Raw genomic sequence first — 56378 nt, 5'->3', positions numbered from 1 at the left:
CTCTCGCCTCGAGACCGTCTTCCTCGCCGGCGAGCGGCTCGACCCGGACACCTACGAGTGGGCGACCTCGACCCTCGGCGTCCCGGTCGTGGACCACTGGTGGCAGACCGAGACCGGCTGGCCGATCGCGGCGAACCTGCGCGGTCTCGAGCCCATGCCCATCAAGGCGGGCTCCCCCACCGTGCCGGTGCCCGGGTACGACGTGCGCGTCCTCGACGAGCGGGGTGAGGAGGTGCCGCCGGGCACCGAGGGCGCCATCGCCATCCGGCTCCCACTGCCCCCGGGCACCCTGCCGACCCTCTGGGAGGACGACCAGCGCTACGTCGACGGGTACCTCTCGGTCTACGACGGGTACTACCTCACCGGCGACGGGGGCTCGGTCGACGAGGACGGCTACCTCTACGTCATGGGCCGCACCGACGACGTCCTCAACGTCGCGGGGCACCGCCTGTCGACGGGGTCGATCGAGGCCGCGCTCGCGGGGCACCCCGACGTCGCCGAGTGCGCCGTCATCGGGGTCGCGGACGAGCTCAAGGGCCAGGTGCCGCGCGCGCTCGTCGTCCTCAAGGGCGGGGTCGACGGCGAGGCCGAGGGCGAGCGCATCCGCGCCGAGCTGGTGCAGCGGGTGCGCGACGAGGTCGGCGCGGTGGCGAGCCTGCGCCAGGTGGATGTCGTTGCGGCACTTCCGAAGACGCGCTCGGGCAAGATCCTCCGCAAGACGATGCGCGAGATCGCCGACGGCAAGGTCCCGAACGTCCCTGGCACCATCGAGGACGCCTCGGTCCTCGACCGGCTGGCACCGGTGCTGCGCCCGACGCCCTAGCCGTCCCGCACGCTCGGCCCCCACGGGGGCGGGCGCACCCCTAGTCTCCGGGGACCACGACTCGGGGAGGGCGCATGGCGGGGCGGATCGGCACGTGGTTCGCGCGGCGCATCCTGCGCGCCGACCTCGAGGACAGCGAGATGGTCGCGAGCACGGGGGCGGGCGTGGTCTCGCTGCGGGAGTACCTGGAGGACGGCCGCGGCGGACGGTGGTTCTGGCTGGTCGCGGCGGTGACCCAGCTGGTCGTGTTCCTTGCCGTGCCCTTCGCGCTCGCCTGGGGCATCTGGGGCCGCAGCGACCTCGACCGTGGCGACCCAGCCCGCCTCGGGATCGTCGTCCTCGTCGCGGTTCCCTCCTGGTGGGCCGCGCTCGTCTGGCAGTCCTCGGTGCGGGCCATGGTCCGCGCCCGGTCGGCGCCACGCCGCCCCTGGGACGCCGACGACGACGAGGACGCCCGGGACGACGACCAGGACTGACCCGGGGCGGAGCACCGCTCGGAGGAGGACGGACCGACCGGCGGGGAACGGCGCAGCGCCCGGGTCACGGACGCCCACCCGCCCGGCCCGACGACGCGGCAGGCTGGGGCGCGTGGAGGGAGTGCTGCTCGGGTTCGCGACGATCGCCGCGGTCATCGCCGTCGGGGCCCTGGTCGCGCACCTCGGCCTCGTCGACCTCTCGGCGCAGGCCGTCCTCGCCCGGATCTCGTTCTTCGTCGCGACGCCCGCCCTCCTCGTCACCACCGTGTCGGAGGCCGACGTCCACGACGTGCTCTCGCGCTCGCTGCTCGCGACCAGCGTCGGCGCGGTCGTCCCCGCCGCGGTCTACCTGCTCGCGGCCCGGCGATGGCGCAGGACCACGGGTGAGCGGGTCATCGGCGCCCTGTCGAGCTCGTACGTCAACGTCGCCAACCTCGGCCTGCCGATCGCGGCCTACGTCCTCGGCGACGCCGCCCTCGTCGCGCCGACCCTGCTCCTCCAGCTCCTCGTCCTCCAGCCCGCCGCACTGCTCGTGCTCGACGCCGACGTCGCCGGGCGCCGCCCCCGTGTCCGCGAGCTGCTGCGCGGACCTCTCACCAACCCGCTGACCGTCGGCACCCTCGTCGGCCTGCTGCTCGCCCTCACCGGTTGGCGGCTGCCGGAGGTCGTCGCGGCGCCGGTCGAGCTGATCGGCGCGATGGCCGTGCCGGGAGTGCTTCTCGCGTACGGGATCTCGCTGCGCCTCGGGCCCGGCTTCGGCGGCGACGTCCCCCGCGGCGAGCTGGCCCTGACGAGCACGCTCAAGCTCGCCGTCCAGCCGGTCGTCGCGTGGGCGGTGGCGCACCTCCTCCTCGGCATCGACGGGGCGGCGCTCCTCGCGGTCGTCGTGTGCGCCGCCCTCCCCACGGCGCAGAACGTCTTCGTCCACGCCACCCGCTACGACCGGGCCACCACCCTCGCCCGCGACACGATCCTCGTCACCACCCTCGGAGCGGTCCCGGTGATCGCGCTCGTCGTCCTCCTCCTCGGGCCCTAGCCGGGAGACACTGGGCCGGTGATCACCGTCGAGCTCGCCCGCGCCCTCCTCGACGCGGGCGTCCTCTGGGAGCCGCGCGCCGGCGACCGCTTCGTCATCGACGCCGAGCTGCTGACCGAGGAGGTCTTCTGGATCAGCGACCTCACGGTCGAGGTGCACACCTACCGCGACCAGTCGCTGCTCGGGTTCAACGGCACGACCGAGTGGGCGCTGGACTCGGTGACGCTCGACCAGGCGCTGTGGCTCCCCCGGGAGGACCAGCTGCGCGGGCTCCTCGGCGACCGGCTCGAGTCGGTCCACCGCATCGACGACGGCTGGCAGGTCACCTACGCGGTGCGGCCCGGGTACGTGAGATCCGTCTCCGACGCCGACCTCGAGTGCGCCTACGCCCGCGCGGTGCTCAGCCTGTGAGCGGCCGGCGGCGGGGGGCCGTGTCCTCGGGCACGGCCTTGGTGGCGGTGGCGGTGGTCGCCGTCCTCCTGGCCCTCGTGTGGTGGGCCGGGCGCGGCGAGGACCCCGCGTCCGCCGGCGACGGCAGTGCCACCGCGACCGCGGCCTCGACCGTGGGCGGCACCGGCCCCTCTGCCGCGCCACCGCCGGCGCGCGACGGGAGCGGGCTGCCGGTCGTCCGCGTGGCCGACCTGCCCGACGAGGCCCGCGAGACCCTCGACCTCATCGCCGCCGGCGGACCCTTCCCCCACGACCGCGACGGCGCCACCTTCCACAACCGCGAGCGCCTCCTCCCCCGGCACCCGAGCGGCTGGTACCGCGAGTACACCGTCCCGACACCCGGCGAGGACGACCGCGGGGCGCGCCGGATCGTCACCGGTCGCGACGGCACGGCCTACTGGACCGACGACCACTACGACTCGTTCAGCGTCATCGAGGAGGCGCCGTGACCCGCGTGCTCGGGGCCGACACCGCCATCGGCCCCCTCGTGAGGGCCCTGCGCGCGGACGGGGCGCTCGTGCGCGTCGTCCCCGCAGGCGCCGACAAGGAGGAGTCGCTCGCGCGGTTCGGCGACGCCCTGCGCTTCCCCGAGTGGTACGGCCACAACTACGACGCGCTCTACGACTGCCTCCTCGCCGTCGTCCACGCGGCCGACGGCGACATCCGCGTCGTCTGGGACGGCACCGCGCCGCTGCGCACGGAGCACCCCGACGTCTTCGACACCGTCGTCCGGCTGCTGTCCGACGCCGAGGACGAGCGCCCCACGTTCCGCGCGACCGTCGTCGACCGCTGACAGGGCCCGTGGCCGGCGACCGAGGGCCGGCTCAGCGGCGGCGGCTCGTCCCGAAGATCGAGCGGGTGATCTCGCGGCCGATGACGGTGCCCGCCGATCGGAGCATCGACCTGAAGGCGCTGCTCTTGACGACCGACTCGACCATGCCCGGCTCGCTCGCCCGACGGCGCTCCTCGGCGGCCCTGGCCTTCTCGGCCGCCGCGGCCTCCTTCGCTGCGGCCTTCTCGGCGGCCATCCGCGCCTCCTCGGCCTCGGTGGCGGCCGCGGCATCGGCCTTCGCCTTCTCGGCCGCTGCGGCGGCGGCCTCGTCGGCCCTGACCCGCTCGGAGGCGGCCCGGTCCAGGAGCTCGAAGGCCGACTCCCGCTCGACGGCGGTGCCGTACTGGGCCAGCAGCGGTGAGGCCGCGACCGCGGCATCGATCGTCGCGTCGGGAGAGGGCGCCATGAGCGACTCCGGTGCGCGCATCCGGGTCCAGGCCACCGGGGTCGGCGCCCCCTTCTCGGACAGGACGGTGATGACGGCCTCGCCGGTGCCGAGCGAGGTGAGCAGCTCCTCGAGGTCGTAGTCGGTGTGCGGGTAGGTCTTCACGGCCGCCTTGAGCGCCGCCGCGTCATCCGGGGTGAAGGCCCGCAGGGCGTGCTGGACGCGGTTGCCGAGCTGGGCGAGGACGTCGGCCGGGACGTCCTTCGGCGACTGGGTCACGAAGAAGACGCCGACGCCCTTGGACCGGATGAGCCGCACGGTCTGCTGGATCGCGTCGAGGAACTCCTCGCTCGCGTCGTCGAAGAGCAGGTGCGCCTCGTCGAAGAAGAAGACGAGCTTGGGCTTGTCGACGTCACCGACCTCGGGCAGGTCGTGGAAGAGGTCGGCGAGCAGCCACATGAGGAAGGTCGAGAACAGCTCAGGGCGGTCCTGCACCCTCGGCAGCTCGAGCATCGACACCAGGCCCCGGCCGTCGGGGGCGGTGCGCATGAGGGCGGCCGTGTCGAGCTCGGGGAGGCCGAAGAACGCGTCGGCGCCCTGGTCGGAGAACGCGATGAGCTCGCGGAGGATGACGCCCGCCGTCGCCGACGACAGGCCGCCGAGCTCCTTGAGGTCGGCCTTGCCCTCGTCGGAGGTGAGGTGCTGGACGACGGCGCGCAGGTCGGCGAGGGTGTCGAGGTAGTACCCGTGCTTGTCGGCGTAGTGGAAGACGAGGCCGAGGCTGGACTCCTGGGTGTCGTTGAGCCCCAGCACCTTCGAGAGCAGCGTGGGTCCGAACGTCGACACCGCGGCCCGCACCGGGATGCCCTTGCCGATGCCGCCGAGGGCGTAGAACTCGACCGGGTAGGCGGTGGGAGTCCACTCCATCCCGACGTCGGCGGCCCGGGCGGTGACCTTCTCGTTCGGCACGCCGGGGGTCGCCATCCCGCTGAGGTCGCCCTTGACGTCGGCCAGGAACACCGGCACGCCCTGGGCGGCGAGCTGCTCGGCCATCAGCTGGAGCGTCTTGGTCTTGCCGGTGCCCGTGGCGCCGGCGACGAGGCCGTGCCGGTTCATCGCGGACAGGGGGATCCGCACGGTCGCGTCCGGGTGCGCGGTGCCGTCGACGACCGCGGCCCCGAACTCGAGCGAGGCCCCCTCGAAGGAGTACGCCGCGCGGATCTCGTCGACGAGGGAGGACGCTGCGCTGCTCTCGTTCTCGGTCACGTCGGTCAATCTAGCCGCCTCCGGGGCGGCGGTTCCGTCCGTGGCGGAGACCCGTCATACAGTGAGTGCCGTGATCTTCAAGGCCGTCGGCGACACCCGCCCGTACCCCGACCACGGGTACTCGACGCGGCAGTGGTCGACCGTGCCACCTCGCCTGGTGCGCCTCGACGAGCTCGTGACGACCAAGCGCGAGCTCGACCTCCAGATGCTCCTCTCCGAGGACTCGACCTTCTACGGCGACCTGTTCGCCCACGTCGTCGAGTTCGACGGGACGCTCTACCTCGAGGACGGCCTCCACCGCGCGCTGCGGGCCGCCCTGCACCAGCGGCCCACGCTCCACGCGCGCGTCCTGACGCTGTAGGGGGAACCGTGAGCGAGTACACGACCGAGTCGGAGGGGTCTGCGCGCCGCCGGAGGCAGCGCCGCACGCTCGTGACGTTCGGCGTCGTGCTCCTCGCCCTGTTCTTCGCGTTCTGGTACGCCCTGTCCTACTACCAGGCCGACAGCGCCGCGCGCTCGTCCCGGACCCCGGCCCCGACCTGCGTGCCGTTCGACCCCAAGGCGCTCACCCCGCAGAAGGTCACGGTCAACGTCTACAACTCCTCGACCCGCACCGGGCTCGCCGGCGCGGTGTCGAAGGACCTCGCCGAGCGCGGCTTCACGATCGGCAGGGTCGCCAACGACCCGTCCTCGCGCAAGGCGCCCTCCGTCGCCGAGGTGCGGCACGGGCCCGCCGGCAAGGCCCACGCCGCCCTCGTCGCCTCCGCGCTGCCGAAGGGGACCAAGGTCGTCGCCGACAAGCGCAAGGGCGCCGGCGTCGACGTCGCCCTCGGCGCGAAGTTCACCCGGCTCAACCCGGTGCCGTCGGCGTCCGGGCTGCCGACCTGTCCCCCGCCCTCCGAGGAGTGAGCGCGCCCACCGAGCCGTCGGGCATCGCGGCAGCTCTCCGGCTCGACGAGCCGGCCCGCAGGTCCGACGCCGTGGAGCTCTCGGCGTCGATGTCGCATGCGGCGGCGTTCTCGGTCGTCGCCGCGGAGTGCGTCGACCACTGGCGGTCCAACGAGGCCGAGCTGCGCCTCTCCCGCGCGGCGCCGCACCTGCACCAGACCCGGGTCGGGCTGCGGCGGCTGCGGTCCGCCGTGTCGCTGTTCCGGCGCTCGCTCGGCTCCACCCCCGCCGACGACGTCCGCCGCTGCGCGCACGAGCTGCGCGCCCTCGCCCTCCCGTTCGGCCACGCCCGCGACCTCGACGTCCTCCTCATGGGCCCCTTGGTCGACGACCTCGACGAGGTGCAGGCCGCGGGCCTCCTCGCCGACCGGGAGGCCGCGTACGACGTCGTGCTGGCCGTCCTCCGGTCGTCCTCCTGGGCCGGCGCCTGTGGGCGGCTCGACGACGTGCTGGCGGCGCTCGCGCGCGTGGGCGCGCCGTTGCCGCTCGTCATCGAGGCTGCGCCGGCCGCTCTCGACCTCCGCCTTCGCCGCGTGGTCCGTTCGTCCGGCCACCTGTCGTCCATGGAGGCGGCTGCGCGGCACCGGGTCCGCATCGAGGCCAAGAAGCTCCGCTACGGGTGCGAGTTCTTCACCTCGCTCTTCCCGGCCGGCGAGCCGCGGGTGAGCACCGGGTCGGGCGAGGTGCTCGTGGGGATGCCGGCCTTCGCGACCGCGGTCGAGGACGTCCAGTCGGCCTTGGGTGCCCTCAACGACCACGCGACCGCCGACGCCCTCCTCCGCCGCGTCGGCTCACACGCGCCGGCCGTGCACGAGGCCGACCCCCTCAGCGCGGCCGAGACCGCCGTCGCGCACCTCACCGACCTCCCCGTGCCCTGGCACCGCTGACCTCACCGTGCGCGTCGACCGGCGCGGGACCGGTGGGGCGTCAGGGGTCGATGACGGGAGCGGGGGCCGGTCCGGCGCCGGCCACCGGTGTGAGCAGCTGGCGGGTGACGAGTCCGACCATGGAGGCGCGCGACCGAAGGTACGCCTCGTACGCAGCCTCGTCCGTCTGGAGGGCCCACTGCACCGTGGCGCTGAGCCACGAGGCGTCACGGGCGGCCTCGATGCTCCAGGCGCCGACCACGTCCAGCACGGGCGAGGCGGCCCGGTCGACGTGGAGGGCGAGGCCGTCGAGGTAGGACGCGCGCACCTCGTGCACCGCGGCGGCGAGGATCTCGTTGATGGCGAGGAAGTCGGCGCGCACCCCCGGCGAGTCCAGCGTCCGGCCCAGCTGGCGGCAGGTGCGCACCAGGGCCAGCCCGAGGTCGACGTTGATGTGGGCGTTCATGCCGGCCAGGGCGTACTGCAGGCCGGCCGTGCCCGGCTGGGCCCGGAGCTCGAAGAGCGGCTGCCAGGCGCTGCTGCGCGCCTCGTCGGTGGCACGGCAGGCGTCGAGGTACAGGCCGGCGAACACGCAGTCCAGGCGCTCCATGAACGCCGCGTCGCGGAAGGAGCGAGCTGCCGCCGCCGCGCCGACGAGCTCGGTGACGTGCAGGTACGTGCGGTGGAAGTCGGCGACCCCGTCATCGGCGGGCATCGCTGCGCCGAGGACCCGCATCTGCTCGATGACCTGCGCGATGGAGGTGGGCTGGCCCGGCGGCGGGTCGAGCGGGCGCAGGGGGCGCAGCCCGTTCAGGGCGGCGGTCACGGCGGTCACCGCCCGCGAGCCCCGGCCGAGCCCCCGCCGCACGGCCCTGGTCACGTCGCCGAGGAAGCCCACCGCGTGACCCCCGTTCGTGCCCGGACCGATGACCCTCACCCTAGGGGCGCAGCCCCGGCCTCGTCACCGGTGCTCGGTGGCGTACCCCGGCACCGGCGGCGAGGGACCTCACGCGTCGCGGGCTCCCTCGACGTGGTCGCGCCACGAGTGTCGCGGCTCGTACCCGAGGACGCGCCGGGCCTTGTCGATGCCGAGCAGCGTCTCCGTGCCCGCGACCTCCCGGCGCAGCGGGACGTCGGGGAACACCTCCGCCATGAGCTCGGCACTCGGCCGGAGCATGACCGTGTCCGCGTTGGCGATGACGAACACCTCGGCGCCGGGGACGTCGTGCCGCAGGCCACGCTCGACGGCCTGCGCGCCGTCACGGGCGTCGATGTAGCCCCAGAGGTTCCAGCGCCGCAGCTGCGGGTCGTCCTGGAACGAGGGAAAGGCGGCGTAGTCCTCGACGTCCATGACGTTGGAGAACCGCAGGCCGACCATGACGAGCTCGGGGTCCCACCGGCAGAAGTGGCGGGCCATCTCCTCCTCGAGCGCCTTGGCCAGCGAGTACGTGGACTCGGGCCGCGGCGCGTACTCCTCGTCGACGGGCGCGTAGGGCGGCAGCGTGTCGAACGGCAGCCCGAGGACGGTCTCGCTCGACGCCCACACGACCTGCTTGACCCCGGCGGCCCGGCAGGCGGCGAAGACGTTGTACGTGGCGGTGGCGTTGTTGGCGAACGTCGCCGCGTTGGGTCGCAGACCGGGAGCCGGCACCGCCGCGAGGTGGACGACGGCGTCCACGGGGCCGTGCTCGTCGACGGTGCCGGTCACCGCCTCGAGTGCCTGCCCGTAGTCGGTGAGGTCGCACAGGAGGAACTCGCCGGAGACGTCACGGGCGTCGGCCGCCGCGGCTCGGTCGACGGCCAGGACGTCCAGCCCGACGTCGCGCAGGTGCCGGACCACGGCCCGGCCGAGCTTGCCGGTCGCCCCCGTGACGAGGACGCGCTGCGGGGTCCGGGGGGTGTCGTTCGCAGTGGATGTCATCGGCCCATCATCACCCGCTCCCCGGCCCAGGTGCCGGGCGGTGACCGACGAGCAGTGACCGGGCGCATCGCCCGCGAACATCGACCGTCGCACCGGAAGGGTTCCAGGGCGATGCTCGACACCTGCGGATCAGGCGGGAAGGTCGGGGAACGACGTCCCCGGTGGGGTGCCCCCTCACTGACACCTCCACCGGGGACGCCGGCCGGCCGTCGAGCGGCGGGAACGACGGCCGGCCACCGGCTCCCGTCAGTCGCCGGAGCTGAACGCGGCGTCGAACGCCGCCTCGGGACGGTCGAAGGCCAGCCGGCGCACGAAGCCCACGGCCTCGGCGGCGCCGACGAGCCGGTCCATCCCGGCGTCCTCCCACTCGACGGAGATCGGGCCCTCGTACCCGATCGCGCCGAGCGTCCGGAAGCAGTCCTCCCACGGGACGTCGCCGTGCCCGGTGGAGACGAAGTCCCAGCCGCGCCGTGGGTCGGCCCACGGCAGGTGCGAGGACAGGCGGCCGTTGCGGCCGTTGCCGACCCGCTTGCGCACGTCCTTGCAGTCGACGTGGTAGATCCGGTCCTGGAAGTCCCAGATGAAGGCCGCCGGGTCGAGGTCCTGCCACACCATGTGCGAGGGGTCCCAGTTGAGGCCGAACGCGGGGCGGTGGCCGATCGCCTCGAGGGTGCGCACGGTCGTCCAGTGGTCGTAGGCGATCTCGCTCGGGTGGACCTCGTGGGCGAACCGCACGCCGACCTCGTCGAACACGTCGAGGATCGGGTTCCAGCGGTCGGCGAAGTCCTGGTAGCCGGCCTCGATGGTCTCGGCCGACACCGGCGGGAACATCGCGACGTACTTCCAGATCGCGGACCCCGTGAAGCCGATGACGACGTCGACACCGAGCTTCGCCGCCGCCCGCGCGGTGTCCTTCATCCGCTCGGCCGCACGCCGTCGCACGCCCTCGGGGTCGCCGTCGCCCCACACGGAGGCGGGGAGGATGTCGCGGTGCCGCTGGTCGATGGGGTCGTCGCACACCGCCTGGCCGACGAGGTGGTTCGAGATCGCCCACACCCCGAGCCCGTGCTCGTCGAGGATCGCCCTGCGCCCCTCGACGTAGTCGGGCTCGGCCAGGGCGCGGTCGACCTCGAAGTGGTCCCCCCAGCAGGCGATCTCGAGGCCGTCGTACCCCCACGACGCCGCGAGCCGGCACACCTCCTCGAAGGGCAGGTCGGCCCACTGGCCGGTGAAGAGGGTGATCGGACGGGTCATGACGGGACTCCTTCGGGTCGGACTGCGGGTGAGGGTGGCTGGAGGAGGACGCTGGTGGGCTGAGGGAGGACGTCGGCGGACGGGGGTCAGGGCACGGTGGCCGCGGTGGCGACGCCAGCGGCCTCGAGCACGAGGTCGTGCACCGCCGTGGCTGCCACGCTGCCACGAACGCGTCCCCGTGAGGAGGTGATGACGACCGGTGCGTCGCCGACGTCGTCGGGCAGGCGCCCGTGCGAACCCTTGACCCACCGGGCGTCGAGCGGCACGACGGACATCGCGTAGCGCAGGCCGAGCCTCTTGCGGACGAGCGAGAGGCCCGCGCGGGCCTTCGCCGACCGGTCGGCCGGGTCGAAGAACAGCTCCGCCGGGTCGTAGCCGGGTTTGCGGTGGATCTCGACGCCACGGGCGAAGTCGGGCGCCCGGGCGTCGTCGAGCCAGTAGTAGTAGGTGAACCACGACCGCGCGTCGGCGACGACGACGAGGTCACCGGAGCGCTCGTGGTCGAGGCCGTGCTCGGCCTGCGCGGCGCGGTCGAGCACGGCCTCGACCCCCGGCAGGTCCGCGAGGACGGCTCGCACCGCCTCGAGCTCGCCGGCGTCGCGGACGTAGACGTGCGCCACCTGGTGGTCGGCGACCGCGAACGCCCGGGACGCCCACGGGTCGAGGTACTCCATGCCCGACTGGGTGTGGACCTCCAGCAGCCCGGCCCGGCGCAGCACGCGGTTGAGGTGCACCGGCCGGTCGACCTCCGTGATCCCGTACTCGCTGACGACGACGACCTCGACCCCGAGCCGCTCCGCGTCGTCGAGGAGGGGCGCGAGGACTGCGTCGAGCTCGCGGGCCGCCGCCCTCGCCTCGGGCGACCGCGGGCCGAAGCGCTGGAGGTCGTAGTCGAGGTGCGGCACGTACGCGAGCGTGAGGTCGTGGTGCGGCAGCAGCCGCCGCGTGGCGCCGACGATCCACTGCGAGGACTCGATGGAGGCCGTCGGGCCCCAGTACCGGAACAGCGGGAACGCGCCCAGCGTCTCGGTCAGCTCGTCGCGCAGCCACGTCGGCCGGGTGTAGCAGTCCGGGCTCTTGCGGCCGTCGGCGTGGTAGACCGGCCGCGGCGTCACGACCGTGTCGACGTCCATCCCCATCGCATACCACCAGCAGACATTGGCGACCCTCGCGCCGGGGTGCCTGCGCCGCAGGGCATCCCACACCTTCTCCCCCGCGACGAGGCTGTTCGGCTGGCGCCAGAACATCACCTCGCCGAGGTCGCGGAAGAACCAGCCGTTGCCGACGACCCCGTGCTCGGCGGGCAGCCGCCCGGTGAGGAAGGTCGACTGCACCGAGCAGGTCACGGCGGGCAGCACGGTCTGCAGGCTCGCCCGGCTGCCGCGGTCGGCGAGCGCCGAGAGCCGGGGCATGTCGGCGAGCGCGGTCGGGGTCAGCCCGACGACGTCGAGGAGCAGCACGGGGTGCGGCGCGACGCCCGGCGAGGGTGCGGGCACGGACGCGGTGGTGGCGAGGTGGTCGGTGGTGGTCACGGTGCCTCCTTGAGGCCGAGGTGGACGAGCTGGTCGCGAGCCCAGGCGAGCTCGCCGGCGATGCCGCGGGCGAGGTCGTCGTCGGTGCGGGGGCGGGCGGCCTCGGGGATGACGCCCCACGTGTAGGACTCGACCTCGAGGTGGTCGACGAGCGCGGCCTCGCCCCCGACGAGGGCCGCGAGCGTGGCGCGCGTGTGGTCGGTCGTCGCACCGAGGGGGCCCTCGGGGGCGGTGTCGAGCGGGACGTGGAAGTGGACCCGCCACGGCACCGGCGCACCGTCCTCCTCACGGTCGGGGAGCGGGCCGGAGGGCGAGAGGGCGGCGGGCAGGTCGTCGCGGCCGCAGACCTCGCCACCGGTTCGCAGGCCCCGGACCTGGTGGAGGAATCGCTCCTCGTCGAACGCCTCGAGTCCGGCCCGGGTCGCGGACCCGCCGGGCTCCGCGGCGTGCAGCGCCGCCGACACCTGCGCCTTGACGAACGGGAGGCCAGCCGCGCCGACCCGCGCCACGGCCTCCTCCGGGTCCTCGAACTGGACGGCGAGGTGGCAGAGGTCGAGGGCGACACCGACCCGGCGCGGGTCGACGTCACCGAGGTGCGCCACGGCCTGCGTCGTCGTCTCGAGGACGCACCCCGGCTCCGGCTCGAGGCCGACGCGGACCGTCCGCCCGGTGTGGGCCTCGAGCCCGTCGAGGGTCTCGGCGAGGCGGGCGAGGTTGACCCGGGCCGCCCGCGCCCGGCGGTCGTCCCACGGGGTGCGCCAGGCCAGCGGGAGGGTCGAGATGCTGCCGCGTGCGGCGTCGTCCGGGAGGAGGCCCGCGAGGACGGTCGCGCAGTCGACCGTGTACGACAGCCGGTCGGCCTGCGACCAGTCCGGGTGGTAGACGCGGTGCTTGACCACCGGCTGCTGGAAGCCGCGGTACGGGAAGGCGTTGAGCGTCACGACCTCGAGTCCGCGCCACGCCATCGCCGACCGGAGGGCCGCCACGAGCCGGGGGTCGCGGGCGAGCTCGCGCGCCGCGGGGGCCGCCAGCCAGAGGCCGACCCCGAGCAGGTCGGCACCCACGTGCCGGCGCACCGGCAGGCAGAACCGGTCGAGGTGGGTGAGGACGTCGTCGAGGTCGTCCCCGGCGTGGACGTTCGTGCAGTAGCCGAGGTGGACGGTCGTGCCGTCCGCGTGGGTCAGGCGCACGGAGTCACTCCCGCGCCCCGCGCAGCACCGAGTTGCCCTCGAAGGTCGCGCTGGCCGCGCCGGCACCGACCGGCTCGTCGGCCTCCGCGACCTCGCTGAGGTCGAGTCGCCCACTCTGCGAGTAGAACTCGACCGGGTTGCGCCACAGGACCTTGTCCACGTCATCCTCGTCGAACCCACCGTCGAGCATGGCCTCGGCGGTGCGCGCGGTGAGGAGGGGGTCGCTCCGCCCCCAGTCGGCCGCGGAGTTGACGACCATCCGGTCGGTTCCGAGCTCCCGGAGGATCGCGACCATCCGGTGCGGGTCCATCTTCGTGTCGGGGTAGATCGAGAAGCCCATCCAGCACCCGCTCTCGGCCACGACGCCCACGGTGACCTCGTTGAGGTGGTCGACGAGCACCCGCTCGGGCGCGAGCCCCGACTCGCGGACGACGTCGAGGGTGCGCCGCGTGCCGGTCAGCTTGTCGCGGTGCGGGGTGTGGACCAGCGCGGGGAGGTCGTGCTCGACGGCGAGGCCCAGCTGGTGGGCGAACACCTCGTCCTCCTCTGGCGTCATCGAGTCGTAGCCGAGCTCGCCGACGGCGACGACGCGGTCCTTGGCCAGGTAGCGCGGCAGCTCGCCGAGGACGGCGCGGCACCGCTCGTCGTTGGCCTCCTTGGGGTTCAGCCCGATCGTCGCGAAGTGCGCGATCCCGAACTGCCGGGCCCGGAACGGCTCCCAGCCGAGGAGGGCGTCGAAGTAGTCGCAGAACGTGCCGACGCTGGTCCGCGGCTGGCCGAGCCAGAAGGAGGGTTCGACGATCACGCGCACCCCGGCCGCGTGCATCCGCTCGTAGTCGTCGGTCGTGCGCGAGGTCATGTGGACGTGCGGGTCGAAGATCCTCATCGCGTGCTCCCGGTGGGTTCGGCAGGGGTGGTCAGGAGCCGGACGGCGTCGGCGGGCACCTCGCGTCCCGCGGCCCGGCGTTCGTCGGCGAGGTCACGGACCATGCGCCGCAGCTCGTCGTCGGTGCGTTCGTCGAGGTCGGCGACCCCGTCGAGCGGGATGCCCATGAAGATCGCCTTGACGACCCCCTGGCGCCACGAGGGGTCGTCGAGGTGGTCGGCGGCGTAGGGGCCGAGTGCGGCTGCGACGAGCCGGGTGTCGTTGGTGCGCAGAGCATCTCGAACGACGGGAACGAGGCCGTCACCCACGGCGTCGCGGAGCGAGGTCGACCGGTCGAGCCCCGGCAGGGCCGTCAGCACGGCGTGCTTCTCCGCCGCGTCGCCGCGCTGGTACACCGTCGTGACGATCCGGGCCACGTGCTCGCCCCCGCCGCGGACGGCGGCGAGCAGCTCGGCACGGACCTCCTCCCCGTCGCGGCCCTCGGCGCGGGCGTGCCGGGCTGCCGCCGGGAAGAGGAGCAGCACCGCCTCCCCGTCGGCGGCCACCGCCGCCCGGGCGTCCTCGCTCCACGTCATCGGGTCCTCCTCGTGAGTCGGGCGGCGTCGGCCGCCGCCGCGCGCAGAGCCCGCAGGCTCTGCTCGGCGAGGACCGGTGCGGCGTGGGTGTGCCGGGGCAGCTCGACGTGGACGAGCCCGTCGAAACCGGTGTCGGCGATCGCGGCCAGGGCCGCGGGCAGGTCGAGCTCGCCCTCGCCCAACGGCAGGTGCTCGTGGACGCCCCGCCTCATGTCGTCGACCTGCACGTTGCGCAGGACATCCCCCACCGACCGGATGACGGCAGCCGGCTCGTCGTCCTCGCTGCACACCAGGTGACCGACGTCGACGGTGAGGCCGAGGGTCGGCGGTCGCCCGAAGCGGTCGAGGAGGCCGACGACGTCGCCGACCCGCTCGAGGAACATCCCCGGCTCCGGCTCCAGGGCCAGGGTGACGCCCGTCGACTCGGCGACGGGCAGGAGGGCGGTGACCGCGCGGTCCATCCGTTCCCCGCCGTCGACGGCGGTCGCGGACGGCGGCAGCACCCCGCTCCAGCAGGAGACGACCGGTGCGCCCAGGTCGGCGGCGACCCGCAGGGCCGTGGCCACGAGGTCGACCCGGCGGCCGGCGCCGGTGTCGCTGACGAACGTCGGGTGGTGCTTGTGCCGCGGGTCGAGGACGAACCGGCCTCCGGTCTCGACGACGACGGAGAGGTCGTGGCGGGCGAGCAGCCGCGCCGCACGCGAGACCCGCTGCGCGAGGCCCGGCCCCACCGGGTCCAGGTGGGCGTGGTCGAGGGTCAGGGCGACGCCGTCGTGGCCGAGGTCGGCGACGACGGCGAGGGCGTCCTCGAGGCGGTGGTCGGTGAAGCCGTTGAGGCCGTACCCGAACCTCAGGTCGGTGGGCAGCATCGTCGAGGTCATGTCGGTGACCCTCGGCGGAGCAGGGACCGTGCGCCGTACACGGCGGCGTTGAGGGCGAGCGCGGTGCGCGGGGACCCCGAGGCCGCCAGCAGCCCGCCCTGCAGCGGCACCATCCCGGTGATCCCGGCGACCGTCGCCGCCCGCGCGGTCGGGCCCGAGGGGTCGGAGACGGCGCGCGCCTGGGCTCGCCCGACGAGCGACCCGTACGCCACAGCCTCCGCCACGGCGACGACAGCGCCGACCCGGTCGGAACGAGATCCGCTGTGGGACAGACGTTTCGCTGCCAGCGCCGGCACGACGGCGGCGACCGTCGTCGTGACCGTCGCGACGCCCCGCGCGAGCGAGGCGGTCGTGCCATGGACCTCACCGCGCGACAGGGCCGTGACCCCCGCCGTGTGGGTCGCCACGACGACGGCGGGGAGGGCGGCCCTCCGCAGCGCACCGGGGCCACCGGCGGCGGCTCCCAGGAGGACGTCGAGCCCGCGGGTGCTCGCCATGACGGCCGTGGACACCGGTCCGGACTTCGCCGACAGGTCGTAGCCCCACACGGCCCCGGCGAGGACCGTGGCCACCACGGCCGCGCGCGAGCCCCCGGCCACCGCCGCGATCCCCACGCCGGCGACGGTCAGCCCGGAGGCGAGGGCCAGTGCGGTGCGCGGCGACACCCGCCCCGACGGGATGGGCCGCTCGGGGCGCTCGACGGCGTCGAGGTCACGGTCGGCCCAGTCGTTGAGCGCCATCCCGGCCCAGTACAGCGAGACCGACGCCAGCGGCAGCAGCGCCGACCGCCGCCCCGCCGGCCAGCCGGCCGCGGCCGCGCCGGCGAGGGAGTCGCCGGGCACGGTCAGCGCGGCCGGCGCGCGCACCAGCTCGGCGAGGTCGCGGGCGGACGTCATCGGAGGGCGCTTCGGGACTCGCCCGTCGCCCAGTGGACGAGGAGGTCGTGCTGCGGCGCGAGCGCGTGCTCGTCGAGACCCGCAGGGTCCTTGAAGAAGAAGCCCAGCGCCGGGACGGGCCCGGACTCCCCGCGACGCAGCGCCAGGTCGAGCAGCCGCGCGAGGTCGATGACGAGGGGCGCCGCCAGGGCGGAGTCGCACCCCTGCCAGGTGAACTGGAGCGTCATGCGGGTACCGAGGAAGCCGGCGAAGGTCACGTGGTCCCACGCGGTCTTCCAGTCCCCGAGGTCGGCGACGTGGTCGATGTGCAGGGGCCCTTCCACGGGGTGGCCGAGGAGCGCCTCGAGCCCGGCGGCCTTCGAGTCGATCTTCGACTGCCGCGCCTCCGGCTGGGCCAACGTGGCGCCGTCGCCCCCGCCGAGGAGGTTGGTCCCGGCCCACGAGCGGACGTCGAGCGCGCGCATCGCGAACATCGGCGCGAGGACGGACTTGAGCAGCGTCTCCCCCGTCTTGCCGTCGCTGCCGCCCCAGGGCAGCCCCGCGGAGCCGGCCAGCTCGGCGAGCGCCGGCAGCCGGGCACCCGCGGACGGGGTGAAGTCGACGAACGCGCACCCGGCGCGGAACGCGGCGGCGGCATAGACGGACGAGGGTGGGAGCGGTTCCTCGCCGCGGTCCCACGCGTCCTCGAGAGCGGCCACCGAGCCGTGCGCGGGGTGCGGCACGACGGGCGCCTCGGTCGAGGAGACGTTGACGACGACGACCCGGGCCAGCCCCTCGCGGGCCGCGAAGTCGCGCAGGTCGGCGGCGAGCCGCTCGACGGCGGCGCGCTGGCCCTCACCGGACCCGAGGACGTACCCGACCCGGAGGCGGTTCGAGGCCTCGTCGAGGTCGTGGGCCACGAGGCGCGGCAGGTCGTGCGGGACCACACCGGCGGCGGCGAGCTCCTCGGCCCGCTTCGCGAGCGACACCGGCCCGACGTCGTGACCGCCGGTCACGAGGTCGGCGACGTCGACGAGGCCGGCGTCCTCGAGGTCCCGGGTGGCGGTGACGAGGCCCGTGGGCGCGGCCACCCCGGCTCGCAGGGCGGCCAGCCCGCAGCCGACGGTCGCGGCGACGGACCCGCCGGCACCGACGAGCCAGAGGCCGGTGCGGTCGGACGTGGTGGTCATGGGAGTCCTCCTGACGGGTGGGGGACGGTGAGCAGGGTGAGGGGTGGGTCCCGGGTGGGCGAGCGGTGCGTCCGCCCACCCGGGAGCCGTGGTGTCCGGTCCGGCGGCGGGACGTCTCCGCCCGCCGCCGGACCCGGTTCGGTCAGCCTCGGAGCTGCCGGATCACCTCCCTGGCGTCCCGCTCGAGGGCCGCGGCCGCCGTCGCGTCGGGCACGAGGCTGCGGTTGGCGAGGAGGGCGATGTAGTCCTCCAGCTGCGAGACCGCGGCCGCGGTGCGACCGGCGTCCGCCTGCTTCTTGGCCTGCTCCAGCCGCTTGGACAGCTGCGACAGGCCGGCCTTCGACACCTCGCCGGACCCGCCGAGGCGGGTGGTCAGCGCGGTGAGCTCCGCCAGCGAGGTCGTCGTCGTGAAGGTCACCGACTGCGACGTGGTGCGTCCGGCGTTGTCCTCCACCGTCACGGCGAGCGTGTGCCGGCCGAGCGACAGCTTCCACAGCGCCACCGGGGAGGTGACCGGCTGCCCGTCGAGGGTGGCCGTCACCGACTGCACCCCGGAGACCGCGTCGGCCCCGGCGAAGGAGACGTCGCCGGCGTTGCCGACCGAGCCGCCGTCCGTCGCGCCGGACACGGCCACGGTGGGGTTCGACCTGTCGATCCTGATGACGACCTGACCGACCTCGGAGACGTTCCCACCGTTGTCGGTCGCCCGGAAGAGCACGGTGGTCGTGCCCTCCGCGGAGATCGTCGTCTGGGGGGTGTTGTTGTTGAGGTTGGTCCAGGTGGTCCCGCCGTTCGTGGAGAACTGACGGGTGGACACGGTGCCGTTGTCGGTGGCGTTGACCCGGACGGTGACGTTCTGGGTGTACCAGCCGTTCTCACCGTCGGGCTGGGCCGGAGTGAGCACCGCGGCGACCGTCGGGGGCGTGACGTCGGCGACGCCGTTGCCCGTGAAGGTCAGCCGGTCGAGGACGACCCCGCCGGTCGAGGTGACGTACAGGACCCCGGTGCCCGTCGGCGCGTTCGACAGCGTCGCCGAGGCGTCCGCCCAGCCACCGCTGTCCACCGCGACGGTCGCGAACGGTGCCGCGGTCGCCGAGTTCCAGCGCAGCTGGAGGGTCCCCTGGCCGGAGCCCCGGGCGGTGACGCCCGTGATCCCCGCGAGGTTCACCGGGTCCCAGGCGAGGACGTCGCCCGGGTCGAACGAGGTGACCTTGCGCAGGCCGCTCGCCGTGTCGTCGGCGGTGATCTCGACACCCTGGGTCGAGTCGGCCCACTCGGCCTCCTGCGCCTTCGGGTTGAGGATCAGCGAGCGCTCGGACGTCGCCGGAGCGACCCCGTTCGCCCCGGCGTCGGTGTACCGGATGACGACGACGCCGAAGATGTTCTCGGTCTCGCCGTGCTCGGTCGCGTCGGCCGGCGTCGGGATCCCGAACTGGCATCCCGTGCCCTGGCTCAGCGGGTGGGCGTGGGCGTCGTGGCCGAGACCGAAGGTCCAGGCGACGCGCGAGCACACCGTGGCCGTGCCGTCCTCGGGGTCGCTGGTCGTCACCGTGAACGGCACCGCCTGTCCCCAGTCGAAGAACCCGCCGTCGGGGGTGCTCACGGTGATCGACGGGGCGACGTTGCCGACGCTGACCACCGTGCTCGTCAGGCCGCGACGGCCCTCGGGGTCGGTGACGCGAAGGCGGGCCGTGTAGGCGCCGAGGGTCGTGTAGGTGTGGGTGACCTCGACGCCGGTCACGTCGAAGGTGCCGTCGCCGTTGAAGTCCCACTCGTAGGTGAGCGCACCGCCCTCGGGGTCGGTCGAGGCGGAGCCGTCGAACTCGACGGTCAGCGGCACCCCGCTGCCCGAGACCGGGTCGGCCGAGATCCGCGCCGTCGGCGCCTTGTTCCCGGGCGAGTAGTCGATCCGGTACAGGCCGGCGTCCGGGTTGGCCCGGAAGAAGCCGTCACCGTAGTCGAGGACGTAGAGCGAGCCGTCGGGTCCGAACTCGATGTCGATCGGGCTGTCGGTGATCGGCTGCCCGTTCGTCTCGAGCGCGCTGTTCGGCAGGAAGTGGGTGATGTGGTCGACCGGACCGTTGGGCCACTGGACGTCGAAGACCGCGAGGTAGTCCTGGGAGAACTCGGCGAAGAAGGCCTTGTCGTCCCAGTACTCGGGGAACTTCGTCGTCGAGGGGTTCGCGGCGTCGTAGTGGTAGACCGGACCGCCCATCGGACCCTGGCCACCGGACGGGCTGAAGTCGGTCAGCTCCGGCCACGGCTGGTGGGTGTTGTTGTCGCCGTAGTAGAGCGTCGCGGGGGTGGCCGGCGGCACGGTGGCCAGGCCGGTGTTCCAGCGCGAGTTGTTCTCGGCACCGGCCGCGCAGTCGAAGAACTCACCCGGGGTCGCCGTGGCGAAGTTCCACTCGTTGTAGTTGAACTGGTTGCCCGTGCAGTAGGGCCAGCCGGCGTTGATCGGGCGGTCGATGGCGGTCGTCTGCCACTCGACGTAGCCCATCGGCCCGCGGTCCGGGTTCGGCGCACCGGCGTCCGGCCCGTAGTCACCCCACGAGACCGAGTTGGTCTCGGGGTCGACGTCCATGCGGAACGGGTTGCGCAGCCCCATGACGAAGATCTCCGGCCGCGTCTGCGGCGTTCCCGGCGCGAAGAGGTTGCCCTCCGGGATCGTGTACGAGCCGTCCTCCTCGACGTGGACGCGCAGGATCTTGCCCCGCAGGTCGTTGGTGCTGCCGGCGCCGCGACGGGCGTCGAGGCCGGGGTTCATGCCGGGGGCGTCGTTGTTCGGGGCGTACCCGTTGGCACCCGGCGTCCCGGCCGGCGTGTTGTCCCCCGTGGCCAGGTAGACGTTGCCCTCGTCGTCGAAGTCGACGTCGGTGCCGAGGTGGCAGCACTGCCCGCGCTGCACCTCGACCTTGAGGACGACCTGCTCGGTCGACAGGTCCAGGCTGTTCGTCGCGTCGTCCCACTTGACGCGGCTCAGCTGGTTGTAGCCCTTCCACTGGTCCCAGTAGGCCTCGGTCTGGCCGGCCGGGAGGGTCGTCGGAGCCGAGCCCGTCGGCGTCGTCGTCGGGTAGGGCGCCGTCATCGTGCGGGGCGCGTAGTAGAGGTAGACCCACTTCGACGTCGCGAAGTCGGGCGCGAGGGTGATGGTCTGGAGGCCGTCCTCGGAGTTGCTGTAGACCGGCACGGTCGTGACGACCCGCGCCGTCCCGGACGAGGGGTCGGTGAGGCGGACGTCGCCGTTGCGGGCGGTGGTGAGGACGCGGCCGTCGGGCAGGACGGCCATGTCGATGGGCTCGCCGGTGTCCTTGGTGAGCGTGATCTTCTCGTAGTTCGACCAGTCGAGGGCGGCCTCGGCGCCGGGTTCGGCACCGTGGTCGACTCCGTCGTGGGCGGCAGCGGGGCCCGCCAGGACCCCGAGGGCCCCGGTCAGGGAGAGAGCGAGGGCGGCAACCATCGAAACGGCACGTGGCCGGCCTCGACGACGAATATCATTCATGTCCACGTCCTTCGTGAGTGTGGGGCGAGCCAGTCCCGGGGTGGCCTCGGCCGCTGCAACGGCACCAACGAGGCCACCCCCGGGGCTGGCGCCCGCCGTCAGGGGACGGCAGGCAGGTCGGTCACGGCAGCGACCGGCCGGGTGTCGGCCCACCGGGGCCGACCGTGGGGTTCAGCCGCGCAGCGCGGCCAGGTTGTCGTAGCTGACCTGCGCGAACGCCAGCGACTGGCCCGGGTTGGCGGCGCCGCCGGGCGCGGTGTCCTGCTCCCACATCGGGTTGTGGTAGCCCTTGGCCCCGATGGTCTGGAAGAAGGTCGTGTAGTCGATGTCGCCCTCGCCGAAGGGGGTCATGACGTAGCCCGCGGTGACCGAGGTGTCCTTGCGGCCGTCCTTCGCGTGGAACAACGGGTAGCGCGTGGTCTGCGCCGCCACGGTCGCGGCGGGGTCGAAGATGTCCTGCACCGAGGACCCGTCGGGCGCGGTGTAGGTGTGGAAGCGGTACTGCGCCGCGTGGGCCCAGTAGATGTCCATCTCGAGGAAGACGTACGCCGGGTCGGTGTTGGCCAGGAAGTGCTCGAGACGGCGGATGCCGCTGCTGCGGGTCGGGCGGCCCAGGGCGTCGAGCGGGCCGCTGTCGAGGAGGAAGCTGTACGCCTCCGCGTGGTTGTGCGTGTAGAGCTTGAGGCCGTGGGAGGCGGCGCGCTGGCCGAAGAAGTTCCACCGCTCGGCCGCGAGCTCCCAGTCGGCCAGGTACGCCGAGCCGGTCGGGTCGCCGCCGGTGCCGATGTGCCCCATCCCGAGGATGTTGGCGATCTCGCAGGCCGCGTCGAACGAGGCGATCGTCGCGTCCGTGATGGTCGAGGGGATCTGGCCGTGGTTGCCCTCGGCCTCGAGCCCGAACTCGTCGAGCCACGAGCGCAGCAGGGTGGCGCCGGCGACGTTGTTGAGGTCGGCACCACCCTCCGCGTTCGCGTGCTGGCGGTAACCGGCGAACTCGATCTGCTTGTAGCCGATCTTCGCGAGCTCGCCGAGGACCTCCTTGAACCCGGAGGCCAGGTCGGTCGTCAGCGGGTCGCGGGAGACGGCGTCGCGGACGGTGTAGAGGATGATGCCGCGCTTGGCCGGGGGCACGAGCACGCCGTTGGCGCCCGGGGCGGCGAGCGCCGAGGGGGAGGCGACCGTGGCGGCCGCGGCCATCCCGGTCGTGGCCGCCATGAACTGGCGGCGGTTGAGCCCGAGCTTGCGGACGAGCCCGGAGAGGTTGACGTCGTTGTCGTTCATGATGCTCCTTCGTCACTGCAATGACATGGGGGGTCCTGCTCGACCGGCGGTGCTCCTTCCGGGTTCGTGGTGGTCGGCCACGGGCTTCGCTGGGGTGTGGGACGGGTGAGGGCCTCAGCCGTCGGTGGAGTGGTCGGTGGGCGTCCAGCACGAGCCGGTGGCCGCGCTGAGCTCGACCGCGGCGAGCACCTCCTGGACCGCGAGGCCGTCGGCGAAGGACGGCTCCGGGTCGACCCCGCGCGCGATGGCGTCGATGAGGTCGGCGGCCTGGTGGGTGAAGCCGTGCTCGTACCCGAGGCCGTGGCCCGCGGGCCACCAGTGCTCGACGTACGGGTGCGAGGTTTCGGTGACGACGACGCGCGTGAAGCCCCCCTCGCGGGCGTCGACCGAGGCGTCGTGCACGTGGAGGACGTTCATGTCCTCGAAGTCGAAGGCGAGGCTGCCGCGGGAACCGTTGACCTCCAGCCGGATCGCGTTCTTGCGCCCGGTCGCGAAGCGGGTCGCCTCGAAGGTCGCGAGCGCCCCGCCCGACAGACGGCCGAGGAAGATCGCGGCGTCGTCGACGGTGACCGCGCCCCGGCCCTCCGACGCCTCGGCGGACAGACCGTGGGTCGCCCCCGGCAGCGGACGCTCGCGGACGAAGGTCTCGAGGAGGGCGCTGACCCCGGTGATCCGCTCCCCGGTGACGAAGTGCGTGAGGTCGATGATGTGGGCCCCGATGTCGCCGAGCGCGCCCGAGCCGGCGCGGTCCTTCTGGAGCCGCCAGGTCAGCGGACTCTCCGGGTCGACGAGCCAGTCCTGCAGGTACTGGGCCCGCACGTGCCGGACCTGCCCGACCCGCCCCTCCTGCACGAGCTGGCGGGCGAGGGCGACGGCCGGCACGCGGCGGTAGGTGAACCCGACCATCGAGCGGACCCCGTGCTGGGCGGCGCGCTCGGCGGCGGCCGCCATCGCCCGGGCCTCGGCGACCGTGTTGGCGAGCGGCTTCTCGCACAGGACGTGCTTGCCGGCCTCGAGCGCGGCGATGGCGATCTCGGCGTGGGTGTCCCCCGGCGTGCAGATGTCGACGAGGTCGACGTCGGGGCGGTCGACGAGGGTGCGCCAGTCGGTCTCGACGTGCTGCCAGTCGAAGCGGCGCGCCATCTCCCCGGCGGCCTCGGCGTCCCGCCCGCCGATGGCGACGAGGTCGGGGACGAGCCGGGGGTCGAAGAAGCTGCGGGCGTTGCGCCAGCCCTGCGAGTGGGCCAGGCCCATGAACGCGTAGCCGACCATGCCGATGCCGAGGCGACCGGGGGCACGCGTGCCCGGTGCTGCCGCCGCGGCCTGCGGCGTGGGGGTGTCAATGGCCATGAGGCACCTTCCGGCGGGCCGTCGTCGGCCCGGGTGGTGGGTGGGGTGCCCCCCGCCGGCCGGTGGCGGTCACGGCCGGCGGGGGGTCGGTTCGGTGCGGGCTGCGTCAGCTCTCGAAGCCGAGCGGCAGGTACTCCTCGACGTTGTCCTTGGTGACGACGGGGGCGTCGAGGACGACGCGGCGCGGGACCGCGGGCTGGACGAGGTCGGACATCCCCTTGCCCTGCGCGAGCAGGCGGGCGAGGCGGATGCCGTCGGCGGCCTGGGTCGGCGGGTAGAGGACGGTCGCCTCCATCTTTCCCTCCTTGATCCAGCGCATCGCGTTGGCCGAGCCGGCGCCGCCGATGAACGCCATCTCGGTGCGCTTGGCGTTCTCGAGGGCCGCCATGACGCCGACACCCTGGTCGTCGTCGTGGTTCCAGAGGATGTCGATCTTCGGCGCGGCCTGGAGCAGGTTCGAGGCCTCGGACTCGCCCGACTGGACGGTGAACTGGGCGGCGACGCGGTTGTCGACGGTCTGGCCGCACGCCTTGAGCGCGTCGGCGAAGCCCTTGCTGCGGTCCTGGGTCAGGGGCAGTGCGTCGATGCCGGCGATCTCGGCGATGACGGGGTTGCTGAGGTTCTTCTCCTGGACGAGCTTGCAGGCGTAGGTGCCGGCGCTGACGCCCATGCCGTAGTTGTCGCCGAGGACGGTCGTGCGGGCCGCGAACGGGGTGGAGAACTCGCGGTCGACGTTGACGACGATGATCCCGGCGTTCATCGCCTTCGTCGCGACCTCGGTCAGCGCCGCACCGTCGGTCGGGAGCAGGACGATCGCGTCGACCTTGTCGTTGATGAAGGTCTCGATCTGGCTGATCTGCAGGCTGGCGTCGTTCGTGCCCTCGGCGGCCTTGAAGTCGATGTCGGTGTACTTCTTGGCCTCGGCCTGCGCCGAGTTGTTGATGGCGGCGAGCCAGCCGTGGTCGGCGGCGGGGCCGGAGAAGCCGATGGTGACCTTCTCGCCGGGGGCGTCGTTGTCGCTCGCGGCACCGGCCGGGGCCTGCGAGGCGCCGGGGTCGGCCTCCGGGGTGTTGCTCGTGCAGCCCGCGGCCAGGAGGCCGAGGATGCCGGCGGCGGCGATGAGCCGGGCCGCGCGGTAGGTGCTGGTCGTGCGGGACATGAGGGTCTCCTCGAGGGGTGGGGCGGGTGGTGATGTGGGTGTGGGTGGGGCGTTCGTCTCGACCGGGTGTGGGACCGGCCGAGCACGGTCAGGGTGATCGGCGGCGCGCGGCGACCCGCTGCTGGAGCAGCACGGCGGCGACGATGATGAGGCCCTTGGCGACGGCCTGGGTCGAGGTGTCGAGGTTGTTGAGCGTGAAGACGTTCGTCAGCGTGGCGAAGATGAGGACGCCGAACACCGTGCCGACGATCGTGGCGCGGCCCCCGCTCAGCAGGGTCCCGCCGATGACGACGGCGGCGATCGCGTCGAGCTCGAGGAGCTGGCCGTGGGTCGAGGTGCCGGTCGTCGTGCGGGCCATGAGCATGACGGCCGCGAGCCCGCAGGCGACGCCGAGGAGGACGTAGAGGTAGGCCGTCTGGCGCTGGACCTTGATGCCGGCGAGGCGGGCGGCCTCCGCGTTGCCGCCCACCGCGAGGGTGCGGCGGCCGAACGTCGTGCGGTTGAGCAGGACCCAGCCGCCGACCGCGACGAGCGCGAAGATGATGACGAGGACCGGGACGCCGACGAGGCTGGCCTGGAAGAAGTCGATGAAGTCGCGGTCCTGGACGATCTGGGTCCGCCGCTGGGCGATGATCTCCGCGAGGCCGCGGGCGCCCGCGAGCATCGCCAGGGTCGCGATGAACGGGGCGACCTTGCCGTACGCGACGAGAAGCCCGTTGACGATGCCGCAGCCGGCGCCCACCGCGAGGGCGGTGAAGACCATGACGAGCCAGTGCGTGTCGGCTGCCATCGTCTGGGTGGCGAGCGTCGTGGCCCACACGCTGGAGAGCGCGACGATCGCACCGACCGAGAGGTCGATCCCGCCGCCGCCGATGACGAAGGTCATGCCCACGCTGACGACGCCGATGACGGACGCGAAGCGCAGGATCGTCATCATGTTGTCGACGCTGCCGAAGCGGTCGCCCGCGGTGGCCACGCCGACGACGCACAGGATGACGAGCGCGATGACGAGGCCGAGGTTGCGCCCCGCCGAGCCGGCCAGGAAGGCGGCGCGGTCCGAGCCCTTCGGCGGCTCCGCGGGAGCGGTGTTCTGGTGGTGGCCCGCGGCCGCGCCCGTGGGGCCGGCCGGAGTGGCGGACGCGGTGCGGCCCCCCGGCTCCTTCGTGGTCGAGTCGAGGCTCACGCCGCGTCTCCTCTCATGATGATGTCGAGCACCTGGTGCTCGTCGAGCTGGTCGGCCGGCGCCTCGTGGAGCACCGAGCCCTCGCCGATGACGAGGACGCGGTCGGACAGGCCGAGCACCTCCTCGATCTCGCTCGACACGACGACGACGGCGACCCCGTCGTCGGCGAGGCGGCGGACGAGGGCGTAGATCTCCGAGCGCGCCCCCACGTCGACGCCGCGGGTGGGCTCGTCGAGGAGGAGGACGCGGCAGCCGCGCAGCAGCCAGCGGGCGAGGACGATCTTCTGCTGGTTGCCCCCGGACAGGGTCCGCATCTCGCGGTCGACGCCGGGCGGGCGGACGTCCAGGCTCCTCGTCTGCGCGAGGGCCGCGGCGGACTCGGCGTCGTGGTCGATGAAGCCGCCACGCGAGAAGCGGGTCAGGCTCGCCATCGAGATGTTCGTGGCGATGGAGTCGCCGAGGAGGAGGGCCTGGCTCTTGCGCTCCTCGGGGCACAGGCCGATGCCGGCGGCGACCGCGGCCCCGACCGAGCCGTTGCGCACGCGCTTCCCGTCGACGCTCACCGAGCCGGAGTCGGCCCGCCGGGCCCCGAAGACCGTCTCGACGATCTCCGAGCGCCCCGCGCCGACGAGGCCGGCGAGGCCGAGCACCTCACCGGGGCGGACCTCGAAGCCGACGTCGCCGAACTCGCCGCGGCGCGACAGGCCCTCGACCCGCAGGAGCGGCTCTCCCGTGGCGGCGGCACCACGCGGCGGGAAGACGTACTCGATGGCCCGGCCGGTCATCAGCCGGATGACCTCGGAGGTGGGGGTCTCCTTGGCGGGCAGGCCCGTCGAGACGGTCCTGCCGTCCTTGAGGACGGTGACGCGGTCGCCGATCGTGCGGATCTCCTCGAGGCGGTGGGAGATGTAGACGACGGCGACGCCCTCGGCGGTGAGGTCGCGGATGACGTGGAAGAGGCGCTCGACCTCGCCGGCGTCGAGGACGGCGGACGGCTCGTCCATGATGATGAGCTTGGCGTCGTGGGACAGCGCCCGCGCCATCGACACGATCTGCTGACCGGCGGCGGAGAGGTCGCCGACCTCGGTGCCCGGGTTGATCTCGCTGTGGCCGAGGCGCCTGAGGAGGGCGGCGGCCGCCTTGGCGGTGCTGCGGCGCTGGGAGAAGCCGAACCGGGAGCGCTCGTGGCCGAGGTAGATGTTCTCGGCGACGGTCAGGCCCTCCACGAGGTCGAGCTCCTGGTAGATCGTCGCGATCCCGAGGTCCATCGCGGCCTGCGGGTGGGCGAAGGAGACCTCCTGGCCCTCCCAGGTGATGGTGCCCTCGTCGGGCTGGTGGACGCCGGCGAGGACCTTGATGAGCGTCGACTTGCCGGCCCCGTTCTGGCCGAGGAGGCAGTGGACCTCCCCGGGACGGACGTCGAGGTCGACGCCCCCGAGGGCGACCACACCCGGGAACCGCTTCACGATCTGCGCCATGCCCAGGAGGGTCGAGGCGTCGTTGCCTGCCATGTGACCGGACGCTAGACCCACTTTTGTCGGGACGTCAACCAAAAGTTTCGTCCGTCCCCGGAAATGGGACGAGGCTCGCAGACAAAAGCCTCGACGTTGTGCTTCACTGTCCGCGTGACCACCGTCGGCTCCCTCTCTCCGTCGACCGGGGCGTCCGGCGCGGGGGAGCTGCTCCAGCTCATGCTCGACGGGACCCCCCGGACGCGGGCCGAGCTCATCAGGCTCACCGGGCTCGCCCGCTCCACCGTCGGGGCCCGGGTCGACGCCCTGCTGTCGGCCGGACTGCTCGCCCCCTCGGGCGAGGCCGCCTCGACCGGCGGGCGACCGCCCGCCCAGCTCGCCTTCAACCCGGACGCCGGCGTCGTCATCGGGGCCGACCTCGGCGCGACGCACGCGCTCGTGGCCCTCACCGACCTGCGCGGGCGGGTCGTCGCCGAGAAGGCGTTCGAGATCGACATCTCCACCGGCCCCGAGGTCGTCCTGGACCGGGTGGCCCGCACCGGACGCGCCCTGCTGTCCGGGGCCGGCCGGCGGCGCGACGAGCTCGTGGGCGTCGGGATCGGGCTGCCGGGGCCCGTCGAGCACTCCACCGGCCGCCCGGTCCTGCCGCCGATCATGCCCGGCTGGGACAACTACGACGTCCCCGCGCACATCGGGAACGCCCTCGGCGCACCGGTGCTCGTCGACAACGACGTCAACCTCATGGCGCTCGGCGAGCACGCGACGATGTACCGCGACGTCGAGCAGATGATCTTCGTCAAGGTCGCCACCGGCATCGGCGCGGGCATCATCAGCGGCGGCCGGCTGCACCGGGGGGCCCAGGGCGCCGCGGGAGACCTCGGCCACGTCGCCGCGCTGCACGGCGGCTCCACCCCGTGCACGTGCGGCAACGTCGGCTGCCTCGAGGCCGTGGCCTCGGGGCCGGCGGTCGTGAGGGCGTTGCGGGAGAGGGGGATCGACGCGGGCGACACCCGCGGGCTGGTCCAGCTCGCGAAGTCCGGCGACCTCGCCGCCGCCTCCGCCGTCCGCGACGCCGGCCGCGAGATCGGGCACGTCCTCGCCACGTGCGTGTCCTTGCTCAACCCCTCGGTCATCGCCGTCGGGGGGCTCCTCGCCCAGGCCGCCGAGTCCCTGCTCGCCGGGGTGCGGGAGGTCGTCTACGGGCGCTCGCTGCCCCTGGCCACCGGCGAGCTGCAGATCGTCGCGTCGCGCACCGCCGGCCACGCGGGCGTCATCGGGGCGGCGACCATGGTGATCCAGCACGTGCTCTCGGCCGAGCAGGTCGAGGCCCAGCTGAGCGCCGCCGCCGCCGGCTGACCCGGGGGGAGGCGTCCCTGGCGGTGGGAGCCGCCGTCAGCCTTCGCCCTCGTCCCTCGGGCGAAGCCTTCCGGCTCCCGGCATCCCCTTGGCGCTGCCATCACGAAGCGCCCCGAGCGAGCTCGGGGCGCTTCGTGATGGCGGTGGCGGTGGGATTTGAACCCACGGACGGGTTGCCCCGTCACACGCTTTCGAGGCGTGCTCCTTAGGCCGCTCGGACACGCCACCGCCGGAGAGGTTACCCGAGCCGGGCGCACGGCCAGAAATCGGCGTCCGCCCACGCCACCTCGCCCCCCGGGGACGACCGACGCCGCCCCGGGGAGCCGGGGCGGCGTCGTGACGAGCGACCCTCGGGCCGCCTCGGGGGTCAGGCCCGCTTCGTGACGGCCTTGACGACGAAGAGGAGGATCACCGCTCCCAGGAGGGCGGTGAGGAAGCTCGCGATGAGCCCGGCCCCCGCCATGTCCATGCCGAAGAGGCCGAGGAGGAAGCCGCCCAGCAGCGCGCCGACGATGCCGACGACGATGTTGAGGATGATGCCCTGCTGCGCGTCGGTCTTCATGATCTTGCTGGCGACCCAGCCGGCGAGACCGCCGATGATGATCCAGGCGATGATGCCCATGGGGTGTTGACCCTTTCGGTGGGGTGGGCGGCCCCCGGTCCGGGAGCCGCGATCAGCGCCCGCCCCGGCCCCTGGTCCAGGGCCTCGGGCGCGCACGACCTCCAGTGGAGTACCCGTGCCGTGCCGCGACCAAACATCGCCAGGTCGCGCGTCATCCGTCGGGCCGCGCGTCGGCGCGGTGGGCGTCGAAGAAACGGCGCACGACCTCGCCGCACTCGTCCTCGAGGACGCCGCCGACGACCTCGGCCCGGTGCGTCGCGCGGCGGTCGCGGACGACGTCCCACACCGAGCCGCAGGCCCCGAGCTTCGGGTCCCACGCCCCGAGGACGACCCGCGCCACGCGCGACAGGACCACCGCTCCCGCGCACATCGGGCAGGGCTCCATCGTCACGACGAGGGTGCACCCCTCGAGCCGCCACGACCCGAGGCGGGTGGCGGCGGCCCGCAGCGCCACGACCTCGGCGTGACCGGTGGGGTCGCCCTCGGCCTCGCGGACGTTCCAGCCCTCGCCGACGACCTCGCCGGAGGGCGCGACGACCAGCGCGCCGACGGGCACGTCACCCGCGGCGCCCGCACGTTCGGCGAGGCCGATCGCGCGGCGCATGAGGGCGGCCTCGGCCGGGTCGGGTGGGAGGGGCACCCGCTAAGTTTCACCCATGCGCGTCATCAACCCGGACCACCGGCTCATCGCCCACAAGCTGACCTACCTCCGGGACAAGCGGACCGACTCACCGACGTTCCGCCGCCTCGCCGAGGAGCTGATGACGCTGCTCGCCTACGAGGCCACCCGCGACGTGCGCGTCGAGCCGTTCGAGATCGAGACCCCGGTTGCCCCCACGACCGGCATCAAGCTGAGCAACCCCAAGCCGCTCGTCGTGCCGATCCTGCGCGCCGGCCTCGGGATGCTCGAGGGCATGGTCCGGCTGCTGCCGAGCGCCGAGGTCGGGTTCCTCGGGATGCAGCGCGACGAGGAGACCCTCGAGGCGATCACCTACGCCAACCGCCTCCCCGACGACCTGAGCGGCCGGCAGGTCTACGTCCTCGACCCGATGCTCGCGACGGGCGGCTCGATGGCCGATGCCATCCGGTTCCTCATCCAGCGCGGGGCCGACGACATCACGGCGGTGACCCTGCTCAGCGCCCCCGAGGGGATCGCGCACCTCCAGGAGGCGCTCGCCGACGTCGAGCCGGCGGTCACGCTGGTCACGGGCGCGATCGACGAGCGCCTCAACGAGGTGGGCTACATCGTCCCGGGTCTCGGCGACGCCGGGGACCGGCTCTACGGGCTCGCGCAGTAGCCCGCGCGGGGCCCACCCCGGGGCCGTCGACCGACACGCCCGACCGGTAGCCTCGTCCGTCACACCCGTCACATCTGGGAGCATCCTTGGCTGAGGCGTGCGCCCGGTACGCCGCGATGCAGGAGGACCGAACCATGCCGCCGATCAAGAAGATCGTCCTGTGGCTCCTCGTGATCTTCCTCCTCTACGCCATCGTCACCTCGCCCGCGCAGGCCGCCGACATCTTCGGCGCGGCGTGGGAGGTCGTCTCGAACGGCGTGCGGAACATCGCCGCGTTCTTCGACAACCTCATCAGCAGGGGGTGACGTGGCGCGCCGGCCGCGGCTCGACCGCGAGCTCGAGCGCTACCTCGTCGACGACGAGACCGTCATCGTCGCGGTCCGCCGGCACTGGTTCCACCTCGCCCGCGAGATCTCGCTGGCCGTGCTCGCGACGGTCTTCGCCTTCTGGGTCGACGTCAAGGTCCCCCGCTCCCCCGGGGGCGAGGTCGTCTGGAACCTGAGCATCGCCCTCTGGTGGGCGGCCGCCGGGTGGCTCGTGTGGCGGTTCCTCAACTGGCGCCACGACTGGTTCGTCGCCACCGACAAGCGCTTCCTCCTCTTCTACGGGTTCATCCGCCGCAAGGTCGCGATGATGCCGCTGCTGCGCGTCACCGACATGACGTTCGACCGCACCCTCCTCGGCCGGATCATCGGCTACGGCAAGTTCATCCTCGAGTCCGCCGGCCAGATGCAGGCCCTCTCGGCCATCGACCACGTCCCCGACGCCGACCGCCACTACCGCGCCATCTGCACCCAGCTGTTCGGGCCGGGGTCCACGGTCCGGGTCCACCCGCGCGGGTTCGCCCCACCTCCTCCCCTCGACGACGACGGCACGAGCGGCAGCGACGGGGACGGTGGTGGCGGTCCCGGGCCGCGCGACGGCGCCCCGACCGGGGGCGCGCCCACGCCCTCCGGCGCCCGCCCCGAGCCGGTCCGCGAGGCGCAGCCCGCCCACCAGCCCGAGTCCTGGTACCGCTCCTCGAACCTGCGCGGGCCGAACCACCTCGGCGACACCGGCGAGATCCCGGTCGTGCGGGCCTCCCACGAAGGCCAGGACCGCGAGGACGTGCCGCTGTACCCGCCGCGCGACTGGGTCGACCGCCACGGTCGCTGAGCCGGCCACCCACGGCCGCGGGTCGCCGAGGTCGGGTGCGACCCCGAGGTGCCGGGGCCCCTGTCGACCGATAGCGTCGGGGCGTTCCGACCCCCGACGCAGGAGGCAGGCCCATGGGCGTGATGCGCACGAAGTCGATCGAGCAGTCCATCCAGGAGACCGACGAGCCGGAGTACCAGCTCAAGAAGAAGCTCGGCGCCCTCGACCTCACGGTCTTCGGCATCGGCGTCATCATCGGGGCGGGCATCTTCACGCTCACCGGGCGCGCGGCCGCCGACTACGCCGGGCCCTCGATCGCCCTCTCGTTCGTGCTCGCCGCGGTCTGCTGCGGCCTCGCGGCGCTGTGCTACGCCGAGTTCGCCTCGACGGTGCCGGTGTCCGGGTCGGCCTACACGTTCTCGTACGCCTCCCTCGGCGAGCTCGTCGCCTGGATCATCGGCTGGGACCTGCTCCTCGAGCTGATGCTCGGCGCGAGCGTGGTCGCCCAGGGCTGGTCGCAGTACGCGACCCTCTTCCTCGACAAGCTCGGGATCACCGTCCCCGAGGCCGTGGCGCCCGGGTCGGCGTTCGACCTGCCGGCCTTCGTCCTCGTCGTCGTCCTCACTGCGCTCATCGCCATCGGGATCAAGGAGTCGCTGCGGGTCAACCTCGTCCTCGTCGCGGTCAAGCTCTTCGTCGTCCTGTTCGTCATCATCGCCGGCCTCGGCTTCGTCAACGGCGCGAACTACTCCCCCTTCATCCCGCCCTCGCAGGCCGGTGAGGCGGTCGACGGGATCCAGGCCCCGCTCATCCAGGTGCTCTTCGGCCTCGAGCCCACGACCTTCGGCGTCCTCGGCATCGTCTCGGGGGCGGCCATCGTCTTCTTCGCGTACATCGGCTTCGACGTGGTCGCCACGACCGCCGAGGAGGCCCGCAACCCGCAGCGCGACCTGCCGATCGGCATCATCGGCTCGCTCGTCATCTGCACGGTGCTCTACGTCGCGACGACGCTCGTCATCACCGGCATGGTCAAGTACGACCAGATCGACCCCGAGGCCGCCCTGGCCACCGCGTTCGAGGCGGTCGGCAAGCCGGGCTACGCCACCCTCATCGCCGCCGGTGCCGTCGCCGGCCTGATGACCGTCGTCATGACCCTCATCATCGGCGCCACCCGCGTCACCTTCGCGATGTCGCGGGACTGGCTCCTGCCGCCGGCGCTCGGCCGCACCAACCCCCGCACGGGGACGCCGGTCCGGCTGACCCTCATCATCGGAACCGTCATCGCGCTCGTCGCGAGCCTCACGCCCATCGGCAAGCTCGAGGAGATGGTGAACATCGGGACGCTGTCGGCCTTCGCCCTCGTCTCGCTCGCGGTGCCGGTGCTGCGCAAGCGCCGCCCCGACCTCAAGCGGGCCTTCACCGTGCCGTTCTCGCCGGTGCTGCCGGTCATCGCCGCGCTCATCAGCATCTATCTCATGCTCAACCTCTCGGTCGAGACGTGGCTGCGCTTCATCGTCTGGATGGCGCTCGGCTTCGTCATCTACTTCCTCTACGGGGTGCGGTCCTCCCGCCTGGCGCGCAAGGACCGGGACGAGCCGGTCCCCGCCCGCGAGCCCGCCGACGCCTGACCCCTCGTCCCGCCCCACCCCACCCCGCGCCACCCCGCGGTTCGAGGTGATATCGGACCTGATCCGGGTCGGGTATCACCTCGAACCGGATCAGATGCCACGCTCCGGGAGGTCTGTCCACAGGGGCGCCGCTGGGATGACTTCCTCCACAGATGGAGGAGACCCCTCCACGCGATGCCTTCCCGCAGCACCGTTGACCTGGTGAGGCCATCCCTGCAGGTGTCGGTGAAGGACAGGCGCGCCCGCGCTCGGGTGCTCGCGGCCGACCACGACGGGGTGCTCTCGAGGGCGTTGCTCCGGTCGGTGGGCGTCGACCACCGGATGGTCCGACGTGAGGTCGCCAGCGAGCGGTGGGCGCTCCACGGGGTCCAGACGGTGTCGATGACGACGGGTCTCCTCGGGGTCGAGGCCCGCCGTTGGCGCGCGGTGTGGGAGGTGGGGCAGCAGGTCGCCGCCCTCGACGGAGTCACCTCACTGCAGCACGCCGGCATGACCGGCTACACCGACGACACCGTGCACGTGTCGGTCAAGCACACGACCGAGGTCGTCGACGTCGAAGGCGTGGCGATCCACAAGGTGATCCGCCGCGTCCCGGGCGAGCTCGTCGTCGCCGGGATCCCCAGGACCAGGCCCCCGGTTGCTGCCATCCGGGCTGCGCGCTGGGCCACCACCGACCGACGGGCCGCTCTGCTCCTCGTGATGCCGGTGCAGCAGCGACTCTGCACCGGACGCCAGCTCCTCGACGCCGTGGCGGTCGTCCGCGGCCGCACCCGCCGGGCCTTCATCCGCACCGTCGCACATGACATCGACGACGGAGCCCACTCGCTCGGCGAGCTCGACGTCGTCGCTGCTTGCCGAGCCCGAGGGCTCCCCGAACCGGCGCGGCAGAGCATCCGCCGCCTGCCCAACGGCACGGCCTACCTCGACATCGAGTGGCCGGAGGCCCGCCTCGTGGTCGAGGTCGACGGCGCGGGCCACCTCCGCGGGTTGCAGATGATCGATGACGACCTGCGTCAGAACGCCGTCGCGATGGGCGACGACCTGGTCCTACGGGTTGGCCTCATCGGCTGGCGGCTCGGTCGCGAGCCCTACCTCGACCAGATCTGCGGCGCCTACTGGCAGCGACGGTGGCGAGCAGCCTGACCAGCGCCGCCCCGTTCGAGGTGAAATCCGACCCTCGGACGGTCCCGTTTCACCTCGACCCGGGGTTACGCACGGCGGGGGCTCAGGGGCGGAGGAGGGCCTCGGCGGCGCCACCGGCCGCGGAGGTCGGGACGCCCTCGACGTCCATGGGCAGCTCGTCCGCGCCGTCCACGACGGGCCGGTGGAGCGGGTGCCGCTCGCCGACCGCCCGCTCGCCGCCGTTGACCGCCACGAGGGGCAGCTCGAGCTCGAGCACACCCTTGCCGTACCGGCCGTCCTCGGGCAGCGCCACCGGGTAATGGCCGGTGAAGCACGCCGTGCACAGCCGGTCGCGCGGCTGGTCGGTGGCAGCGATCATCCCCTCCTCGGAGATGTAGCCCAGGCTGTCGGCGCCGATCGAGTTGCACACCTCCTCGACCCCGAGCCCGGTCGCGATGAGCTCGGCGCGGGTGGCGAAGTCGATGCCGTAGAAGCACGGCCAGCGCACCGGCGGCGAGGAGATCCGCACGTGGACCTCGGCCGCCCCGGCCTCGCGCAGCATCCGCACGAGGGCCCGCTGGGTGTTGCCGCGGACGATGGAGTCGTCGACGACGACGAGCCGCTTGCCCTTGATGACGTCGCGAAGAGGGTTGAGCTTCAACCGGATGCCGAGCTGGCGGATCGTCTGCGACGGGGCGATGAAGGTGCGCCCGACGTACGAGTTCTTCACCAGACCCTGCCCGTAGGGGATGCCCGACTCCTGGGCGTAGCCGATGGCGGCGGGCGTGCCCGACTCGGGCGTCGGCATCACGAGGTCGGCCTCGACCGGGTGCTCGCGCGCGAGGGCCCGGCCCATCTCGACCCGCGACTCGTGGACGCCGCGCCCGCTGATCGTCGTGTCGGGGCGGGCGAGGTAGACGTACTCGAACACGCAGCCCTTGGGCTGGGCCTCGGCGAAGCGGCGCGAGCGCAGGCCGTCCTCGTCGACGACGACGAGCTCGCCCGGCTCGACCTCCCGCACGTAGGAGGCGCCGACGATGTCGAGGGCCGCGGTCTCGGAGGCGACGACCCAGCCGCGCTCGAGCCGGCCGATGACGAGGGGCCGGATGCCCTGCGGGTCGCGAGCGGCGTAGAGGGTGTGCTCGTCCATGAAGACGAAGCAGAACGCGCCGCGCAGGAGGGGCAGGGTCTCGAGGGCGGCGGCCTCGAGGGTGCGGTCGGGGTCGTCGGCGAGGAGCGCGGTGACGAGCGCGGTGTCGGTCGTGTTCCCACGGGCGAGCTCGCCCACGTGCGGGTCGAGGCCGCGGCGGCCCTCGACGAGGTCGCGCAGCTCGGCGCTGTTGATGAGGTTGCCGTTGTGGGCGAGCGCGACCGTGCCGCCGGTGTGCCCGCCGAGGGTGGGCTGGGCGTTCTCCCAGGTCGAGCCGCCCGTCGTGGAGTAGCGGCAGTGGCCGACGGCGAGGTGGCCGCGCAGCGAGGCGAGCGAGCGCTCGTCGAAGACCTGGCTCACCAGCCCCATGTCCTTGTAGACGAGGAGGCGCTTGCCGTCGGAGGTCGCGATCCCCGCCGACTCCTGCCCACGGTGCTGCAGCGCGTAGAGCCCGTAGTAGGTCAGCTTGGCGACGTCCTCGCCGGGGGCCCAGACCCCGAAGACCCCGCAGGCATCCTGGGGTCCCTTCTCGCCGGGGAGGATGTCGTGGGAGAGGCGTCCGTCACCGCGTGGCACGTGCCTCATCCTCCCACACGGTCGCCGACGAGGTCGGGGGGTCGCGCGGGCGTGCCCGGTCAGTCGCCGTCGCGGCGCCGCTCGAGGGCGAGGGCGACCACCGCGCCGAGCAGCCCGAGGAGCCCGGCACCGAGCAGCCCGAGGTAGCCGATGGCCGCGGTGGGTGAGTACGTCCCGACCGTGCGGACGGCGGCCTCGTCGGGCCGGGTCGCGACCCAGGCGCCCGCCAGGAAGCCGATGACCGCCCCGGTGAGGATGAAGGGGAGGAAGCGGGGGCGGCGCGGTCCGGTCACGCTGCCTACGGTACGTGAGCCGTCGCGACCTCCCGGCGACGGGACGCCGCGTGGGCGCACACTGGCGGGGTGAGCCCATCCGCCGTCCGTGCGCTCTCCGAACCCCGACCATGACGTCGACCAGCCCGACCGGAGCAGTGCGCCGCCCCCACCGCCGGTGGTACGCCGCGGGCGCCCTCCTGGCCACCGCGGCCGGAGCGGGGGTCGGACACCTCCTCGCCGGTGCCGTGGCCCCTGAGTCCTCGCCGGTGCTGGCGGTCGGCTCGACCGTCATCGACCTCACCCCCACCCCCGTCAAGGAGTGGGCGGTCGCGCAGTTCGGCACCGCCGACAAGCCGATCCTCATCGGGTCGGTCGCCCTGGTCACCCTCCTCGCGGCGGGCGCGCTCGGGATCCTCGCCCGCACCCGCCGCTCGCTCGGGCTGTCCCTGCTCGGCGCGCTCGCCATGGTCGCGGCGCTCGCCGCCGTCGTGCGCCCGACCGCCGGTCCCGTCGACGTCCTGCCCGGGCTCGCGACCGCCGTCGTCGGTGTCGTGGGCGGTTCGTGGTTCATGGGCCTCCTCGACCGGATGGGCGCCGCCGACGCCGACCCGACGTCCGGCGCCGGGGCCGGGGCCGGCATCCGCTCCGACGGGTCCGCGGGCCGCCGCCACGTCCTCGCCGGTGCCGCCGGCCTCGGCGCCCTCGCCGCGACGGGAGGGGCGCTCGGGCAGGTGCTCGCCCGCGGCGGGTCGCCGTCGTCGGTGACGCTCCCCGCGGCGGCACAGCCCCTGCCGGCCCTCCCGCGCGGGATCGAGTCGGCCGTCCGCGGCGTCTCGGCCTTCCGCACCCCGAACGACAGCTTCTACCGGATCGACACCGCCCTCGTGATCCCGCGGGTGTCGGTCGAGGGATGGACGCTGCGCATCGACGGCGACGTCGACCGGCCGTTCGAGCTGACCTTCGACGACCTCGTCGCGATGCCGCTCGTCGAGGCCGACATCACCCTCACCTGCGTCTCGAACGAGGTCGGCGGCCCCTACGTCGGCGGCGCCCGCTGGCTCGGGGTCCGCACTCGCGACCTCCTCGAGCGGGCGGGGGTGCGGCCCGGCGCCGACCAGGTCCTCAGCCACTCGACCGACGGGATGACCATCTCGACCCCGGTCCAGGCGCTCACCGACGACCGCGACGCCCTCGTCGCCATCGGGATGAACGGGGAGCCGCTCCCCGCGGTGCACGGGTTCCCGGCCCGGCTCGTGACGCCGGGCCTCTACGGGTTCGTCGGCGCGACCAAGTGGCTGGCCCGGATGCAGGCCACGACCTACCGCGCCGAGCAGGCGTACTGGACCCGGCGTGACTGGGCGACCGACGCACCGATCCTCACCCAGTCGCGGATCGACACGCCCCGCGGGCTCAACCGCCTCGCGGCCGGTGAGGTCGTCGTCGGTGGCGTCGCGTGGGCCCAGCAGCGCGGCATCGAGAAGGTCGAGGTGCGCGTCGACGACGGAGAGTGGCAGGAGGTCGAGCTCGGCCCCGACGCCGGCATCGACTACTGGCGCCAGTGGTCCTTCCGCTGGGACGCCCCGGTGGGACGGCACGACCTCACCGTCAGGGCCACCGACGCCACCGGTGCGACCCAACCCGAGCAGGAGGCGACCCCCTTCCCCAAGGGCGCCACCGGCTGGCACTCCATCGTCGTCATCGTCGAGTGACCCGAGGGGTCACTCCACGCGGGATCGGCGGTCACCACCCGCGGGAACGGGTCGGGCGAGCCGTTCCCGCGGGTCTTGTCGTCCAACGCCGTTGGGGGACAGCAGGTCACGATCAGGTCACGACGAAGAGAAGTGCCGTACAGGGCAATCCAATGGTCACTGGGTGGCGAACCACCGACGTCAGGAAGTAGCCCCCACTCGTCAAGGAGCAATCCCATGCGTTCCACCCGGATGACCGTCGCCGCCCTGGCGCTCGCCCTCCCCCTGACCCTCGCCGCGTGCGGGTCGGCCGACTCCGAGTCCGGCTCGACCTCGTCCGACGCCATGACCTCGGCCGCCCCGTCGGCCAGCCCGTCGGAGTCGATGTCGATGGGCGACCAGCCCTTCGGCGCGGCCTGCTCCGCGGTCCCCGCGGACGGTGCCGGCTCGTTCGACGGCATGGCCAAGGACCCGGTCGCCACCGCGGCGAGCAACAACCCGGTGCTCTCCACGCTCGTCACGGCCGTGACCGAGGCGGGCCTGGGCGAGACGCTCAACACCTCCAAGGACATCACCGTGTTCGCCCCGACCAACGACGCGTTCGCCGCCCTGCCGAAGGAGACCCTGGACGCGGCGATGGCCGACCCCAAGGGCCTGCTGACCACCGTCCTCACCAACCACGTCGTCGAGGGTCGTCTCGCCCCCGACCAGGTGGCGGGCGAGCACAAGACGCTGTCCGGCAAGTCCATCACCGTCGCGGGCTCCGGCGAGGAGTTCACCGTGACCCCCGGTGACGCGAAGGTCGTCTGCGGCAACGTGCAGACCGCGAACGCCACCGTGTACATCATCGACAAGGTGCTCGTCCCCGCGAGCTGACCGATCAGCCATGATGGACGACATGACAGCCGCCTCCCCGGGTCAGCGACACCCCGCTCCCGGGGAGGCGGCCGCCTCGGCGCCCGACCTCGCGGAGCTGCTCCGCAGGTCGGCCCGAGGCGACGAGGCCGCCTTCGCCGAGCTCTACGACGCGACGTCCCGCCGCCTGTTCGGACTCGTCCTGCGCGTCGTCCGCGACCACGCCATGTCGGAGGAGGTGACCCAGGAGGTCTACCTCGACGTCTGGCGGCAGAGCGCCCGCTTCGACCCCGACCGGGGCAGCGCCCTGTCGTGGCTGATGACGATCGCCCACCGGGCCGCCGTCGACCGGGTCCGCTCGAGCGAGGCCTCGCGCCGCCGCGACGACGCCCACGCCGTGGCGACCCGGGACGTCGAGTTCGACACCACCGCCGAGTCCGCCCAGGCCTCCCTCGAGGCCCAACGGGTCCGGCGCGCCCTGTCCACCCTCACCGATGCCCAGCGCAGCGCGGTCGAGCTCGCCTTCCTCGGCGGGTACACCCACACCGAGGTCGCCCGACTGCTCGACGTGCCACTGGGCACTGCCAAGACCAGGATCCGGGACGGCCTCATCCGTCTCCGGGACACGTTGGGAGTACCGGCATGAGCCCCGATCTGCACCACCTGTCCGGTGCGTACGCGGTCGATGCCCTCGACGAGCGCGAGCGCACGAGCTTCGAGCAGCACCTCGCGGGCTGCCCCGACTGCCGGGCCGAGGTCGCCGAGCTGACCGCCGCCGCGCACGCCCTCACCGCCCTCACCGAGTCGACCCCGCCGCCCACGCTGCGCGACGCGGTGCTCGCCGGCATCGCCCAGGTCCGCCCGCTCCCCCCGGTCGACACCGGGGCCGATGGGTCGCTGCCCTCCGCCGACGCAGCGACGGCTCCCGGTGGGCTCCCGGCTGACGGCGGCACGCGGGGCGGGGTGGTCGTGCCGTTCCGCCGTCGGACCACCCGGTGGCTCGCCGCGGTGGCGGCCGCTGCCGCGGTCGCCGTGGGTGGGCTCGTGTGGTCGCCGTGGTCCGACCCGTCGCCGTACGACCAGGTGGTCGCCGCGGCCGACGCCCGGACGGTGACGAGCACGCACGACGGCACGAGCGCCACCGTGACGTGGAGCCGCGAGCTGGGCCGCTCGGCCATCTCGGTCTCGGGCCTGCCCTCGCTGCCGGACGACCGCACCTACCAGCTCTGGTACGGCTCCGCCGACCAGAAGTTCACCGGGGCCGGACTGTTCGACACCGACGCCTCGGGCCGGGCCACGGCCGTCCTCGACGGTGACGTGCGCAGCGCCACCGCGGTCGGCGTGACGGTGGAACCGGCGGGCGGGTCGGCGCAGCCGACGAGCGCGCCGATCATGCTCATGACCCTGACGTGATGACGTCGGCCGCCACCCGCTCGAGGACGTCCTCGGTGCCCCGGTACGGGCTGTCGGGGCGCGGCCAGTGCGTGACGACGTCGGTGAACCCGAGCTCGGCGGCCCGCCCGGACATCTCGGTGTAGAGGCCGACCGACTCCAGGGCGTACCGCGGCGAGGAGTCGAGGAGGAGGTAGCGGTCGAGGCCGCTGCGCCCCTCGCCGGTGCAGGCGTCCTCGAAGCGGGTCGAGAGCTCGGCGACGTGGGTGAACCACGCGTCGAGGGTGTCGCCCTTCCCGCCGTACGTGGCCCAGGCGTCGCCGAGGCGGGCGGCGAGCGCGACGGAGCGCGGGCCGTTGGCGGCGACGACCAGGGGAACCCTGTCGCGGACCGGTTCGGGGAGCGTGCGCGCGTCCCGGGTGGCGTAGTGGCTGCCCTGGTGGTCGACGTGGTCCTCGCGCAGCAGCCGGTCGAGGAGCCCGGTGAACTCGTGGAAGCGGTCGACCCGCTCCCGGAGCGGGCGGTCCTCGCCGAGGATGCGGCTGTCGAGGTCGCCGCCGGCCCCGATGCCGAGGAGGAAGCGCCCACCGCTCGCGTCGTCGAGGGTGAGGGCGTCGCGGGCGAGGACGTAGGGGTGCCGGAAGTTCGGCGAGGCCACGAAGACCCCGAGCCCGATCGTCGACGTCACCGTGGAGGCCAGCGCGAGCGTGGGCGCGAAGGCGAAGACCGGGGAGTCCGGAAGCCCACCCCAGACGAGGTGGTCGTAGGTCCAGGCGTGGTCGAAGCCGAGCTCCTCGGCCGCGACCCAGCGCGGCCGCGCGGTGGCCCAGCGGTGCTCGGGGACGACGACGATGCCGTGGCGCAGGCGGGCGCCCTCGGCGCTCACCGGGTGACCTCGGTGGCCTCGACGAGGGGGAGGAGCCCGTCGAGCCGGGCGCGGATGCCGCTGACCCGCAGCCGCCCCTCGGCGAGGGCCTCGGCCCAGCGCAGCTCGCCGACGGCGAGGCGCAGCCAGGTCTCGGCATCGGCCTCGACGACGTTGGGCGGGGTCCCGCGGGTGTGGGTGGGGCCCTCGACGCACTGGACCGCACCGAACGGCGGCACCCGCACCTCGACGCTGCGGCCGGGGGCGCGGGCACCGAGCTCCTCGAGCGTGTAGCGGACCGCCGTGCCACGGGTGGACCGGTCGACGCCGTCGGGGTCGGCCCGCCACGCGGCGAGCGCGGCGAGGCCCAGCGAGGGGTCGGTTCGGCGGCGCGGGGGCATCGCCCCATCGTAGGAGGGCCCCGCGACGACCGGCCCCACACGGTTCGGCGCATAGCCTGCGGGGGTGGCCGAGGTGGAGTTCGAGCGGGACGGCTCGCTCGTCACGGTCGTCCTCGACGGTCAGGGCCAGTCCGCCGTCGACCTCGACGACCCGCTGCGGCTGGACTTCGAGTACGTCCAGCACCTCGCCCTCTGCCTCGACGCCCTCGCGCCCCACGGACCCCTGCGGGTCACGCACGTCGGCGGTGCCGGCCTGACCCTCCCCCGGTGGGTCCACCACACCCGCCCCGGCTCGCCGCAGATCGTCCTCGAGCCGGACGCGGCCCTCACCGAGGCCGTGCGCCGCGAGCTGCCGCTCCCGCGCGGGCACCGGATCCGTGTGCGACCGGTCGACGGGGCCGCCGGCGTGCGGGCACTGCGCGACGGCAGCGCCGACGTCGTCGTCCTCGACGCCTTCGCCGGCGGCCACGTCCCCGCGGCCCTCACGACGCAGGCCTGGTTCGAGGACGTGGCACGGGTCCTCGCCCCGGCCGGCCTCGTCCTCGCCAACCTCGCGGACGAGCCCGGGATGCGGCACGCGGCGCGGGTCGTCGCCGGGGCGCGAGCCGCCCTCGGGCACGTCGCCGTCGTGGGGCTGCACGAGGTGCTCAAGGGGCGGCGGTTCGGCAACGTCGTCCTCGTCGCGTCCGCCGCGCCGCTCGACCTCTGGACGCTGCGGCGGGCGACCGCCTCCGCCACCCTGCCGACGGGCGTCCTCGGCGGGGAGGACGTGGCGCGGCGCGTCCCGGGGGCGCGCCCGTTCACGCCGGAGGACGCCGAACCCTCGCCCCCACCGCCCGAGCGCGGCGCCTGGCGCCGCCGCTGACCCGCGCCCCGGGGACGCGGGCCGCTCCGCGCCGTCAGCCGCGGTCGCCGCGGAGGGCGCGCAGCACCTTCGCCCCCAGGGTCGGCTCCGCCGCCGCCTGCGACGACCACCCGACACCCCGCGCCGCGCCGGCCGGGCTGGCCGGGCTGGCCGGGCTGGCCGGGGCGACGGGCCGTCCGCCGGACTCGAGGTGTCGCAGGGTGTGGACGACGTCGGCGAGGAAGGCGTCGACGTCGCCCTGGTCGTAGCCGCGGCGGAACCTCGTCGCGGTGAACCGCTTCGCCTCGACCTGTTCGGCGGTCAGCCCGGGCGGCGCTCCGGCCGCGTGCTGCCGCAGCACGGCGACCACCTCGTCGAGGAGGACGTCGACCTCGCGCTCGTCGTAGCCGTCGCGGAACTGGGTCTGGGTGAACAACGCCCCGAGCACGTCCTCGGCGGACAGCAGCCGCGCCATCAGCCCACCCACACGCGGGCGTTGCGGAACATCCGCAGCCACGGGCTCTCGTCGCCGACGGGGGCCGAGGTCCACGACATCTGGGCGTTGCGGAAGACACGCTCGGGGTGCGGCATCATCGCCGTGAACCGGCCGTCGGGGGTCGTCACCGCGGTGAGGCCGTCGGGCGAGCCGTTGGGGTTCGCGGGGTAGCCCAGCGCCGGCTCGCCCCGGTGGTCGACGAAGCGCGCGGCGCGGACGACGCGACCGGCGTCACCGCGCGCGGAGAAGTCGGCGAAGCCCTCGCCGTGCGCCACCGCGATGGGCATCCGGCTGCCCGCCATCCCGGCGAGGAGGACCGAGGGCGAGTCGAGCACCTCGACGAGACTGAGCCGCGCCTCGAACTGCTCGGACCGGTTGCGGGTGAACCGCGGCCACGCCTCGGCGCCGGGCACGAGGTCGGCGAGCGCCGCGAACATCTGGCACCCGTTGCAGATGCCGAGGCCGAAGGTGTCGTCGCGGTGGAAGAAGTCGTGGAAGGCCGCGGTGAGCCGCTCGTGGAAGAGCACCGAGCGGGCCCAGCCCTCGCCGGCCCCGAGGGTGTCGCCGTAGGAGAAGCCCCCGCAGGCCACGAGCCCCACGACGTCGGCGAGGTCGAAGCGACCCGACTGGAGGTCGGTCATGTGGACGTCGTAGGCGTCGAACCCGGCCCTGTCGAAGGCGAACGCGGTCTCGACGTGGCTGTTGACCCCCTGCTCGCGCAGGATGGCGACCTTCGGGCGGACCCCGAGGTTGAGGTACGGCGCCGCGACGTCGTGCGTCGGCTCGAAGGTCGTCTCGACGACGAGCCCGGGGTCGTCGTCGGCCCCGAAGGCGGCGTGCTCCTCGTCGGCGCACGCGGGGTTGTCGCGCAGCACCGAGATCCGCCACGACACCTCGTCCCAGACCTGGGCGAGGTCGCGGACCGGCTCGTCGAGGACGACCTCGTCGCCGATGCCGACACGCACCCGCCGCTCGGCCGACGTCGCCCCGACGACGCCCGACACGTCGCCGAGCCCGTGGTCGTCGAGGACCGCGAGGACGGCATCGGCACTCCCGGAGGGGACCCCGAGCACGACGCCCAGCTCCTCGGCGAACAGCCCCGCGAGAGAGGCGACCTCGACGTCGACCCCGGTCGCACCGGCGAACGCCATCTCGCAGACAGCCGCCCAGAGACCGCCGTCGGAGCGGTCGTGGTACGCCGTCACGAGCCCGCCGGCGCGCAGCTCGACGAGCGCGCCGGCCAGGGCGACGAGCCGCTGCGGGTCGTCGAGGTCGGGGACCTCGGTGCCGCCGAACTCCCCCGACACCTGCGCGAGCATCGAGCCGCCGAGCCGGTCGCGGCCGCCGCCGAGGTCGACGAGGACGAGGTCCGAGGCGGGGAGGAGCTGGGGGGTCCACGTGCCACGGACGTCGGGGAGCGAGGCGAACGCCGACACGACGAGCGAGACGGGCGAGGTGACCTGACGCTGCTCGCCCGACCGGGGGTCCGTCCAGCGGGTGCGCATCGACAGCGAGTCCTTGCCGACCGGCACGGACACCCCGAGGGCGGGGCAGAGCTCCATCGCGACGGCGTGGACGGTGTCGTAGAGGGCGGCGTCCTCGCCGTCCTCGCCGCAGGCCGCCATCCAGTTGCAGGACAGCTTGACCCCGGCGAGGGCCGGCAGGGGTGCGGCGAGGAGGTTGGTCAGCGCCTCGCCCACCGCCATCCGGCCGGACGCGGGCCCGTCGACGGCCGCGAGCGGCATCCGTTCGCCGCTCGCCATCGCCTGGCCCGCGAACCCGAGGTGGTCGGACAGGGTGACGGCGACGTCGGCGACGGGCACCTGCCACGGCCCGACCATCTGGTCGCGGTGCGACAGGCCGCCGACGGTGCGGTCACCGATCGTCACGAGGAAGCGCTTCGAGGCGACCGTGGGGTGCCGGAGGACGGCATGAGCGGCCTCGCGGACGTCGATCCCGTCGAGGTCGAGGGCCGGCGCCGACCGCTCGACGCGGCGCACGTCGCGCGTCATCCGCGGCGGCTTCCCGAGCAGCACCTCCATCGGCATGTCGATGGGCCGGTCGTCGTCCGGTGCGTCCTCCGGCCCCGGCGCGAGGACCAGCTGGGCGTCGTCGCGGGCGACGCCGACGACCGCGAAGGGGCAGCGCTCGCGCTCGGCGAGGGCGGCGAACCGCTCGAGCGACTCGGGGGCGATCGCGAGGACGTAGCGCTCCTGGCTCTCGTTGCACCACGCCTCCTTCGGCGCGAGCCCGGACTCCTCGAGCGGGACCGCCGACAGGTCGAACCGGGCACCGAGGCCGGCGCCGTCGACGAGCTCGGGGAAGGCGTTCGACAGGCCGCCGGCACCGACGTCGTGGATCGCGAGGACGGGGTTGTCGGCGCCGAGGTTCACGCAGTGGTTGATGACCTCCTGCGCCCGCCGCTCGATCTCGGGGTTGCCGCGCTGCACCGAGTCGAAGTCGAGCTCGGCCGCGTTGGCGCCGGACGCCATCGAGGACGCCGCGCCCCCGCCCATGCCGATCCGCATGCCGGGGCCGCCGAGCTGGACGAGGAGGGTCCCCGCGGGGAAGACCACCTTCTCGGTCTGGTCGGCGTCGATCGAGCCGAGCCCTCCGGCGCTCATGATCGGCTTGTGGAACCCGCGGCGCACCCCGTCGACGGTCTGCTCGTAGACCCGGAAGAAGCCGCCGAGACCGGGGCGCCCGAACTCGTTGTTGAAGGCGGCCGCGCCGATGGGCCCGGCCGTCATGATCTCGAGCGGGCTCGCGATGTGCTCGGGTGCGCCGTACGGCTCGCGCTCCCACGGCTCGTCGGTGCCGGGGAGGTGCAGGTTGGAGACGGCGAACCCGGTGAGCCCGGCCTTGGGCCGGCTCCCCCGGCCGGTGGCGCCCTCGTCGCGGATCTCGCCGCCGGCGCCGGTGGCCGCGCCGGGGAACGGGCTGATGGCGGTCGGGTGGTTGTGCGTCTCCACCTTCATGAGGACGTGCACGTCGCCGTCGCGGCCGACGTACCGGCTCGGCCCATCGGTACCCTCGGGCACCCAGCGGGTGACCGGGCCGCCCTCCATGATCGAGGCGTTGTCCTTGTACGCGACGACCGTGCCGGCACCCGCGACCTCCTCGGTGTGCCGGATCATGCCGAACAGCGAGCGCGGCTGCGGCTCGCCGTCGACGACGAAGTCGGCGTTGAAGATCTTGTGGCGGCAGTGCTCGGAGTTGGCCTGCGCGAACATCATCAGCTCGACGTCGGTGGGGTTGCGGCGCAGTCCGGTGAAGGCGTCGACGAGGTAGTCGACCTCGTCCTCGGACAGGGCGAGGCCGAAGCGCCGGTCGGCCTCCTCGATGGCGCCGCGGCCGCCGACGAGGACGTCGACGTGCTCCATCGGCTCCGGCTCGCGCTCGTCGAACAGCGCGGCGGTGTGCTCGAGGGAGGGCATCGCCGTCTCGGTCATCCGGTCGTGGAGCAGGTCGGCCGCGGCCGCCCACTGCTCGTCGGAGAGGGGCGCGTCGGTCGTGAGCGTGTAGGCCGTCACGCGCTCGACCCGGCGCACCCCGACGCCGCAGTTGTGGGCGATGTCGGTGGCCTTGCTCGCCCACGGCGAGAGCGTCCCGAGCCGGGGCGAGACGACGACGGTCGCGTGGTGGGCACCCTCGGGCCCCGGCTGCGCGGGCGGGCCGTACGTGAGCAGCCGCTCGACGGTGGCCGCGGTGGCGGTGTCGAGCTCGCGCTCGGAGGCCACGAGGTGGACGTACCGCGCGCCCAGCCCGGTGAGCCCGGGGACGACCCGGTCCAGGTGCGCGCGCAGGGCCGCGGCACGGAAGGGTGAGAGGGCGGTGCCGCCCGGGACGGTGGTCAGCACGAGGTCGTGCGACGAGGCCATGGCGTGCGGTCTCCCGGAGGTGGGCGCGGGGCGGGTCTGCCGGGGCCAAGGCTACCGGCGCCGCCGCGGTCGGCCGCGGCGGGACCACCGGTCGACCTCGGAGGACGACCGGCGTACCGTTTGGTACATGATCGAGGTCGTCCGCGGGTCCACCGCCCCCACCCAGCGCCTCTGGGCGGTGATGTCGGACGTGCGGCGCTGGCCCGAGTGGCTCCCGACCGTCGACGCCGTCACCCCCCTCGACCCGGACCGCGTCGACGAGGTCGGTGCCGAGTACCGCGTCGAGCAGCCGAAGCTGCCCCCGGCCGTGTGGCGGATCACGGAGGTCGTCGAGGGGCGTTCGTTCACCTGGGTGTCGACGGCGCCGGGGATGCGCTCGGTCGGTACCCACGTCCTCACTCCCCAGGCCGACGGGACGACGACCATCACCCTGGGCATCGAGTGGTCCGGCCTGCTCGCCCCGGTCGTCCGCTTCCTCGTCGGCCGCACGGCCCAGGACTACGTCGAGCAGGAGGCCGAGGCCCTCGACCGCACGGCCTCGTCCGGTGCCTGAGGGCGCCCCGTCGCCCCGCGACGACCTCCTCGCGCGGGCGGTCGTCTGGTTCGCCGAGCACGGCGTCGGCGACACGAGCCTGCGCACGCTCGCTGACGGGATCGGAACCAGCCACCGGATGCTCATCTACCACTTCGGTTCTCGCACAGGGCTGCTCGCCGCCGTCGTCGAGGCCGTCGAGCGCGCCGAGCGCCACGCCCTCCTCGAGCTGACCGCCGCGCACGACCCGTTCGAGGCCGGTGCCGCCTTCTGGGCACGCGTCGCCGACCGGGCCGAGGTCTTCGCCCCGCTGTTCTTCGAGCTCTCCAGCCACGCCATGCGGGCGCGGCCGCACGCCGACCCGCTGCGGCGGTGGCTCGACGGCGGGTGGACCACCGCCCTCCGCGACGCCTACGCGGCCGCCGGCGCGCCCCCAGCCCTGGCGGCGACCCTCGCCCTCCAGTCCCTCGCGATGGCGCGCGGCCTGCTCTTCGAGCTCGCCGTCACCGGCGACCGGGACGCCGCGGACGCGGCGATGGCACGCTGGACCGCGGCGGTGCGACGCGACCTCGAGGAGCCGGTCAGGCCGTGAAGGTGCGGCCGGTGAGCCGCTCGTAGGCCTCGACGTACTTCGCGCGGGTGCGCTCGAGCACGTCGTCGGGCATCGGCGGCGGGGCCTCGCCGGACTCCTTGTCCCACCCGCTGGCCGGCGACAGCAGCCACTCGCGGACGAACTCCTTGTCGAAGCTCGGCTGCGTGTGGCCCGGCTCCCACTGGTCGGCGGGCCAGAAGCGCGAGGAGTCGGGGGTGAGCACCTCGTCGGCGAGGACCAGGCCGTCGGGCGCGTCGTCGTCGAGCCCGAACTCGACCTTCGTGTCGGCGATGAGGATTCCGCGTGCAGCGGCGATCTCGTTGCCGCGGGACAGGATCCGCGTCGTGAGGTCGCGGGCGCGCGCGGCGGTGGCCTCCCCCACGGCGGCGACGACGTCCTCGTAGGGCATCGGCTGGTCGTGCTCGCCCTTCGGCGCCTTGGTCGAGGGGGTGAACACGGGCTCCGGGAGGCGGGAGCCGTCGACCAGCCCGTTCGGCAGCGCGACCCCGCTGACCCGGCCGTCGGCCCGGTACTCGCGCAGGCCGCCCCCGGTGAGGTACGCCCGCGCGACGCACTCGACGGGCAGCATCTCCAGGCGCCGGACGAGCACGGCCCGGCCCGCGACCTCCTCGGGGACGTCGGTCGAGACGACGTGGTTGGGGACGAGGTCCTCGAGCTGCTCGAACCACCACAGCGACAGCTGCGTCAGCACGGCGCCCTTGTCGGGGACGGGGGTCTCGAGGATGAAGTCGAAGGCCGAGAGGCGGTCGCTCGCGACGAGCAGGAGCCGGTCCTCGCGCGGCGTGCCGTCGGGTCCGAGGGGCGCGTACAGGTCGCGGACCTTGCCGCTGTAGACGTGCGCGTAGCCCGGCAGCTCGGGGGCCGCCGAGGGCGTGGGGACGGTGGGGGCGTCGGCCATGGCGGCGATTCTTCCAGCCGCGGCACCGCCATCGACCGCGGCACCGCGCAACCACCCCGCCCACGGGGCGACCTACCGCCCCGTCAGTGTCGTGATCGCAGCACTGACGGGGCGGTAGGTCGCGGTGTGGCCGGAGTGGGGGCCGGCGGTCCGGGCGGTCAGGGGCAGCTGACCGCCGGGTTGAACGGCTGCAGGATCCCGGCCGGGTTGGCGACCCCGACCCAGGCGTGCAGGTCGTAGTGCACCGGCATACCCGGCTCGTGGCCCGGCATCGGCCCGTCGAAGGGAACGCCCAGGACCGAGGGTCGGTCGTCGTCGGTCGACAGGTCCTGGTCGGCGTCCGGGACGAACCACTCGACCGCCCCGAGGGTGAGGCCGCCGTCGAGCGCCGGCACGTAGACGAGCATCGGCGGCTTCGCCGGGTCGGGCGGGCCGGCGAGGAGGGCGGGGTTCAGGTAGTGGTAGCCCATCGCGGCCGAGCCGTCGGGGAGGGCGGCACAGCCCCCGACGGGGAACCAGCCCGCCGCCTGCGCGGCGGCCGGGTCGGCGTACGGGGCGACGTCCTTCGCGAGCCGGGCCAGGGCGGCACGCGCGCCGGCCGGCAGCGAACGGCTCGCGTGGGCGCCGTGACCCTCGTGGGCCGAGGCCGAGGAGGTCGCGGCGAGGATGGTGGTGGTGCCGACGGCGGCGGCGACCGCGAGGGCGGCGGCGAGGCGTCGGGAACGGGTCGTGGGCATGGCGGGGGTCCTCTCGTGGGTTCGTTCGGGTGCGGTGCGGGGGATGAGAGCCGTCAGCGGCTGGCGATGACGGTGATCTCGACGGCCATGCCGGGGACGGCGAGGGCCGGGACCTGGGTGGCGATGCCACCGGCGGGGACGACGCCCGCGGCGGCGAACCGCCCGGCGACGTGCTGGTGGCCGTGGACGAAGTAGTCCTGGAGGTCGGTGACGTGCAGGTCGTACCGGACGACGTCGGCGAGGGTCATCCCGGCAGCCGCGAGGACGGTCTCGACGTTGTCCATGGCCGCGGCGGCCTGGCCGGCGACGTCGCCCGCGTGGAGCAGGGCTCCGTCGGCGTCCATGGGCCCCTGGCCGGCGACGTAGAGCGTCTGCCGCGGCGCGGTGACGAGGATCCCCTGGCTGTAGCCGAGGGCGTCCTGCCAGGTCCACGGGTTGACGGTCTCGTGGGTGCGGCCGGCCGCCCGGGCGGGGCGGGGCTGCGTGGTCGTGCTCGTGGTGGTGCTCATGGTCGTGCTCCTTCGCGGGGCGTGGCGGTGGTGGGCGACGGTGGGTGTGGTGGTGTGGTGGTGCGGTGGTGCGGTGGTGCGGTGGGGCCGGCGGCCGCGGCTCAGCAGCGGACCGGCGACGGCGTGGTGCGGACGGGACGGTCGTCGACGAGGGTCGGGCGGTTGCTGACGATCGTCCGCAGCGGGTCGGCGAGCTCCTTGGCGCGCCCGAGGCGGGCGCGGGTGGCGGCGTCCCACCAGAGGGAGGGGTCCTCGCCGGCCTCGAGGAAGTTGAGCAGGGTCCGCCCGCTCGTCGCCCCGGCGACGGCCGCAGAGATCCGGCCGAGGACGGTCTGGATGACGGGGACGAGCTCGGGCACCGCGGGGACGCCCACGGCGAAGAGCGAGTAGGGCTCGCGCACCGCGCCGTGGGACCCGGCGCCCTCCGGCGTGCGCGTGAAGGCACCGCCGAGGTGGCGGACCTGCACCACCGACAGCGGCGACCCGCTCCCCGGGCCGGCGACGGCCGTCAGTGCCTCGATCGTCGTGTCGTCGAGCCGGTCGAGCAGCCGGGAGCGCTGCAGGCCGGGCATCGGGTCGGTCGGCTCGTTGGCGATGGTGCCGAGCTGCCCGATGGGGACGTCGCCGAGGGTGTCCATGACGAGCCCGTCGACCGCACGGAACGGCGCGAGCAGCTGCTCGGCCTCCTCCCGCGTGCCGAGGTGGGCCACGGCGACGCTCGTGAACGACCGGCCTCGCAACGGCTCGGGCACCTCCGGGAACGGCGGGAAGGTGATGGCCTGGAACCACAGGGTCAGTGCGTCGGGGGCGCTCTCGGTGACGTCGCGGAAGGTGGTGAGCACCTCGCGCATCCGCTCGACCGGCCACATCAGCTGGCCGCCGTGGATGGTCGCGGCCGGGTGCAGCGCGACCTCCATCCGCAGGATGACGCCGAAGTCGCCGCCGCCGCCCCGGACCGCCCAGAACAGCTCGGGGTCCTCGGTCGCCGAGAGGCGCCGCAGCCGCCCGAGGCCGTCGACGAGCTCGACGGAGACGATGCTGTCCGAGCCCAGCCCGTACGCGCGCCCGAACCAGCTGATGCCGCCGGTGATCGTCATCCCGACGACCGTGGGGTCCGGGTTCGAGCCGGCGAGGAAGGTCAGGCCGGTGCCGTCGAGGGCGGCGGCGAGCTCGCCCGCCTTGACCCCCGCGCCCACCGTCGCCGTGCGCCGCTGGACGTCGACCTCGATCCCCCCGAGGGCCCGGGTGCGCAGCAGGAGGACGCCCTCGAGGGTGCCGTTGGCGCCGTGCCCGGTCGGCTGGGCCGTGACCCGGACGTCGTGGTCGACCGCCCAGCGGACGGCAGCGATGACGTCGTCGGCGTCGCGGACCTCGAGGACGGCCAGCGGGTGCTGCGGGACGTTGACGACCCAGGCCAGGCTGGCCGGGACGTAGGAGTCATCGCCCGGCACGTGCAGCCGGCCGCTGACGCGGCGGCGGAGGTCGTCGAGCGGGGTGTGGGTGCGGGTGCCCGCCTCGGCGGGGACGGTGTCGGTCATGGCAGTTCCTCTCGGGTCCGGCGGGTCCTGGTGGACCGGTCGGACCGAGAGTGCGGCGAGGCGCTTTCACGCCGCTTGCCGCCGGCTTACCGGACTGGTGACAGCGCGGCGAGGAGCTCCCTCGAGCGGCGCGCCCACGGCCGGCAGCCGATCCGCTCGTTGGCGGCGACCGCGCCGGCGGCCACCTCGGCGGCCCGCGGGTCACCGAGGGCGGCCAGGCCCGCGGCGACGAAGTGGTCGACGCAGCCGAGGTGGTCGATGGTGCCGTAGGACACCGGTTCGCCGAGGTGGTCCACCAGTGGGGCCAGCGCCGCCCGCACCTCGTCGGGGGCCCCCACCGAGGACAGGACGAGCAGCCGCAGGCAGCGACCGGCCGTCGAGCAGTAGTCGACGACGTCGTCGGGTGCCGGCGGCCCGAGGAGCGACCGCGCCCGCTCCGCGTCACCGGACTCGAGGAGGGCGTGGGCGACGAGGGCGCGCAACGGCATCCCGCCCTCCTCGGCGCGGGCCACCGTGGTGTCGTCGACCGGCGCGCCGACCGGCGCACCCCGGACCGCCTGGAGGCAGGCGAGCTCGCGGCTCCCGACGTACCCGAGCCCGCGGAACCGCTCGGCGACCTCGTGGACGAGCTCGACGGCCCCCGGGGCGCCGACGTCGCGCGCCCGCGCCGCCCGCCACCAGGCGAGGGGGATGTCGAGGCCCGTGTGCCGGACCTCGGCCGCGGCCGCGGCGCAGCGTGCCATCGCCTCGTCGGCACCGGCGGGGTCCCCGACGTCCCACCGGACGAGCCCGAGGTAGTACAGGGCGGTGACCTCCAGCTCGCCGGTGGGGGCGAGTCCGAGGAGCTCCTCGACGAGGGCGAGCCGCTCCTGGCGGTGCCAGCTCCCGGTCGAGGCGACGAGGCGCAGCATCATCACCTCGCGCAGCAGCGCGACGTCGCCGACCTCGCGCGCCAGCTCGACCGACTGGCGGCCGAGGTCCTCGACGAGCCGTCCGTTCCACCCGTAGAAGTGCTCGACCTGGAGGATGGCGAGGAGCCGGGCGCGCAAGGGCGGGTCGACCTTCGGCAGGGCCGCCGTGAGCGCCTCGACCAAGGGGGCGTGGACGACGCCGTGCTCGCGCCAGGACCACGGTCCGGAGCCGCTGAGCACGGTCGCGGCGCCGGCGACCGTCTCCCAGTCCCCGAGCGCGCTGCCGACCGCCACCGCGGTGTCGAGGGCGGCGTGCGCCTCGGCCATCCGGCCCAGCCGGATGAGCGCGGCGGCCGCACCCGCGTGGGCCCGTGCCGCGGTCGCCGAGGAGCCGTCGGCGTCGGCGAGGACCTGCTGCCAGAGCTCGAGCGCCTCCGGGTGGGCGTGGCGGGCGACCGCGACGGCCGCGGCGCGGGCGAGCCACTCGCAGGCCCGCGCGGCGTGCTCGCGGCCGAGCGGTGCGGCGACGTGCGCGTGGTGGGCGATCTCGGCGACGGCGTCGGCGTCATCCGGCCGCTGGTGCTCGACGAGGCGTCCGGCCCTGTCGTGCAGCCGCATCCGGCGCGCGGCACTGACCTCGGCGTAGAGCGTCTCGCGGGTGAGGGCGTGGACGAACCCGTACGCCGGGGCCCGCTCCTCGACGAGCCCGTGCGCGACGGCGAGGTCGAGGACGTCGAGGCAGTGGTCGACGGAGGTGTCCGTGAGGCCCGCGAGCAGCTCGGGGTCGACCCGCTGCCCGAGGACGGCCGCCGACGTGAGGACGCGGCCGGCGCCCTCGGGGAGCCTGGCGATCCGCTGGCGGAGGACGTCGCGCACCCCGTCGGGGACCGGCAGGGTCGCGGGGCCGCCGGCGGCGAGCTCCGGGGAGGTGGCGAGCAGGCGCGCGTACTGGAGCACGAAGAAGGGGTTCCCACCGGTCACCCTGGCCACCCGGGCGTCGAGGTCCTCGTCGTGCTCGCCGACGGACGTCGTGAGCAGGCGCCGCACGGAGGCGTCGTCGAGCCCGTCGAGCCGGACCCGCTCGGCCCCGGCCCGGGCGAGCGCGCCGAGGGTGTCCACGAGGGCCGAGCCCGTCCTCGTCTCCGTCGTGCGCCGGGTGGCGACGACGGTGAGCGGCGCCGCGGGCGGGGCGTCGGCGAGGTGGCGCAGCAGCCGGAGGGAGGAGTCGTCGGCCCAGTGGACGTCCTCGAGGACGACGACGAGGGGGCGCACGGCGGCCGCCCGGGACAGGAGGGCCACGACGGCGTCGAACATCCGCAGCCCCGTGCCCGACCCGGAGTCGCCGTCGGCCGCGCCGGCATCGAGGAGGGGGGCGAGGAGGGGGTCGACCGCACCGCCGGTCGCCCCGGCGAGCTCGCGCACGACCGGGAGCCAGGGCCACAGCGCCGGCGCGTAGTCGCCCTCCAGGCACCGGCCGACGACGACGCCGGCGCCCTCGTCGGCGGCGGCCGCTCCCAGGTCGGCGACGAGCCGCGACTTGCCGATGCCGGGCTCACCGGCGACGAGCAGGAAGGCCGCCGCCCCCGTGGCCCGCGACGAGCGGACGACGTCGAGCGCCCCGGCGAGCACGTCGTCGCGGCCCACGCCCCGGCTCCCGGCCCGCTGGTCGCCCCGGCCCGTGCCGGGTGGGGCGCTCGGGGCGGCGGACCGGGCGGCGAGGGAGGGGTCCTGGCGGAGGACGGCCTGCTCCAGCTCGCGGACCTCCGGGGTGGGGTCGACCCCGAGCTCGTCGGCGAGGACCTCGCGCAGCGTGCGCAGGGTGGCGAGCGCGTCGGCCTGGCGCGAGCACCGGTACTGAGCGAGGGCGAGGAGGGCCCAGACACGCTCGCGGTAGGGGTGCCGTGGTGCGAGGTCGGCGAGGGCCCGGAGCGCCTCGTCGGGGCGGTCGAGGTCGAGCAGGGCGCGGGCCCGGTCCTCGCGCAGGCCGAGGTGGAGCTCGTCGAGGCGGTCGGCCTCGCGCCGGACCGAGGGCGCCTCGGTGTCGGCGTACGGCTCCCCGGTCCACCGCTCCAGGGCCGTGTCGGCGAGCGCGAGCCGGGTCGAGGGGTCGGGCGCCGCGAGGGCCGCGACCGCCGCGTCCTCGAAGGCCCAGGTGTCGACGTCGGCGGTGTCCGCCGCGACGGCGTACCCGGCGGCCGTGCTGAGCAGGAGCGTGCCGGTGCGCGTGGTCCGGTCGGGCTCGAGGAGGGCGCGCAGCCGGGAGACCGCGACCTGGACCGCCGACAGCCCGGCCCGGTCCGTGCCCCACACCTCGGCGACGAGCCGCTCGGCCGCGACGGGTGCGCCCTTCGCCGCGAGCAGGACGGCCAGCACCCCGCGCTCCCGGCCGCGGGTCAGCGGCACGCGGGCCCCGGCGACCGTCACCGCCATCGCCCCGAACGCGGTGTACCTGACGCTCACCGGCCACATGCTGGCACGGATCGGGGCGGTGGTGGACCCCCTTCGGCGACGTCGCACGCGGGCCCCTCGGCGCACCGGCGCAGGTCAGGCGGGGTGCCCGTCCTCACCACGGGCCGCCGCCGGCCACCGACGCGCACCCGCACCCTCGGCGGCGAGCTCGTCCTCGGGGTTGTACACGGGGCACGAGCGCAGGGACAGGCAGCCACACCCGATGCACGACGACAGACCGTCGCGGACCCGTTCGAGCGCCTCGATCCGTTCGGTGATGGCATCGTGCCAGCGCCGGGACAGGCGCTCCCAGTCGCGCTTCGTCGGCGGTCGGTCGTGCGGCAGGGACTCCAGGGCCGCACCGATCTCGCTGAGCGACAGGCCGAACCGCTGTCCCGCTCGCACCACGGCGATGCGCCGGAGGACGTGGCGCTCGTAGCGCCGCTGGTTGCCGGGCGTGCGGCTGGACTCGACGAGGCCGCGCTCCTCGTAGAACCGCACCGTCGCGACCGATACCCCGCCGCGGGCCGCGACCTCACCGATGGGCAGGAGGTCGGTGCGGTCCACGGTCCGAGCGTAGCCGAGTTGACCTCACGTGCACTTGAGGTATGAGCATGGTGCCCATGACCTCTCGCACGACGACCCACGGCCTGACCGGGACGGACGCGTCACCCCACGCCGCGCCTCACCCCGCACGGCTGCTCAGCCGTGAGCACCTGCCCGTCGTCGTCGGCGTCGTCTCGCTCGTCACGCTGGCGGCCTTCGAGAACCGGGCGGTCATGACGATCCTCCCGACGGTGGTCCGCGACCTCGACGGCTGGGGGCTCTTCGGGGCCTCGACGGGGGCGTCGCTCGTGACCTTCACGGTCGCGATGGCGTGGTCCGGGGGCTGGACGGACCGGCGCGGCCCGCGGCCGGCGCTGCTCACCGGCCTCGTCGCCTTCGCCGTCGCGCAGGTCGTGTCCGGGCTGGCCCCGACGATGGGGGTCTTCGTCGCCGGCCGCGCCGCCTCCGGGGCCGCCGAGGCCCTCGTCGACACGGCCCTCATGGTCCTCGTCGCCCAGGCGCTGCCCGACGCGCTGCGCGCCAAGGTCTTCGCGTCCTTCGCCGCCGCCTGGGTCCTGCCGAGCCTGCTCGCGCCGAGCATCGCGGGCGGCATCGACGCCCTCGCGGGGTGGCGCGCGGTCTTCGTCGCACCGTGAACCGCCCCGGGTTCAGTGGAGAGTCAGGTGTCCTTCCTCGGCGATCGCCGGGGAGGGGTGTTGGGCAGCGTAGT

54 protein-coding genes and 1 tRNA gene (1 of these 55 running past the window's edge) are annotated in these 56378 nt (G+C 74.1%); 23 read left to right on the top strand and 32 right to left on the bottom strand.

Annotation, left to right across the window (positions count from 1 at the left end; all coding sequences use genetic code 11):
• The 6 genes from ACK8HX_RS10955 to ACK8HX_RS10930 all read left to right on the top strand — a co-directional run.
• A protein-coding gene (locus ACK8HX_RS10955; RefSeq protein ID WP_411940735.1) for a propionyl-CoA synthetase crosses the window boundary here: on the top strand, positions 1-823 show its end. The gene continues 1085 nt to the left of window position 1, outside the view; the window shows 823 of its 1908 coding nt (coding positions 1086-1908); its start codon lies off the left edge, out of view; its stop codon occupies positions 821-823.
• Positions 824-897: 74 nt separating this feature from the next.
• Positions 898-1299, top strand: a complete 402-nt coding sequence (locus ACK8HX_RS10950) for a hypothetical protein (RefSeq protein ID WP_411940734.1) — start codon at positions 898-900, stop codon at positions 1297-1299.
• A gap of 112 nt (positions 1300-1411) precedes the next feature.
• Positions 1412-2335: an AEC family transporter gene (locus ACK8HX_RS10945; RefSeq protein WP_411940733.1), complete on the top strand. Its 924-nt coding sequence runs from the start codon at positions 1412-1414 to the stop codon at positions 2333-2335.
• 18 nt (positions 2336-2353) lie between these two features.
• Positions 2354-2746 carry a hypothetical protein gene (locus ACK8HX_RS10940; RefSeq protein WP_411940732.1) on the top strand — a complete coding sequence of 131 codons (393 nt, stop codon included), beginning with the start codon at positions 2354-2356 and terminating at the stop codon, positions 2744-2746.
• A gap of 20 nt (positions 2747-2766) precedes the next feature.
• The gene (locus ACK8HX_RS10935; RefSeq protein WP_411940731.1) at positions 2767-3234 is read left to right on the top strand and encodes a guanyl-specific ribonuclease; all 468 of its coding nucleotides are present in this window, start codon (positions 2767-2769) and stop codon (positions 3232-3234) included.
• Positions 3231-3578, top strand: coding sequence for a barstar family protein (locus ACK8HX_RS10930; RefSeq protein WP_411940730.1), 348 nt, complete (start codon positions 3231-3233; stop codon positions 3576-3578). The genes ACK8HX_RS10935 and ACK8HX_RS10930 overlap by 4 nt, the downstream gene beginning before the upstream one ends.
• Positions 3579-3609: 31 nt before the next feature.
• Here the strand turns inward: ACK8HX_RS10930 and ACK8HX_RS10925 are convergent, their stop codons facing one another.
• Complete coding sequence (locus ACK8HX_RS10925) at positions 3610-5268, bottom strand: helicase HerA-like domain-containing protein (protein ID WP_411940729.1); 1659 nt, start codon at positions 5266-5268, stop codon at positions 3610-3612.
• A gap of 70 nt (positions 5269-5338) precedes the next feature.
• On the opposite strand from ACK8HX_RS10925, the gene ACK8HX_RS10920 reads away from it, so the two are divergent.
• From ACK8HX_RS10920 to ACK8HX_RS10910, 3 genes are read left to right on the top strand one after another with little or no spacing between them, the layout of a single operon-like run.
• Positions 5339-5629, top strand: coding sequence for a type II toxin-antitoxin system VapB family antitoxin (locus tag ACK8HX_RS10920; RefSeq protein ID WP_411940728.1), 291 nt, complete (start codon positions 5339-5341; stop codon positions 5627-5629).
• A gap of 8 nt (positions 5630-5637) precedes the next feature.
• Positions 5638-6177 carry a LytR C-terminal domain-containing protein gene (locus ACK8HX_RS10915; protein ID WP_411940727.1) on the top strand — a complete coding sequence of 180 codons (540 nt, stop codon included), beginning with the start codon at positions 5638-5640 and terminating at the stop codon, positions 6175-6177.
• Positions 6174-7103 carry a CHAD domain-containing protein gene (locus ACK8HX_RS10910; RefSeq protein WP_411940726.1) on the top strand — a complete coding sequence of 310 codons (930 nt, stop codon included), beginning with the start codon at positions 6174-6176 and terminating at the stop codon, positions 7101-7103. The genes ACK8HX_RS10915 and ACK8HX_RS10910 overlap by 4 nt, the downstream gene beginning before the upstream one ends.
• 40 nt (positions 7104-7143) lie before the next feature.
• Here ACK8HX_RS10910 and ACK8HX_RS10905 read toward each other — a convergent pair whose 3' ends face one another.
• The 16 genes from ACK8HX_RS10905 to ACK8HX_RS10830 all read right to left on the bottom strand — a co-directional run bounded on the left by ACK8HX_RS10905 (position 7144) and on the right by ACK8HX_RS10830 (position 27372).
• Positions 7144-7908: a DUF5995 family protein gene (locus ACK8HX_RS10905; RefSeq protein ID WP_411940725.1), complete on the bottom strand. Its 765-nt coding sequence runs from the start codon at positions 7906-7908 to the stop codon at positions 7144-7146.
• A gap of 180 nt (positions 7909-8088) precedes the next feature.
• Positions 8089-9003, bottom strand: a complete 915-nt coding sequence (locus ACK8HX_RS10900; RefSeq protein WP_411940724.1) for an NAD-dependent epimerase/dehydratase family protein — start codon at positions 9001-9003, stop codon at positions 8089-8091.
• Positions 9004-9249: 246 nt separating this feature from the next.
• Entirely contained in the window at positions 9250-10257 is a 1008-nt protein-coding gene (locus tag ACK8HX_RS10895) for a sugar phosphate isomerase/epimerase family protein (RefSeq protein WP_411940723.1), read from the bottom strand.
• A gap of 86 nt (positions 10258-10343) precedes the next feature.
• Positions 10344-11789, bottom strand: coding sequence for an alkaline phosphatase family protein (locus ACK8HX_RS10890; RefSeq protein ID WP_411940722.1), 1446 nt, complete (start codon positions 11787-11789; stop codon positions 10344-10346).
• Positions 11786-12979: a metabolite traffic protein EboE gene (eboE, locus tag ACK8HX_RS10885; protein ID WP_411940721.1), complete on the bottom strand. Its 1194-nt coding sequence runs from the start codon at positions 12977-12979 to the stop codon at positions 11786-11788. The genes ACK8HX_RS10890 and eboE overlap by 4 nt, the downstream gene beginning before the upstream one ends.
• A 4-nt stretch (positions 12980-12983) precedes the next feature.
• Positions 12984-13865 (bottom strand): TatD family hydrolase, encoded by an 882-nt coding sequence (locus ACK8HX_RS10880; RefSeq protein ID WP_411940720.1) that lies wholly within the window; start codon positions 13863-13865, stop codon positions 12984-12986.
• Positions 13862-14440: an EboA domain-containing protein gene (locus ACK8HX_RS10875; RefSeq protein WP_411940719.1), complete on the bottom strand. Its 579-nt coding sequence runs from the start codon at positions 14438-14440 to the stop codon at positions 13862-13864. The genes ACK8HX_RS10880 and ACK8HX_RS10875 overlap by 4 nt, the downstream gene beginning before the upstream one ends.
• Positions 14437-15321 (bottom strand): sugar phosphate isomerase/epimerase family protein, encoded by an 885-nt coding sequence (locus tag ACK8HX_RS10870; protein ID WP_411940718.1) that lies wholly within the window; start codon positions 15319-15321, stop codon positions 14437-14439. The genes ACK8HX_RS10875 and ACK8HX_RS10870 overlap by 4 nt, the downstream gene beginning before the upstream one ends.
• Entirely contained in the window at positions 15318-16217 is a 900-nt protein-coding gene (locus ACK8HX_RS10865; protein WP_411940717.1) for an SCO3242 family prenyltransferase, read from the bottom strand. Before ACK8HX_RS10865 ends, ACK8HX_RS10870 begins: the two co-directional genes overlap by 4 nt.
• Positions 16214-17386, bottom strand: coding sequence for an inositol-3-phosphate synthase (locus ACK8HX_RS10860; protein ID WP_411940716.1), 1173 nt, complete (start codon positions 17384-17386; stop codon positions 16214-16216). Before ACK8HX_RS10860 ends, ACK8HX_RS10865 begins: the two co-directional genes overlap by 4 nt.
• A gap of 142 nt (positions 17387-17528) precedes the next feature.
• Complete coding sequence (locus tag ACK8HX_RS10855; RefSeq protein WP_411940715.1) at positions 17529-20846, bottom strand: PQQ-dependent sugar dehydrogenase; 3318 nt, start codon at positions 20844-20846, stop codon at positions 17529-17531.
• 213 nt (positions 20847-21059) lie between these two features.
• Positions 21060-22169, bottom strand: coding sequence for a sugar phosphate isomerase/epimerase family protein (locus ACK8HX_RS10850; protein ID WP_411940714.1), 1110 nt, complete (start codon positions 22167-22169; stop codon positions 21060-21062).
• A gap of 114 nt (positions 22170-22283) precedes the next feature.
• A complete protein-coding gene (locus tag ACK8HX_RS10845; protein WP_411940984.1) occupies positions 22284-23441 on the bottom strand; it encodes a Gfo/Idh/MocA family protein in 1158 nt (385 codons plus the stop codon).
• Positions 23442-23625: 184 nt separating this feature from the next.
• Entirely contained in the window at positions 23626-24678 is a 1053-nt protein-coding gene (locus ACK8HX_RS10840) for a substrate-binding domain-containing protein (RefSeq protein WP_411940713.1), read from the bottom strand.
• Positions 24679-24766: 88 nt separating this feature from the next.
• Positions 24767-25861 (bottom strand): ABC transporter permease, encoded by a 1095-nt coding sequence (locus ACK8HX_RS10835; protein WP_411940712.1) that lies wholly within the window; start codon positions 25859-25861, stop codon positions 24767-24769.
• A complete protein-coding gene (locus tag ACK8HX_RS10830) occupies positions 25858-27372 on the bottom strand; it encodes a sugar ABC transporter ATP-binding protein (protein WP_411940711.1) in 1515 nt (504 codons plus the stop codon). The genes ACK8HX_RS10835 and ACK8HX_RS10830 overlap by 4 nt, the downstream gene beginning before the upstream one ends.
• Positions 27373-27486: 114 nt before the next feature.
• Here ACK8HX_RS10830 and ACK8HX_RS10825 point away from each other — a divergent pair, with 114 nt between their 5' ends.
• Positions 27487-28689, top strand: a complete 1203-nt coding sequence (locus tag ACK8HX_RS10825) for an ROK family protein (protein ID WP_411940710.1) — start codon at positions 27487-27489, stop codon at positions 28687-28689.
• A 138-nt stretch (positions 28690-28827) separates the two neighbouring features.
• On the opposite strand, the gene ACK8HX_RS10820 is transcribed toward ACK8HX_RS10825, so the two are convergent.
• The 3 genes from ACK8HX_RS10820 to ACK8HX_RS10810 all read right to left on the bottom strand — a co-directional run bounded on the left by ACK8HX_RS10820 (position 28828) and on the right by ACK8HX_RS10810 (position 29915).
• Positions 28828-28917, bottom strand: a tRNA-Ser gene (locus ACK8HX_RS10820).
• A gap of 139 nt (positions 28918-29056) precedes the next feature.
• The gene (locus ACK8HX_RS10815) at positions 29057-29311 is read right to left on the bottom strand and encodes a GlsB/YeaQ/YmgE family stress response membrane protein (RefSeq protein ID WP_411940709.1); all 255 of its coding nucleotides are present in this window, start codon (positions 29309-29311) and stop codon (positions 29057-29059) included.
• 151 nt (positions 29312-29462) lie between these two features.
• The gene (locus ACK8HX_RS10810) at positions 29463-29915 is read right to left on the bottom strand and encodes a nucleoside deaminase (protein WP_411940983.1); all 453 of its coding nucleotides are present in this window, start codon (positions 29913-29915) and stop codon (positions 29463-29465) included.
• Between the two features lie 52 nt (positions 29916-29967).
• On the opposite strand from ACK8HX_RS10810, the gene upp reads away from it, so the two are divergent.
• The 5 genes from upp to ACK8HX_RS10785 all read left to right on the top strand — a co-directional run bounded on the left by upp (position 29968) and on the right by ACK8HX_RS10785 (position 34514).
• The gene (gene upp / locus ACK8HX_RS10805; protein ID WP_411940708.1) at positions 29968-30609 is read left to right on the top strand and encodes a uracil phosphoribosyltransferase; all 642 of its coding nucleotides are present in this window, start codon (positions 29968-29970) and stop codon (positions 30607-30609) included.
• A 134-nt stretch (positions 30610-30743) separates the two neighbouring features.
• Positions 30744-30914: a hypothetical protein gene (locus ACK8HX_RS10800; protein WP_411940707.1), complete on the top strand. Its 171-nt coding sequence runs from the start codon at positions 30744-30746 to the stop codon at positions 30912-30914.
• A gap of 1 nt (position 30915) precedes the next feature.
• Positions 30916-31764, top strand: a complete 849-nt coding sequence (locus ACK8HX_RS10795; RefSeq protein ID WP_411940706.1) for a PH domain-containing protein — start codon at positions 30916-30918, stop codon at positions 31762-31764.
• Positions 31765-31877: 113 nt separating this feature from the next.
• The gene (locus ACK8HX_RS10790) at positions 31878-33371 is read left to right on the top strand and encodes an amino acid permease (RefSeq protein ID WP_411940705.1); all 1494 of its coding nucleotides are present in this window, start codon (positions 31878-31880) and stop codon (positions 33369-33371) included.
• Between the two features lie 201 nt (positions 33372-33572).
• Positions 33573-34514 carry a hypothetical protein gene (locus ACK8HX_RS10785; protein WP_411940704.1) on the top strand — a complete coding sequence of 314 codons (942 nt, stop codon included), beginning with the start codon at positions 33573-33575 and terminating at the stop codon, positions 34512-34514.
• A gap of 82 nt (positions 34515-34596) precedes the next feature.
• On the opposite strand, the gene purF is transcribed toward ACK8HX_RS10785, so the two are convergent.
• Together purF and ACK8HX_RS10775 are read right to left on the bottom strand one after the other, a co-directional pair.
• A complete protein-coding gene (purF, locus tag ACK8HX_RS10780; protein WP_411940703.1) occupies positions 34597-36219 on the bottom strand; it encodes an amidophosphoribosyltransferase in 1623 nt (540 codons plus the stop codon).
• Positions 36220-36278: 59 nt separating this feature from the next.
• Positions 36279-36512, bottom strand: a complete 234-nt coding sequence (locus ACK8HX_RS10775; protein WP_411940702.1) for a hypothetical protein — start codon at positions 36510-36512, stop codon at positions 36279-36281.
• A 110-nt stretch (positions 36513-36622) separates the two neighbouring features.
• On the opposite strand from ACK8HX_RS10775, the gene ACK8HX_RS10770 reads away from it, so the two are divergent.
• From ACK8HX_RS10770 to ACK8HX_RS10755, 4 genes are all read left to right on the top strand, one after another.
• Complete coding sequence (locus ACK8HX_RS10770) at positions 36623-38203, top strand: molybdopterin-dependent oxidoreductase (protein WP_411940701.1); 1581 nt, start codon at positions 36623-36625, stop codon at positions 38201-38203.
• A 216-nt stretch (positions 38204-38419) separates the two neighbouring features.
• Positions 38420-39058 carry a fasciclin domain-containing protein gene (locus tag ACK8HX_RS10765; RefSeq protein WP_411940700.1) on the top strand — a complete coding sequence of 213 codons (639 nt, stop codon included), beginning with the start codon at positions 38420-38422 and terminating at the stop codon, positions 39056-39058.
• 22 nt (positions 39059-39080) lie between these two features.
• Complete coding sequence (gene sigK, locus ACK8HX_RS10760; protein ID WP_411940699.1) at positions 39081-39683, top strand: ECF RNA polymerase sigma factor SigK; 603 nt, start codon at positions 39081-39083, stop codon at positions 39681-39683.
• Positions 39680-40450 carry an anti-sigma factor gene (locus ACK8HX_RS10755; protein WP_411940698.1) on the top strand — a complete coding sequence of 257 codons (771 nt, stop codon included), beginning with the start codon at positions 39680-39682 and terminating at the stop codon, positions 40448-40450. The genes sigK and ACK8HX_RS10755 overlap by 4 nt, the downstream gene beginning before the upstream one ends.
• On the opposite strand, the gene ACK8HX_RS10750 is transcribed toward ACK8HX_RS10755, so the two are convergent.
• Entirely contained in the window at positions 40434-41315 is an 882-nt protein-coding gene (locus ACK8HX_RS10750; protein WP_411940697.1) for an LLM class flavin-dependent oxidoreductase, read from the bottom strand. The genes ACK8HX_RS10755 and ACK8HX_RS10750 overlap by 17 nt on opposite strands.
• On the bottom strand, positions 41312-41695 hold the full coding sequence (locus ACK8HX_RS10745) for a sterol carrier family protein (RefSeq protein ID WP_411940696.1): 384 nt from the start codon (positions 41693-41695) through the stop codon (positions 41312-41314). The genes ACK8HX_RS10750 and ACK8HX_RS10745 overlap by 4 nt, the downstream gene beginning before the upstream one ends.
• 64 nt (positions 41696-41759) lie before the next feature.
• Between ACK8HX_RS10745 and ACK8HX_RS10740 the strand changes: the two genes are divergently transcribed.
• Positions 41760-42560: a spermidine synthase gene (locus ACK8HX_RS10740; protein WP_411940695.1), complete on the top strand. Its 801-nt coding sequence runs from the start codon at positions 41760-41762 to the stop codon at positions 42558-42560.
• Positions 42561-42594: 34 nt separating this feature from the next.
• On the opposite strand, the gene ACK8HX_RS10735 is transcribed toward ACK8HX_RS10740, so the two are convergent.
• Together ACK8HX_RS10735 and purL are read right to left on the bottom strand one after the other, a co-directional pair.
• The gene (locus ACK8HX_RS10735; protein WP_411940694.1) at positions 42595-43014 is read right to left on the bottom strand and encodes a DivIVA domain-containing protein; all 420 of its coding nucleotides are present in this window, start codon (positions 43012-43014) and stop codon (positions 42595-42597) included.
• Positions 43014-46916, bottom strand: a complete 3903-nt coding sequence (gene purL, locus ACK8HX_RS10730; RefSeq protein WP_411940693.1) for a phosphoribosylformylglycinamidine synthase — start codon at positions 46914-46916, stop codon at positions 43014-43016. Before purL ends, ACK8HX_RS10735 begins: the two co-directional genes overlap by 1 nt.
• Before the next feature lie 127 nt (positions 46917-47043).
• Here purL and ACK8HX_RS10725 point away from each other — a divergent pair, with 127 nt between their 5' ends.
• The gene (locus ACK8HX_RS10725; protein ID WP_411940692.1) at positions 47044-47469 is read left to right on the top strand and encodes an SRPBCC family protein; all 426 of its coding nucleotides are present in this window, start codon (positions 47044-47046) and stop codon (positions 47467-47469) included.
• Positions 47462-48040: a TetR/AcrR family transcriptional regulator gene (locus ACK8HX_RS10720; protein WP_411940691.1), complete on the top strand. Its 579-nt coding sequence runs from the start codon at positions 47462-47464 to the stop codon at positions 48038-48040. The genes ACK8HX_RS10725 and ACK8HX_RS10720 overlap by 8 nt, the downstream gene beginning before the upstream one ends.
• On the opposite strand, the gene ACK8HX_RS10715 is transcribed toward ACK8HX_RS10720, so the two are convergent.
• The 6 genes from ACK8HX_RS10715 to soxR form a co-directional block, all read right to left on the bottom strand.
• On the bottom strand, positions 48030-48959 hold the full coding sequence (locus ACK8HX_RS10715; RefSeq protein ID WP_411940690.1) for a phosphoribosylaminoimidazolesuccinocarboxamide synthase: 930 nt from the start codon (positions 48957-48959) through the stop codon (positions 48030-48032). The genes ACK8HX_RS10720 and ACK8HX_RS10715 overlap by 11 nt on opposite strands.
• Positions 48960-49117: 158 nt before the next feature.
• Positions 49118-49696, bottom strand: coding sequence for a hypothetical protein (locus tag ACK8HX_RS10710; RefSeq protein WP_411940689.1), 579 nt, complete (start codon positions 49694-49696; stop codon positions 49118-49120).
• A 53-nt stretch (positions 49697-49749) separates the two neighbouring features.
• Positions 49750-50205 carry a RidA family protein gene (locus tag ACK8HX_RS10705; RefSeq protein ID WP_411940688.1) on the bottom strand — a complete coding sequence of 152 codons (456 nt, stop codon included), beginning with the start codon at positions 50203-50205 and terminating at the stop codon, positions 49750-49752.
• 101 nt (positions 50206-50306) lie between these two features.
• On the bottom strand, positions 50307-51743 hold the full coding sequence (locus tag ACK8HX_RS10700; RefSeq protein WP_411940687.1) for an FAD-binding oxidoreductase: 1437 nt from the start codon (positions 51741-51743) through the stop codon (positions 50307-50309).
• 86 nt (positions 51744-51829) lie between these two features.
• The gene (locus tag ACK8HX_RS10695; RefSeq protein WP_411940686.1) at positions 51830-55114 is read right to left on the bottom strand and encodes a BTAD domain-containing putative transcriptional regulator; all 3285 of its coding nucleotides are present in this window, start codon (positions 55112-55114) and stop codon (positions 51830-51832) included.
• 84 nt (positions 55115-55198) lie between these two features.
• Positions 55199-55669 carry a redox-sensitive transcriptional activator SoxR gene (soxR, locus tag ACK8HX_RS10690; RefSeq protein ID WP_411940685.1) on the bottom strand — a complete coding sequence of 157 codons (471 nt, stop codon included), beginning with the start codon at positions 55667-55669 and terminating at the stop codon, positions 55199-55201.
• Positions 55670-55725: 56 nt separating this feature from the next.
• Between soxR and ACK8HX_RS10685 the strand changes: the two genes are divergently transcribed.
• Positions 55726-56304, top strand: coding sequence for an MFS transporter (locus tag ACK8HX_RS10685; protein ID WP_411940684.1), 579 nt, complete (start codon positions 55726-55728; stop codon positions 56302-56304).
• Positions 56305-56378: the final 74 nt, after the last annotated feature.

It is taken from the genome of Oryzobacter faecalis, assembly GCF_046764005.1.
Lineage (GTDB): Bacteria > Actinomycetota > Actinomycetes > Actinomycetales > Dermatophilaceae > Oryzobacter > Oryzobacter faecalis.
Note: the sequence above shows the minus strand (reverse complement) of the source record. Positions and strands in the feature narration are given on the sequence as shown.

Bases quoted from the DNA above. Each gene is read 5' to 3' on its own strand.
- purL (WP_411940693.1), bottom strand. From the start codon at position 46,916: ATGGCCTCGTCGCACGACCTCGTGCTGACCACCGTCCCGGGCGGCACC.
- ACK8HX_RS10735 (WP_411940694.1), bottom strand. From the start codon at position 43,014: ATGGCGCGGCTGCTGTCCGCCGAGGACGTGCTCGGGGCGTTGTTCACC.
- ACK8HX_RS10685 (WP_411940684.1), top strand. From the start codon at position 55,726: ATGACCTCTCGCACGACGACCCACGGCCTGACCGGGACGGACGCGTCA.
- ACK8HX_RS10700 (WP_411940687.1), bottom strand. From the start codon at position 51,743: ATGACCGACACCGTCCCCGCCGAGGCGGGCACCCGCACCCACACCCCG.
- ACK8HX_RS10810 (WP_411940983.1), bottom strand. From the start codon at position 29,915: ATGCGCCGCGCGATCGGCCTCGCCGAACGTGCGGGCGCCGCGGGTGAC.
- ACK8HX_RS10865 (WP_411940717.1), bottom strand. From the start codon at position 16,217: ATGACGTCCGCCCGCGACCTCGCCGAGCTGGTGCGCGCGCCGGCCGCG.
- ACK8HX_RS10755 (WP_411940698.1), top strand. From the start codon at position 39,680: ATGAGCCCCGATCTGCACCACCTGTCCGGTGCGTACGCGGTCGATGCC.
- ACK8HX_RS10770 (WP_411940701.1), top strand. From the start codon at position 36,623: ATGACGTCGACCAGCCCGACCGGAGCAGTGCGCCGCCCCCACCGCCGG.
- sigK (WP_411940699.1), top strand. From the start codon at position 39,081: ATGACAGCCGCCTCCCCGGGTCAGCGACACCCCGCTCCCGGGGAGGCG.
- ACK8HX_RS10815 (WP_411940709.1), bottom strand. From the start codon at position 29,311: ATGGGCATCATCGCCTGGATCATCATCGGCGGTCTCGCCGGCTGGGTC.
- ACK8HX_RS10840 (WP_411940713.1), bottom strand. From the start codon at position 24,678: ATGTCCCGCACGACCAGCACCTACCGCGCGGCCCGGCTCATCGCCGCC.
- ACK8HX_RS10895 (WP_411940723.1), bottom strand. From the start codon at position 10,257: ATGACCCGTCCGATCACCCTCTTCACCGGCCAGTGGGCCGACCTGCCC.
- ACK8HX_RS10850 (WP_411940714.1), bottom strand. From the start codon at position 22,169: ATGAACGACAACGACGTCAACCTCTCCGGGCTCGTCCGCAAGCTCGGG.
- ACK8HX_RS10950 (WP_411940734.1), top strand. From the start codon at position 898: ATGGCGGGGCGGATCGGCACGTGGTTCGCGCGGCGCATCCTGCGCGCC.
- ACK8HX_RS10900 (WP_411940724.1), bottom strand. From the start codon at position 9,003: ATGACATCCACTGCGAACGACACCCCCCGGACCCCGCAGCGCGTCCTC.
- ACK8HX_RS10860 (WP_411940716.1), bottom strand. From the start codon at position 17,386: ATGACCACCACGTCCGACCGCACCGGCCTCTGGCTCGTCGGTGCCGGC.
- ACK8HX_RS10870 (WP_411940718.1), bottom strand. From the start codon at position 15,321: ATGACCTCGACGATGCTGCCCACCGACCTGAGGTTCGGGTACGGCCTC.
- ACK8HX_RS10880 (WP_411940720.1), bottom strand. From the start codon at position 13,865: ATGAGGATCTTCGACCCGCACGTCCACATGACCTCGCGCACGACCGAC.
- ACK8HX_RS10765 (WP_411940700.1), top strand. From the start codon at position 38,420: ATGCGTTCCACCCGGATGACCGTCGCCGCCCTGGCGCTCGCCCTCCCC.
- ACK8HX_RS10830 (WP_411940711.1), bottom strand. From the start codon at position 27,372: ATGGCAGGCAACGACGCCTCGACCCTCCTGGGCATGGCGCAGATCGTG.
- ACK8HX_RS10845 (WP_411940984.1), bottom strand. From the start codon at position 23,441: ATGGTCGGCTACGCGTTCATGGGCCTGGCCCACTCGCAGGGCTGGCGC.
- ACK8HX_RS10715 (WP_411940690.1), bottom strand. From the start codon at position 48,959: ATGGCCGACGCCCCCACCGTCCCCACGCCCTCGGCGGCCCCCGAGCTG.
- ACK8HX_RS10745 (WP_411940696.1), bottom strand. From the start codon at position 41,695: ATGCCCCCGCGCCGCCGAACCGACCCCTCGCTGGGCCTCGCCGCGCTC.
- upp (WP_411940708.1), top strand. From the start codon at position 29,968: ATGCGCGTCATCAACCCGGACCACCGGCTCATCGCCCACAAGCTGACC.
- ACK8HX_RS10855 (WP_411940715.1), bottom strand. From the start codon at position 20,846: ATGGTTGCCGCCCTCGCTCTCTCCCTGACCGGGGCCCTCGGGGTCCTG.
- ACK8HX_RS10875 (WP_411940719.1), bottom strand. From the start codon at position 14,440: ATGACGTGGAGCGAGGACGCCCGGGCGGCGGTGGCCGCCGACGGGGAG.
- ACK8HX_RS10725 (WP_411940692.1), top strand. From the start codon at position 47,044: ATGATCGAGGTCGTCCGCGGGTCCACCGCCCCCACCCAGCGCCTCTGG.
- ACK8HX_RS10705 (WP_411940688.1), bottom strand. From the start codon at position 50,205: ATGAGCACCACCACGAGCACGACCACGCAGCCCCGCCCCGCCCGGGCG.
- ACK8HX_RS10710 (WP_411940689.1), bottom strand. From the start codon at position 49,696: ATGCCCACGACCCGTTCCCGACGCCTCGCCGCCGCCCTCGCGGTCGCC.
- ACK8HX_RS10790 (WP_411940705.1), top strand. From the start codon at position 31,878: ATGGGCGTGATGCGCACGAAGTCGATCGAGCAGTCCATCCAGGAGACC.
- ACK8HX_RS10800 (WP_411940707.1), top strand. From the start codon at position 30,744: ATGCCGCCGATCAAGAAGATCGTCCTGTGGCTCCTCGTGATCTTCCTC.